At 66.4% G+C, this 46,643-nt stretch carries 27 protein-coding genes and 1 pseudogene; 14 read left to right on the top strand and 14 right to left on the bottom strand.

Annotated features, from left to right (window positions below; all coding sequences use genetic code 11):
- Positions 1–702: transposase family protein (locus tag ACFPIJ_RS48250; RefSeq protein ID WP_380126244.1), on the top strand; the 702-nt coding region annotated here is incomplete at its 5' end.
- A 21-nt stretch (positions 703–723) separates the two neighbouring features.
- Entirely contained in the window at positions 724–1,080 is a 357-nt protein-coding gene (locus tag ACFPIJ_RS48245) for a hypothetical protein (RefSeq protein WP_380126243.1), read from the top strand.
- Between the two features lie 394 nt (positions 1,081–1,474).
- On the opposite strand, the gene ACFPIJ_RS48240 is transcribed toward ACFPIJ_RS48245, so the two are convergent.
- The gene (locus ACFPIJ_RS48240; protein WP_380126242.1) at positions 1,475–3,094 is read right to left on the bottom strand and encodes an LA2681 family HEPN domain-containing protein; all 1,620 of its coding nucleotides are present in this window, start codon (positions 3,092–3,094) and stop codon (positions 1,475–1,477) included.
- 403 nt (positions 3,095–3,497) lie between these two features.
- Here ACFPIJ_RS48240 and ACFPIJ_RS48235 point away from each other — a divergent pair, with 403 nt between their 5' ends.
- The gene (locus tag ACFPIJ_RS48235) at positions 3,498–6,743 is read left to right on the top strand and encodes an NACHT domain-containing protein (RefSeq protein ID WP_380126241.1); all 3,246 of its coding nucleotides are present in this window, start codon (positions 3,498–3,500) and stop codon (positions 6,741–6,743) included.
- Between the two features lie 246 nt (positions 6,744–6,989).
- Here ACFPIJ_RS48235 and ACFPIJ_RS48230 read toward each other — a convergent pair whose 3' ends face one another.
- Positions 6,990–10,115 carry an NACHT domain-containing protein gene (locus ACFPIJ_RS48230; RefSeq protein ID WP_380126240.1) on the bottom strand — a complete coding sequence of 1,042 codons (3,126 nt, stop codon included), beginning with the start codon at positions 10,113–10,115 and terminating at the stop codon, positions 6,990–6,992.
- Positions 10,116–10,614: 499 nt separating this feature from the next.
- Here ACFPIJ_RS48230 and ACFPIJ_RS48225 point away from each other — a divergent pair, with 499 nt between their 5' ends.
- Together ACFPIJ_RS48225 and ACFPIJ_RS48220 are read left to right on the top strand one after the other, a co-directional pair.
- Positions 10,615–11,994 (top strand): serine/threonine-protein kinase, encoded by a 1,380-nt coding sequence (locus tag ACFPIJ_RS48225; protein ID WP_380126239.1) that lies wholly within the window; start codon positions 10,615–10,617, stop codon positions 11,992–11,994.
- Complete coding sequence (locus tag ACFPIJ_RS48220) at positions 11,991–15,173, top strand: NACHT domain-containing protein (protein ID WP_380126238.1); 3,183 nt, start codon at positions 11,991–11,993, stop codon at positions 15,171–15,173. The genes ACFPIJ_RS48225 and ACFPIJ_RS48220 overlap by 4 nt, the downstream gene beginning before the upstream one ends.
- Before the next feature lie 27 nt (positions 15,174–15,200).
- Here the strand turns inward: ACFPIJ_RS48220 and ACFPIJ_RS48215 are convergent, their stop codons facing one another.
- From ACFPIJ_RS48215 to ACFPIJ_RS48200, 4 genes are all read right to left on the bottom strand, one after another.
- Positions 15,201–15,935 (bottom strand): IS3 family transposase, encoded by a 735-nt coding sequence (locus tag ACFPIJ_RS48215; protein WP_380126237.1) that lies wholly within the window; start codon positions 15,933–15,935, stop codon positions 15,201–15,203.
- A 355-nt stretch (positions 15,936–16,290) separates the two neighbouring features.
- The gene (locus tag ACFPIJ_RS48210) at positions 16,291–17,319 is read right to left on the bottom strand and encodes a tyrosine-type recombinase/integrase (protein ID WP_380126236.1); all 1,029 of its coding nucleotides are present in this window, start codon (positions 17,317–17,319) and stop codon (positions 16,291–16,293) included.
- On the bottom strand, positions 17,309–17,782 hold the full coding sequence (locus tag ACFPIJ_RS48205) for a hypothetical protein (RefSeq protein WP_380126235.1): 474 nt from the start codon (positions 17,780–17,782) through the stop codon (positions 17,309–17,311). The genes ACFPIJ_RS48210 and ACFPIJ_RS48205 overlap by 11 nt, the downstream gene beginning before the upstream one ends.
- Positions 17,783–18,153: 371 nt before the next feature.
- Positions 18,154–20,061: a hypothetical protein gene (locus ACFPIJ_RS48200; RefSeq protein ID WP_380126234.1), complete on the bottom strand. Its 1,908-nt coding sequence runs from the start codon at positions 20,059–20,061 to the stop codon at positions 18,154–18,156.
- 429 nt (positions 20,062–20,490) lie between these two features.
- Here ACFPIJ_RS48200 and ACFPIJ_RS48195 point away from each other — a divergent pair, with 429 nt between their 5' ends.
- A complete protein-coding gene (locus ACFPIJ_RS48195; RefSeq protein ID WP_380126233.1) occupies positions 20,491–24,594 on the top strand; it encodes a hypothetical protein in 4,104 nt (1,367 codons plus the stop codon).
- Between the two features lie 262 nt (positions 24,595–24,856).
- Here ACFPIJ_RS48195 and ACFPIJ_RS48190 read toward each other — a convergent pair whose 3' ends face one another.
- Entirely contained in the window at positions 24,857–26,269 is a 1,413-nt protein-coding gene (locus ACFPIJ_RS48190; RefSeq protein ID WP_380126232.1) for a hypothetical protein, read from the bottom strand.
- Between the two features lie 298 nt (positions 26,270–26,567).
- On the opposite strand from ACFPIJ_RS48190, the gene ACFPIJ_RS48185 reads away from it, so the two are divergent.
- The 4 genes from ACFPIJ_RS48185 to ACFPIJ_RS48170 all read left to right on the top strand — a co-directional run bounded on the left by ACFPIJ_RS48185 (position 26,568) and on the right by ACFPIJ_RS48170 (position 36,806).
- On the top strand, positions 26,568–28,772 hold the full coding sequence (locus ACFPIJ_RS48185; RefSeq protein ID WP_380126231.1) for a DEAD/DEAH box helicase: 2,205 nt from the start codon (positions 26,568–26,570) through the stop codon (positions 28,770–28,772).
- 350 nt (positions 28,773–29,122) lie between these two features.
- Entirely contained in the window at positions 29,123–34,315 is a 5,193-nt protein-coding gene (locus ACFPIJ_RS48180) for an NACHT domain-containing protein (protein ID WP_380126230.1), read from the top strand.
- Between the two features lie 1,033 nt (positions 34,316–35,348).
- Complete coding sequence (locus ACFPIJ_RS48175) at positions 35,349–35,900, top strand: HhH-GDP family DNA glycosylase (protein WP_380126229.1); 552 nt, start codon at positions 35,349–35,351, stop codon at positions 35,898–35,900.
- Between the two features lie 93 nt (positions 35,901–35,993).
- Positions 35,994–36,806, top strand: coding sequence for an HNH endonuclease (locus tag ACFPIJ_RS48170; protein ID WP_380126228.1), 813 nt, complete (start codon positions 35,994–35,996; stop codon positions 36,804–36,806).
- A gap of 122 nt (positions 36,807–36,928) precedes the next feature.
- Here ACFPIJ_RS48170 and ACFPIJ_RS48165 read toward each other — a convergent pair whose 3' ends face one another.
- The 3 genes from ACFPIJ_RS48165 to ACFPIJ_RS48155 form a co-directional block, all read right to left on the bottom strand.
- On the bottom strand, positions 36,929–37,732 hold the full coding sequence (locus tag ACFPIJ_RS48165; protein ID WP_360559806.1) for a DUF4145 domain-containing protein: 804 nt from the start codon (positions 37,730–37,732) through the stop codon (positions 36,929–36,931).
- Between the two features lie 345 nt (positions 37,733–38,077).
- Positions 38,078–39,601: a tyrosine-type recombinase/integrase gene (locus ACFPIJ_RS48160; RefSeq protein WP_380126227.1), complete on the bottom strand. Its 1,524-nt coding sequence runs from the start codon at positions 39,599–39,601 to the stop codon at positions 38,078–38,080.
- Complete coding sequence (locus ACFPIJ_RS48155) at positions 39,591–40,055, bottom strand: hypothetical protein (protein WP_380126226.1); 465 nt, start codon at positions 40,053–40,055, stop codon at positions 39,591–39,593. Before ACFPIJ_RS48155 ends, ACFPIJ_RS48160 begins: the two co-directional genes overlap by 11 nt.
- Positions 40,056–40,571: 516 nt before the next feature.
- Here ACFPIJ_RS48155 and ACFPIJ_RS48150 point away from each other — a divergent pair.
- Together ACFPIJ_RS48150 and ACFPIJ_RS48145 are read left to right on the top strand one after the other, a co-directional pair.
- Complete coding sequence (locus tag ACFPIJ_RS48150; protein ID WP_380126225.1) at positions 40,572–40,805, top strand: hypothetical protein; 234 nt, start codon at positions 40,572–40,574, stop codon at positions 40,803–40,805.
- Positions 40,806–40,836: 31 nt separating this feature from the next.
- Positions 40,837–41,463 (top strand): hypothetical protein, encoded by a 627-nt coding sequence (locus tag ACFPIJ_RS48145; RefSeq protein ID WP_380126224.1) that lies wholly within the window; start codon positions 40,837–40,839, stop codon positions 41,461–41,463.
- Between the two features lie 63 nt (positions 41,464–41,526).
- Here the strand turns inward: ACFPIJ_RS48145 and ACFPIJ_RS48140 are convergent.
- Positions 41,527–42,763, bottom strand: a pseudogene (locus ACFPIJ_RS48140) (IS110 family RNA-guided transposase).
- A 331-nt stretch (positions 42,764–43,094) separates the two neighbouring features.
- Between ACFPIJ_RS48140 and ACFPIJ_RS48135 the strand changes: the two are divergent.
- Entirely contained in the window at positions 43,095–43,763 is a 669-nt protein-coding gene (locus ACFPIJ_RS48135; protein WP_380126223.1) for a DUF6308 family protein, read from the top strand.
- 33 nt (positions 43,764–43,796) lie between these two features.
- On the opposite strand, the gene ACFPIJ_RS48130 is transcribed toward ACFPIJ_RS48135, so the two are convergent.
- From ACFPIJ_RS48130 to ACFPIJ_RS48120, 3 genes are all read right to left on the bottom strand, one after another.
- Entirely contained in the window at positions 43,797–44,372 is a 576-nt protein-coding gene (locus tag ACFPIJ_RS48130; RefSeq protein ID WP_380126222.1) for a hypothetical protein, read from the bottom strand.
- A 404-nt stretch (positions 44,373–44,776) separates the two neighbouring features.
- A complete protein-coding gene (locus tag ACFPIJ_RS48125; RefSeq protein WP_380126221.1) occupies positions 44,777–45,271 on the bottom strand; it encodes a sensor domain-containing protein in 495 nt (164 codons plus the stop codon).
- 543 nt (positions 45,272–45,814) lie between these two features.
- Positions 45,815–45,985 (bottom strand): hypothetical protein, encoded by a 171-nt coding sequence (locus tag ACFPIJ_RS48120; RefSeq protein WP_380126220.1) that lies wholly within the window; start codon positions 45,983–45,985, stop codon positions 45,815–45,817.
- A gap of 288 nt (positions 45,986–46,273) precedes the next feature.
- Here ACFPIJ_RS48120 and ACFPIJ_RS48115 point away from each other — a divergent pair, with 288 nt between their 5' ends.
- Positions 46,274–46,552, top strand: coding sequence for a hypothetical protein (locus tag ACFPIJ_RS48115; RefSeq protein ID WP_380126219.1), 279 nt, complete (start codon positions 46,274–46,276; stop codon positions 46,550–46,552).
- The last annotated feature ends 91 nt before the right edge of the window (positions 46,553–46,643 follow it).

The following is a 46,643-nucleotide window of genomic DNA, read 5'->3' as shown; positions in this document are numbered from 1 at the left end:
CAGCATCGATCCCGGTGGCGGCGCCTCGACCCGGGCCGGCAGGCGCTGCTCGCCCTGGCCCATCTCCGCAACGGCGACACCTACACCCGCCTCGCCGCCGGGTTCGCGGTCGGCGTCGCGACAGCCTGGCGATACGTCCAGGAAGCGATCACCCTGCTCGCCGCGGCCGCCGCCGACTTGGCCACCGCGATGGTGCGCATCCGCACCCTCGCGTACGCGATCCTGGACGGCACGCTCATCCCGATCGACCGGGTCGCCGACCAGCGGCCGTACTACTCCGGCAAACATCGACGACACGGCGTCAACGTGCAGGTCATCGCAGATGCCGCTGGCCGCCTCGTATGGACGTCACCGGCATTGCCCGGCGCGACACACGACCTGACCGCCGCCCGCACCCACGACATCATCAACGCGCTGAGCGCCGCCGGCGTGATGACGTTCGCAGACAAGGGCTACCAAGGCGCCGGCGGAACCGTGCGCACCCCGCTCAAGCGCCACCGTCACCGGCCCAGGCTGTCCCGCCGACAGAAGGCGGTGAACAAGACACACGCGAAGATCCGGGCCTGCGGCGAACGCGCGATCACCACCCTCAAGACCTGGAAAATCCTGGCGAAACTCCGCTGCTGCCCACGGCGAGCCACCTCGATCGTGCAAGCCATCCTCGCTCTACACCACGTCGAGACCAGCCGCTGCACACGATGAAATAGCTCACCGATCATCGGTATGATCAAGGGCGTGGCCAGAGTCGTCCGAATGACCGATCGGTTGCGGCGCCACCCGGACGCCGCCGACGTGACGGTTGCCGAGTTCCTGCACCTTCCGGCTGGCGTGTCGATCGCGTCGCTGACGCTCGGGCCCGGAGCGGAGCTCGCCGTCGCGAGGTCCGACGGCGATGGTGAGGGGCTCTTCGTCACTCACGGCAGTGGCTGGATCACGAGCGGGCAGGCCGGTCGCGAGGACATCGTCGCGGGCAACATCGTCTACCACGACCGCGACCCGAATCTGGTCGTCGGCACGGAAGTGGGCATGATCCTGCTCCACATCCGCGGCGGGTTCATGATGCCGGGCCCGCCCGGATGACGGCGGTGCCGTGAGGCCCGGCAGGCCAGGGCGAGAAGACCGAACTCGCTGCCTTCCGAGTCGATCCCGAAAGTGCCGCACCCGCCCCTAGCTGCAACGTCAGCTTGGAAATGGCTCAATGTCGGACGCCCACCGTGGGGCAATGGTACGTGTCGAAGGGGGGATGTGAACCCCCACCCATAGCATCCCTGCAAGAAACAGGGATGCATGCGTACTAACCTATCGACTAATTGCAGTTCCTTCAAGTAGCTGGACGTTGGAGTCGCTCTTCCGCTGTCGTGGCTTGCATCACGGGATGTTCGACGGCGATCAAGTGGGGATTTGAGTTTCTGGCGGTGGCATCGCGAAGGTCGCGTCGCGCCTCGCTGTTCCCCGTGCGCGACCGGGACTGCTACTACGGATCGGCGGTTTGCGCTTCGTCGGGATCCGGGAACTGCATGTATTCGTACGAGGGGAGCGGTACGTACTCGCCGACATGATCGTCCGGGTGGTTCCACGTGGCGACCAGGTCGATGATGTACAGGAACGCGGAGCGGGTCACCTGCAGCGCGAGGATCGTGGAGTCCACGAGGTCGAACAGGTCGATCCTGCTGCGGGAGTCGACGGTGACGCCCGTGGCATCCAGCAGGGCCGCATGCACGATCCTGTGGGTCCCGGCGTTGCGTAGTGCCTGCGAGGGTTCGTAGAGGCCGTCTTTGTCCATGTCGAAGGCCAGTTCCGACAAGGCGAATGCCGGGAGCGCCCTGGCCGGGCTGTGGACGAGGTTCGCGCGGACCGATCCGTCAGTTTCCGACCAGAACTTCCGGAACGACACGCGGTCGGGGCGGTCGCCGATATTGAGGTACTCGTTGATGACCACCGCGGTCTTGTCCAGGACGTCGAGTGCCGACCGCTGCGCTAGCAACAGTCTTGAGTACTGCGTGCCGTACAGAGAATGGTCCAGGGTCTCGACGTAGTACCCCGAGTCGTCGTCCTTCTGCTCGGGACCTTCGGCGATGTGGAGGATCCCGTCGAATGCCAGCCGCCGCGACACCAAGAAGTCGGACTTCAGGACGTTCATCTCGGCCAGGATCGGCGGTGTCACGTCGGCTGCCGTGGTGCCATAGAGCTGTTCGATAACCGCACCGTCCCAGTGCAGGTCCTCCGTGCCGAGCCCTTCGACGGCAGGCGACAGTGCAAGGCGATGCGAGGCAACCCAGATCCGGTACCCGTCGCTATCGTCGCCGAGCCCGTGAGAGAGATGACCCTCGCTCTCGGTGAGTCCGAGTGCGTCCCACCTGTCGGCGGTTGCCTCGCCGGCGAACGACAAGGTGCCTTCACGAAGCGACTGGGCCATCTTGACGTACTTGTCGTACACGGCGCCCAGGTGCCCCAACTGCCCGACACCGTTGCTGATGCGTCCCAGCAGCAGCTGAGCCAGATTGCCGGCTGCGTTGCCGTTGTCCGGATTCTCCTCCAATGCTCGCAGATAGAGGTCGTACGCCTCTGCCCAGCGGCCCGAATGGTCGAGGCTGTTCGCCAGGTTGCAGTACGCCGCCGACCGCGTGCGCGGGTCCGCCCCCTCGGCAGTGCCGATCTCGAAGAACAAGTTCCGTGCCTTGCGCAGTTGCACACGATGTGCCAACCGGTTGGCGACCAGCTGGGGCACCCAGGTGTCGCGGCTGCCCTCGCCCGGCAGCCCATAGTCGCACTCGGTCACAAGGGCGTTTGCCACGTTGTACAGGCACTGGAAGTGCAGCGGCTCGTCCGGGGTGGTCTCGGTCAGCGACTGCTCCGCGAGGTCCCGTCCCTGTCGGAGCAATGCCGTGTCCCGCAGGTCGAACGCGCAGTTCAGGACCACGGACGAGCACATGAATCGAAGAATCTTCGTCTCGGTGGTGGTGAGCCGCGCAGCGGCGGCCTCCGCCGCGATCGACAGCACCTCGGCTGCGACGTTGGCGGCGGCATTCGCATGACGGCCACCCTGATGCAGGACCGCCTCATGCAGACGCTGATACTCCGCCGAGAACTCCACACCTCAAGCTAGGACGGCTTAGCATGCCGACGCGACCGGATTTGCGGAGTGGGATGAGACAGACGGCCACCACGTTCAGGCGCCCGCCGAACACACTGACCTGCGGGATTCGCGGACCTCTCGCGGCCGGCGCGGTCAACGCCTTCTGCGGCGCGCTGGCCTGGATGCTTGCCGGAGGAGGTCACGAGCCGCATGAGCCATCAGAGCATGGTCGGAAGCCACGAACTTGGCCCGCGATGAGCCTGAGCAGCAAGTCGAGGCAGGCTGCGAACGGACGCTATCGGTCCCGGAGTCGGATGGCGGCCCTCGAAGCTGAGCCAGCCGCCTTGGCCGTGAAAGGACACCGGCTCTGACGGCAGGCCCGACGCGTTCGAGAGGGCCGGGGTTGCGCCATCATGGAACGATGCCGCAGAGCCCTTCCTACGCCGACGCTGTCAAGATCCTGGGCGGCTCGGGATCGCTCGCCAATGCGGCCGACGACTTGCTCCGCGGTGTCCTCAACATAGCGACTGAGGGCGGCAGCGAGCTCGAGGCCAGCCTGTTCGACGCCAAGACCGGGGTGGTCCGGTTCGGCGTCATAGTCATGGCCAGCATCAATGACTCCCTACGTGGGCTGGGACGCCACGATCGCAGTGAGCGGCTCCAGGCTGCGCACACCGTCCTGGTGGTCACCGCCTTCTTCGAAGAGCTCGATGGCTGCCTAACCGCCGCAGGTATCTGCACGCCCGGCTTCGCATATGACCACCAACTCAGACTTGCCGCAAGCAACGGCGAGGGCAGGCTGATCAACCACCTCCTGCACACATCCGTACCGCTGCCGGGACCCGACCGCTCGCACTCGAGCCTCTTGACCAACCTGACGAGCTGGTTCGCCGAGGCGGCCAAGAACATGAGCCGCCATCTCACTGTGCCCGCCGTCGGGGATCACGCCGATGAGCGTGCCCGGCACGCCTTAACCGACCTGCTCGACCGGCGTCTTCCCATCGCGGCCGTCGCCCGCTACGACGCGATCCATCGCCGCCTGTCCGAGGAGATTCCCGAGTTCGCGCTGTGGGCCGATCGCCTCGCGGCGCGTGCCACCGCTTGCGGCCTCGAACGTCTCGAGGAACTCCTACTGCAGGTAGCCTCGGGCCGCGATCTCGGCATCCACCGGGCCGCGCTGGTCCGCGCCTACCGCGCCGAGCTCGACCGTCCCGTCCTCGGCGGCAGTGCTAGCGAAGTGCTCCTGCCCACACTTGGGGCCACCTACATCGATCCACACTTTCGGGTCAGGGCGGCCGGTCCAGGCGCCCGTCCTGCGGACGATCGGTGGTGGATTGACGCCGCCGTACGCGCCGACTTTGCCGGGTTCCTTGCGGCCCACCTGACCACGACCCAAGCCACTGAGGCGCCGATGCTGCTGCTCGGCCAACCTGGCGCTGGGAAGTCGTCACTGACCCGCATTCTCGCTGCCCGCCTCCCCGCTGGCGACTTCTTCGTCTGCCGGGTCCCGTTGCGCGAGGTGTCCGCCGAGGCAGAGATCCAGGACCAGGTCGAACGGGCCCTACGCCGCGCGATCGGAGAGACGGTGTCCTGGGCAGATCTCTCCCGGGATGCTCTCGGCGCACTGCCGGTGCTACTGCTCGACGGCTTCGACGAGCTGCTCCAGGCCACCGGCCTGCACCAGTCCGACTACCTGCAGCAGGTCGCCAAGTTCCAGCAGCGTGAGGCAGCACTGGGCCGCCCGGTCGCGGTCATCGTCACCACACGGGTTGCCGTCGCAGACCGCGCCCGCCTGCCCGCCGGTGCCCTAGCCGTACGCCTCGAGCCGTTCGACGACGCCCAGATCGAGCGCTGGCTGACCGTCTGGAACGAGACCACCGCACTCGGCAAACCCCTGGCGGCCGACGTGATCCTGCGCTTCCGCACCCTCGCCGAACAACCGTTGCTGCTGCTCATGCTCGCCCTCTACGACGCCACCGGTAACGCGCTGCAGGAACCCGCCGCGACGCTCGACGGGGGCCAGCTCTACGAGCGGCTACTGGCCTCCTTCGCCGAGCGTGAGGTGCGCCGGGTCCACGCGGGACAGCCCGACTCGGCCGTACCGGCGCTGGTCGAGCAGGAACTTCTGCGCCTGTCGGTGGTCGCCTTCGCGATGTTTCACCGCCAACGGCTGTGGGTCACCGAACGCGAACTGGATGACGACCTCGACGGCCTAGGCATTACCCCGGCTCGTACAGGTCGCAGCGAGGCGTTCCGCAGCCCACTTACCGCCGGTCAGGAGATGGTCGGGCGCTTCTTCTTCATACAGCGCGCCCAGGCCGTACAGGAGAATCAAACTCGGCAGACATATGAGTTTCTGCACGCGACCTTCGGCGAATATCTCGTGGCCCGGCTCGTTGTGCAGGCTGTCCGCGACATAGAGGCGCGTGAGGCGGCGAGCACACTGGCCCTGCGTCTGGGCCCGTCGAACGACAACGACCTGCTGCGGTCCCTGCTCGGGTTCACGCCGCTGACCGCCCGTGCCACGGTCCTGCGATTCATCGCCGGCCTCCTGGAAGCCCCCGACCGCGATCGCATCCGCGCCTGGCTGGTCGGCCGCACCGCCCAGGCAGTGACCCGCCCGCAGTACGCCGAGAGCCGCTACCGCCCGGTTGACAAACGCATCGACCACTGGATGGCAACCTACTCGTTCAATCTGCTCCTGCTGACTCTGGCCTGCGGCGGTGAATTGCGCGCGTCGGACCTGTTCACCCAGACCGGCGACCCGGCTGCCTGGCTGCGCAATTCGGCGCTGCAATGGCAGGCCGCCGTCCCCGACGGCATGTGGATGGACGCCATGGAAGTCGTCAAGGTCACCCGCAGTTGGCGTGACGACAACCGTGACATCGTCCTCGAACACGCGCGTGAGCGGATGCCCGACCTCCCGGACCCGACGGACGTCTACTGGACCAACGAGCTGGAACCCGGCGGAAATCTCGACGAGGCGTTCGGGGCCGCCTTCGAGATACTGCCCGCGCTCAGGTCTATGCACCTAAGCAACCACCTCAGCGGCGATCTGCTGCTGCACGCCCTGGAGCCGTTGATCCATCGGATACCCGCGGCGCTGACCCAGTTCGCTCCACAGGACGGCGGCGGCGGCCACACCTCGGTCGCGCAGAGTCTGATCCGGATGTGGCTGGCCGTCCCGCAGAACCTTTCGTCGGAGGAACTGGTGGCGGTCTACGAGGAAGCGTCCAACGCCCCGCGGGTCCTGGCCTACGGCAAACTGTCCACCGCGAGTGGAGAGGTCACCGAACTGCTGCTCGGCACCATGCGCGCGGACGCGTATCGGCTGCCTGCGCAGGCCGTGTGCGGTATTGTCCACGAACTGATTGACGAGGCGATCGTAACTCCAGCCGCCGCCGCCAGCGCGATCTACTGCCTGGTGACTTCGGACGCCACACGCGGCTGGTACGGTGCCAACCTCACATCCGACCTGATCTCGAACCACGCGGACAGCATCGACAGCCGCGTGCTCATCCCCGCTTTGCGTGCACTCATCGGCGGCGAGGAAACTGAGCATGCGGACCTCCGGCGCACGGCAGAACTCCTGGCCGAGGCCGGCCGCCGACCGGAACTCGAACGTGCGGCCCCAGACCTCGTCGAGTCGTTGTTCGCCCACCTCTGAGATCACGCTCCGGGAACGGGCATGAGCCACGCTCATCGGCGGGCCGTGCCGGATCGGCCTTGGCGAGGCCTGCGATCGCGGCGCTACGCAGGTTGTCCGGCGATGGGATCAACTGTTCCTCGGTCGTGCCGGCCTGGCGTTCCCGCCACGCGCGGCGCGGCCGACACCGTGCTTACGATGGCGAGGACGGCCTCGACCTCGCGGGTGCAGGCAGTACGAGTCCGCTGCGGCCGACGATGCGTCCATCTACTCGGCAATCCGCCTGCGCCGCAAAACCTCGGGCGATTCCTTGCCGCGTTCATACACTTCAAGTGCGGAACGGAGCTCGATGAGTCGACCACGATCCGAGTCAGAGGCATTTCGTTCGCCGAATTGAAGAATCTGGATGACCCAATCCGGAACCCGGCCAGAAATGGCGTAGAACGCGGGGTTGCTTAGTACTGGGGCGGTTTCGAGCAAGTTGGGGTGTTCTGCTACAACGAGGCATAGGGAAGGAAGTCCAACGTCACAAGAGGCGCCGAGCCGCGCAAGGGCTTCGGCGTTACCGCTGCCGATCTCCTTCGCATTGATGGCGAGCGCCCAACTGAGCAGCCTTAGGGTGTTCGGCGAGAGACTGGGGTGCGCCGTGGTTCCACGATGCACGCCGTCCAACACATGCCGCGTCCAGAAGTCTCCTGGACTGTCCAGGATGTCGGCATAAACGATCGCGCCGGCCGCCCACGCTACGAGCTCGGTCTCGGAGAAGTATCCGGGGGTGAAGTGGCTCGTAGTCCTGGTGATCTGGGCGCCAACTCGGACATCTCGTTCTAGGAGCGGGTCGTTGGCCAGCTGTGCGTAGCCAATCTCGGGCTCGGACTCCGGAACGGACCTCCCGACGCGCGGCACCACCTGCCAGTCGTCCGGCAGGACATCGAGAGCGGCGACGACTGCCGCCCAGCCCGCGTCGTCGAGGCCGGCCTGCCAGGCGCGGACGGTCGAACGCCACCAGGGCGTCACGCTCTCCCCGCTGGGCATGAGCCTGGGGATGGCGACTGGACCGAGGTGTGCCCGCAGCGTGATGAGGTTGACGGAGTACGCCGCCAGCTCCCGCCACCGGTCTATTCGCGTGGGCCGGTATCCGGCGAACCGGTCAGTGCCGTGCCGGTTGCGAACGGCCTGGAATAGCCGCTCCAGCACACGCGCGATGGGTGCGTGCCGATCCGTGGGCAACGCTTCCAGAATCTCCTGGACGAACGTAAGGATCGTGCGGCGCGCAGCGAGAGGCTGGTGAGACAGCAGTGCGAAGAGTTCATCGTCGGTATCCCGACCGATCCGTCGCCCGTCGCTAGCGGATAGATCGAGAAGCGCACGAACGACGTGCCGCGCGATGAGGTATTCGCCAAAGGTGGCGTGTAGAAACTCGTAACTGTGCCGCGCTTCATCCTGCTGCCTTGCATCGGCCTCAGCGGTGTGCACGAAAAAGAACTCGCCCGCGATCCGCCAGGCAAGGCGGCGCTCGTCACCGCGGTGCTCATGGCCGTCGCTGGAGTCGTCAAGCGCTGCTAGGTCCGCGCCGAGTGCTGTGTCCGAGACGTACTGGCCACCACGGTTGAAGATCGCAAATGCTGCGATTGTTAGGCGCCAGAGCCGCGCATCGAGGGCTCCGTCCGCGCCCTCGTCGGTAAGCGGTCGGGTCTTGGCGACCTCCCGACGTACGAAGGTGTCGAACAGCCGCTCGTAAAGCGCCGCACGGGTGAGGTCCACGTCGAGCGGTGGCGCCATCGGATCGGCGACGTAAAGTGCGAACATCAGGAGCAGCAGCGGCTGGCGAGTCAGCTCGATGTGGGCCAATGCGGACTCGGTCGATAGCGGACGGACCATATCCGACTGGACCGGGTCGTGGTTTACCTCATTCCACGCTTCCGTCCAACGTGTGATTTCGGGCCTGCCGAACTCCTCAAGGCGCAGGACGACAGTGCCGTGGGGAATCCGGGCTTGTTCCGCCACGATCGTGCGAGAGGTCACGATCACCGCGACAGGTCTGCCAAGGACGGCTTCGCGTCGCTGGAACTCTTCGATCTCCTGTAGGTACTGCGGTCGCCCGGTCGGCGTCGCCTGCAGCAGTTCGTCGAAGCCGTCCAGTAGGACCACACGGATCGTCTCGGCACTTTCGTCGACGAGGGCGCTCCAGTCGACGCGCCCATGCGTATCAACGTGTATCGCCTGTTGGATCTGGGTGTAAATCGGCGCGGATGCGTCGACGTGGCGCAGGGCGACGCGCACCGCGGTGAACGACTCGACCGGCAGCCGCGCGGCGATCACCTTCGTCAGCAAAGACTTGCCCGCACCCGGATGGCCGAGGACGAGCAGCGGGCGCTCCAGGCTCGCTGTGCCCGCCAGATACGCACCGAGAAACAAATCGACGTCGCCAGCGAAGCGCTGCTGCGCCCACCAACTGTCGTCGGCTGGCCTCGAGCCCGCTGCGTACACGATCTGTCGACACTTGGGGCTCTGGTGGATGGCGAACACGCTCGGTATTCGAACCGCGTCGAGGTGTCGGCTTACATCTTGCGGCAAAATCGGCTCGTCGAGGACAGCGCGATTGGTTGCTACCACCGCATCCCGGCGGGGCGACGCAGCACGCTGCGGATCGCCCACCATCGCCTCAAGCAGCCGTTGAAGTCGGCCGAGGGCAAGCGCTTGGGTACCGAGCACGTCGCCTAGCCCGCTATGTAGGTCGCGGATGTTCGCATGAGTGGTGGCGTGCTCGGCTAGCATGGCCCAGATCCCGAACTCCGGCACATCAGCTGCAAGCTGGAGAAACGCCGCCTCATAGCCACGTACGGCCGTGGCGACCATCGTGTTCTCGACGGCTTGCGTCTGCGATGCGTGCGGCGCCAATGCCGTGGCCAGACCTACATAAAAGCTGTTTACCCTGGCGCCGCCTTCGACGACGCCACCGACAAATGGATGGGGGGCCGAGGAGGTATAGAGTTTGACGAGCAACGACTCGTCCGGAGAGGCACGCACAATCGCCTTCTTGCGATCGCGGCGGAGCTTCTGGCCTTCTGGTGCCTCGAATGCCTCGAATGCCTCGAATGCCTCGAATAAGGACAACATGATCAGGATCGTGTGGGCAGCCGTGATCAGTTGCTGCCGCTCGAGGCCATTCGTACTCAGCAGACGGCTCTTGCCCGCGTCGAGTAGTTTGCCGACGAGCCCGAATGCCTCGTCCTTCTGGTCGATCCACCCGAAGAGCGCGGGCGCCCCCACGAGTGGTCCACCGAGTAAGGCCCCTCCAAGTAGGGAGTTCAGAGCGTTGAAGATCGGCCGATTGTGCTGGCCGAGCAACTGCAGCGCACCGCGATACGTCAGCGGCGGGTCGACTCGCACACCCACAGCGTAATGACACCGAGCCACCCAACCCACATCCCCGTCCCGCGGGCCGAAGCGCTACTTAATGGACCGGACGGCTGAACAGCGTCACCGCCGGGCGCGGACGGGCTGCCGGTGATCCGCTGCCGATCGACTCATCGTCGACTTGAATCTTCACCTGACCCAAGCGGCGCGCTAGACTGGACCACCCTCTCGGGGCGGTGTAGTAGATCCCAGTCGTGCTGTCCGGGCAGGCCGTGGCTGAGCGCGCCACGGCCGGCGTGACTGACTGTGGTGAGGCAGCGAGGTTGTCCAGGTCGCACTCCAGCGGCGTCTAGAAGCGCCTGCACGTCCGCCAGCACGACATTGCCGACTATGTTGTCGGGGATCACGCGTATCCAGCTGCGCGATGCTGGCCCTCAGATTTAGGCACTTCGGACGATCGAACGGCACCGACGACCCGTACGGCTGAGTGTTAAAGCGCCTATGACCAACGGCCGTTGGAAGAATGGCGGGTGTGACTGTGCATCGCTTCACCGACACTGACGGTGTCGAATGGACCTACGACGATCAGGACAAGATCGGCGACCCCAGCGGGATGGGCACGGTGTTCACGGGCGCCAGCCCAGACGGCACGCCGGTGGCGGTCAAACGGGTCCGGCTGCCCTACCCCAGCCTGAGCGCCGAGCGCCGACGCGACCGCGAGGTGCAGATCGGCAAGCTACTGGTCCGCACGGAGCGGTCCGGCAACGAGACCTCGCATCTCGTCCTGCCCCTGGGCTACCAGTTCGTCGGCGAAGACCTCTACATCGTGATGCCGCTAGCCGACGAGTCCCTCGGGCACGCGTTGAAACTCGGCCCCTTTGGCCTGCCAACCGGGGTCGACATCATGCGGCAGGTCGCAGTCGGACTCGAGCAGCTCGCGGCCGTGTCGATCGTGCATCGCGACCTCAAGCCGGACAATGTCTTGCGCTACGGGGCCACCTGGAGGATCACCGACTTCGGCCTATCCAAAAACCTTTCCGAGGGCACCGTGACCGTCTCGCTCGCGGGCTGGGGCACCGATCCCTACACCGCGCCTGAGCTGTGGAACAACCAGCCCGCCACCCCACGATCCGACCTGTACGCGCTCGGCGTCCTCGCATTCGAGGTCTTCACCGGGGCACGGCCGTTTCCCGGCCCGCGCGGCGAGTATCGCCGTCAACACCAGCAGGACCCACCGCCCGACCTGCCCGACCTGCCGCCGCGGCTGGCCCGGCTCACCCTCCGGCTGCTGGCCAAGAACCCGGCCGAGCGCCCCCAAGACGCCCGAGCGGTCGTTGAGGCGATTGACGCCTACGCCCTCCGACTACGCCCCAACCAGGAAGCCCTCGTTGACGCCGCCCTTGAGCTGGAGCACGCACGGGCCAACGGCGAGGCTGGCGACGCCGTCGCTATGGCCCGCGCCGAACAGGTGAAGGCACTGCGGCTGCTAGCGGCCACCGACCTGGGCAACGTACTCGCCAACGCCTACGACGACGTCCGCGAGGCACTGCCCGACGCCCGGATCGATCGCGCCGCGCTTGAAATCCTAGTTGGAGGCCTCCGCATCGCCTTCGAAACGTCGGAGCCGCTGCACCTGTCCGCCATCGCCGACCCCGGCAGCGCCGTGCTGACAGGCGTGGTCCGGCTGGTTCCAGCGGATGGGCCGCGCCAGCTGGGCAAGGTGTTCGCCCACCTGACCTACGCCCCCGAGCTCGACGGACGGTTCCGCTGGGACTACACCGGAGCCGAACCGACTGACACGGACCGGCGACCGCTCGACGACGAAGCGATCCTCACCGTCGTGCGCACGGTGCTGGCTGCGGCCGCTCGCGGCGGGAACACCAGACCGGCACCCTGGCGAACTGGTGGGTGAAAGAGGCGATGCGAGACGATCCGCTGACCCTGCGAGGCGCTCTCACCATCCTGGGCGCCTTCGACAAAATACGCTTCGCCAAGCTCGACCGTGATCTCGGCGATGTCCTCACAGGCCAGTCAGCTCGACCCCTGATCGCGTTTCTTTCCTGGTTCTTCCCAGAGAATGACACGTCATCGCTGGTCCTGGGCATGGCGGAATCGGCTGTTGTCTGCCTTCCAACGGTGTCCGGCCGGGATCGGCCGGGCGTCGTGACGGCAATCCACACATCGTTGCTGATGGCTGCGTTCGTCGCGGGCGTGCAACAAACGCTCAAAGCCAAGGACCTTCCCGAGGGTTTGCCGCTCACCGCTAAGGATCGCGAGGTAGCCAGCACCACCAACATGTCGGCGAAATTCGATCTCGGCAAGTTGTACGATCGTCAGGCGCCGGAGCGGCTCGCGGCTGACATCGGCTCCTCTGTGAACTCCAGGGTGGGTACGTTCTTCGACGCAATCGCTGAGGTAATTGAGTCGTACGCCAGCGGCACCTCGTTCCATGACCGCATCAACTGGCGCATTCTCAATGCGGTGACCCTGCGTCAGGAGGCGCTCCGCGCCTACCACAACTACTACAACGCGAGGCGTCACGAGATTCCGGAGTTTCGTCTCTGGAGTGCTGAGCCGACGAAAAACCAGGTTGCCGTGGATGGAATGGCAACGCTCGCGGACGCGCTGAGGCCGATGACCCGTGCGGCGCAAGGCGACGGCCGGAAGTTCGTTCATCTCGCGAATGCCGACGAGCTCGACAGTCCGATTGTCCAACAGGGCTCGATCGACGAGCTGAAACACCTGCAGTTTCCGCTCGTCCGCGAGGTGTACGTGACACCCGGATTTCGTGTCGCAGTGAACGGGCCCGGGGTGCGGGCCGCCGACGAGGACTGGTGGGATACGCTGCCCGCCCGCCAAGACCTTGGACACTTTCTCGCATCCTTATTTTGCGGGACGGCAGTCTTGTCCGTGCCGATCATCGTCTTAGGCCACCCCGGCGCGGGGAAGTCGTTGTTCACCAAGGTCGTCGCGGCCCGCCTACCGCCTGAGACGTATACGGTCGTCCGGGTTCCCCTGCGCTCCGTCGATGCCGATGCCCATGTCCATACGCAGATCCAGCAGGCGCTGGACGTGCAGACCCATAAACGGGTGCAGTGGTCGGATCTCGTCGAGGAGAGTGTAGACACCGTTCGGGTCGTGCTGCTTGATGGCTTGGATGAGCTCCTGCAAGCAAATCCCTCCGGTCGCTCCGCCTACATGCTCGACGTTGCCGAGTTCCAGCGACGTGAGGCCTCGCTCGGTCGTCCGGTCATTGTTATGGTTACGTCGCGGACGGTCGTGGTGGACAGGGCCCGACTGCCTGCCAACGCGCTGCTCGTCCGGCTCAGCGAGTTCACACCCCTGGAAATCGACCGTTGGGTGGAGCGGTGGAACGCGAAGAACGAGGTGGGAATCGAGAAGAACGCCCTGCGGCGGTTGACCGCGGCTGATCTGAGCAGCCATCTTCACCTCGCCTGCCAGCCGCTGCTACTGCTATTGCTCGCGATCTACATCGCGGATCCCAAGAGTCCCGGCATCCACGCGAACATGTCTACAGCGGCGCTCTACAAAAGCCTCTTCACCTCGTTCATCCGTCGAGAACTGCGCAAGGATCCTCGGCTGGATGAGGCCCGGTTGGCCATTGAGACCACCAATCGGATGTGGCGGCTCGCCATCGCGGCGTTCGCGATGTTCAATCGCAGTCGACTCTTCGTGACGGACGACGAGCTAGGCGCCGACCTGATAGCACTGGCCTTCGACGAAAGCGGACCTGCCGTGTCGGCTGTTGCTGCCCGGCGGGGTCAGCACCTACTGGGTCAGTTCTTCTTTATCTACACATCCGAGTCCGACGCCCATCGCGACGGCGAGCAACGGCACTCGTACGAGTTCCTGCACGCCACGTTCGGTGAATATCTGGTTGGCAGTTGGATCGTGGAGCTGCTGGTCGAGCTGGCGCAGGCACACCAACTGGCCTTGCGCAGCCGGCCTGAGATCGACGACTCGGTGCTGTTCGCTCTGACCAGCTGCCAGCCGATTGCGAACCGCCGCACGATCCTTGAATTCGCACAAGAGGCGTTCGCTGAGTATGGCGACGCGGAGACCCAACTCGTAGCGATGCTTGAACTGCTGATCCAACGTTGGAGGTCTAGGCCAATACCGACGAAGCCCGTCGGCTACCGGCCCGCATACATCGACGACCACCTGCGAGAGCTGGCCACGTATACGGCGAACCTCGTTCTCATGCGGGTCTTCATTGAAAAGTCCGAACAGGGCGTGCCAATTCGGTCGCTCGCGGCTGTCGACACCGATCCGCGGGAGAGCTGGCGCTCGCTGACGCGGCTTTGGCATGCTGGCCTGGACACCACCGGGATACTTGCCCTGACCGCGACCCTGGCCATGTCAGCCGATGGCCAGCGCATTGTGCGTAGGCAGGCGCAGCACGATAGCGTCGATCTGGAGATAGAGGTGGCAGACCTGGCCGGCGACCGGGAGACCGTTGCCCGCCTGCTCATTGGCCGCAGGGTCCGCGACTTCCTGCCCGCCGCCGAGGAGTTCTTGTCAGACGGCGGAGCCGAGCTGCTCGCCGAGCTGTCGGCGATCGCAACGCATCCGCTGGCCGATGGCATCGGTGTCGCTTCTGCGCGAACCATTGAGCAGTGGCCCGCACCGGAGTCCGAGTATGCGGTGCATCTGTTGATCCACTATTTGGCCGCTAACTCGTACAAAGCCGACCTCGACACCGTCGCGAATCTGGTCCGTCTGTTGCTCGAGACGATGCGACCACACCGCCGTAGTGCACCACAGCTGGCGCTCGTTCTCGCGGCTCACCCTCAGCTGCTTGAGAAGGTGCCCGAACTAGGCAGCGCCGATCTCTATGCGGGCAAGGAAGAGGCGGCCACGGTTGCCGTGGCGCTGCAGGCCGCCTCCGACCGTGCGCCAGGAAAGCTCCGCAAGCAGCTCTACGAGCTGAAACGTAGGGTTGATCTGGATCGTCGCGACCTGGTGGACGATAAGGCCACGACCGTGAATCTCATGAAAGGTGTCATCGGCATCCTTTCGGGGCAGGGCCTGAGAATCAACAGCCGGGTAGCGGACCGGCAGCCGGACTGAGGTTCCCCCGGCTCTTCGGAGGGTGAATTACCTGTCGCCGGTCGGCTCAGGCTGAACGATAGCTGTGGTGTGCTGGACGTACCAGGCGGCTTCGTACTCGTCCGGCGAGCACCAGCCGAGGTCTTTCTGGATGCGGCGGGTGTTGTACCACCCGTCGATGTAGGCGAAGATCGCGTTTTCGGCCTCGTCCCGGGTCCGCCAGCTGGTGCGGTACACCAGTTCGATCTTCAGGGTGGACCAGAAGTTCTCCATCAGTGCGTTGTCGTACGAGTCGCCGACCGTGCCCATCGAGGGCAGGATCCCGTTGTCTGCCAGGCGTTGCGCGAACCGCAGTGACGTTTGGTTCGAGCCCCTATCGCTGTGATGTATGAGCTGGCCGTCGCGGACGTCGCGGGACCAGATGCCGTACTCGAACGCGGCCAGGATGAGTTCGGCGTTGCAGTGGTCGGAGGCCTTCCAACCCACGATCCGGTTGGAGAACGCGTCCCGGATCGCGGCCAGCCAGAACGCGCCCTCGCCGCACGGGATGCGGGAGGCGTCAGCGACCCACAGCCGGTTCGGCGCGGCCGCTGTGAACTGCCGGTTGACGAGATCCGGCGCGGGAGTCGTCCGTGGGTTCTGGCGGGTCGACGGAATGCGCCATTTGCGGCGCAGAAACGCGCCTTGTCGGCCGTGTGCGCGCCGACGCGACGCCCGCCGACGGCGCCCAAGCCCTGCGGACCGCCGACCCGTCGGAGCACAGCTACGGCCGGCATACGGCACTGTTCGCGACGGTGCCGCCCGATGCCCTGCCGATCGTGCGGGACTGACCACATGCCCACCCGGCGCCGCGCCGCAGGCGAAGCTGCCAGCCAATTGGCTTGGTGCGGCTTTCGCCACGAAATGCGGAGCGGGTCACGTACGTGAAGGACAAAGATCTTTACGATCTGCCGCTGGATGTCCCGGGTTCGTCGAGTTTCTTCGAGCAGTGCAAGGCCTGCATGCGTGAAGGCTTACCATCGACGGCAATTCCGGGACCGCGTTCTACCTCAAGACTCTGGAGCCCACGCGTCGGTAGACCGCACCGAGCCGTCACGGCATGCCGCAGCGCTGCGACTCGAGCGTGTTCAAGGCTTCGCTAGAACACCTGATGACCGTCAATGGGCTGCGCGAGCGGGTGCGGCTGGCCGGTCATGGCGGCGAGGGCGGTGGCGACGGCTTGAAGATCGGCGCGGATGTAGGTGGTGGTGGCTGGTCCGGTGGTGTCGGTGTGGCCGGCGTAGGCGCGGGCGGTGCCGTATCCGAAGTGCCGTTCGACCCAGGTCAGCGTGGTGTGGCGTAGCCAGTGCGCGGTGATGCCCTGGGCGGCGACCCAGGGCAGGTGCCGGCCGATGCGGCGCCACAGCTCGTCGTAGCGGCGGCTGGTCAAGGCGCGACCGTTGCGGTACCGCAGCAGCGGGTCGGTTGGCAGGACGGCGCCGCGGGCGGCGGCGTGCTGGGTGAGGCTGGTGGCGAGGTCGAGGCTGATCGGCTGCCAGCGGACCGTGCCGCCCTTCTCGCGGAGTTGGAGGAGGCCGCGTTCATCGTCGAGGTCCTGCAGCCGTAGGCCGAGGGCGCCGGCGCGCCGGCAGGCTGTTTCGGTGTGCAGGCGCAGCAGGAGTGCGTCGAGGATGGTGTCGTTGCCGGTGGTGCGGGCAACGAGGTTGATGTCGGTCAGTTCGGCTGGGGTGAGTGCCCGTCGGGTGGTGGGCAGTCGCCGGGGCTTGCGGACCCGGTGGGCTGGGCTGTCGGCGGCATCGATGAGGCCGTCGGCGATGGCGACGTTGTAGAAGGCGCGGGCGGCGGCGATGAGCAGTTCGCCGGCGTGGCGACCACCCCGGCTGTTGCGCCGGGCTCTGGCGCTGCCGACGACGCGCCGCTGGAGTGCCTGGATGTCGCTCGCGGAGACGGCGTCGATCGTGAGGTCGCCCCAGGCTGTGGTCATGCGCTGCCAATAGCTGCGGTAGGCGCGCAGCGCGCCGGGACCGGCCGCGGCGAGGACCTGCGGGAGATACTCGTCGAAGGTCGGCAGCGTGGGTCGGGCGTCGTTCTGCAGGTCGGCGAGGGTGACGCCGAGCTCGGCGAGGGCGGTCCAGGCGGCGTCGAGCCGAGCGCGGTCAGCCGCCATCGGCTGCGGCGGACCGGTCGACGAGGAGCCGTGCGACGGTGTGGGCCGGATGAATGAAGAGCAGGTCACGGCCGGGGTGGGCCAGGAGGACGACCAGGTCGCCGACGGCGAGGTGACACAGCTGCCGAGTCGCCGCCGGAACGCCCAGAAGACCCGTGGCGCCAATGGTGTGCCGTCCGGCCGGGTTGGAGGTCGCGGTGATGGCGCCATGCGCGATGTCGAACTGGATGCGGTGCCCGGGTGGCCAGCCCAGGAGGTGCAGAAGCGCGCGGGCCGAGACTCGGCCGGACGGGTCGAGCCGACCGACGTCCAGGTGCGCCTCGGCCTGGTCAGGGCCAGTGCGAGGTGCTGGCAGACGGGGCAGTGGTGGCCGTGGCGGGCGGGCGCGGGGGAGTGGCGCGGGGATGAGTGCCGCGATCATCTGCTCGACCGGGGCTAAATTGCTGCGCGGCACGCGGGTCATCGTCGCCGCCGGGGCGCGGTCCGCACATGCCGAAACCCGACCGGGTGGTCACCCGCTCGGGTCAGCTGCTGGGATGCTATAAGATCCAAGATCTTGGTAAACATTCACCAAGACCAGTGTCGAAGGGGGGATTAACCCCCACCCATAGCATCCCTGCCCGAAGCAGGGATTCATGCGTTTATGCTATCGACACGGTTTCATTCCTTCAAGTCCTCGTCGGATCTCGGCCGTTGCCCGCTGTAGTTAGTCGAAAGCCGGTTGACGGCGGTACAGGCCATCGCCCCGTCGCGCTCGTTGGCGGCCGGCTTGCTCTGCCATGTCGAGGTGTTGGGCTGAGTTACGAGCGGGCGTTTCAGGTGGCATGAGGCAATTCAATGGTCGCGCCTGACGATGTGCAGGGCCGCAACGCAACGGCGCCACCATCCATCCCGCCGCCGGTGGCCGGTGGGTTCTCTCAAGGTCTGTCGTACCCGCGCAGCGTCGCGACCTGCTGCGTTGCCATTGGTGACGAGCACCAGGACCGCAGCGGCGCGCAATGCCAGCGCGGCGTCGACGGGCCCGACATTGTCGGCGTAGCCGTGTGCAATGAGGTTCCGGAGGTTGGTGCCGTAGTTGAGCAGCAAGGTGCGTAGGAAGCGTTCCCAGTCGGGGTCAAAGTCGTTCTCAACCAGCAGCGGCAACAAGCTTCCGAGGCCGGGAAACTGGCCAACCGAGTCGCCGACGGCGGCCCGGTACATAGGTTCGTTGAGTTCGAGTAGCAACGCTCGCGTGGCGGCTTCGACCTTCGGCACGATGAGGTGGCAGCATGCGTCGTATTCTTCGACCCAGTACAGCTGGAATGCCGTGGCCAATGCCTGAGCCAGGTTCGGCGCGGCTCCTGATTGGAGCAGAAAGGCCTTGAGGTCGGCCTGGGATGGTATTCCGAATCGCTGTTGAAGTTGAACCAGTGCGCGGGCCAGGAAACGGCCGCGCATCTCCATTGTCTGTTGTTCGATCTGCACGAGCGCGTGCTCCAAGCGATCTGCGTCGCCGTCCAGCGCCCGGGCTGGAAGGTCGCCGTCGCGGAAGATCACCATGGAGGCGAGGCGGGTCATCACCGACGCCTGAAGGTTTCGGTTGGCTGCGCGTTCGTTGGCGGTAAAGCTGCCGCTGGGTGCCGTTGAGTGCAGCCAGATCGAAAGTGCTTGCCGCCACTCGGATGCCTGCGCGAAGCCGGGCAGGTGGGCATGGAAGAACCGAGATGGCGTAGTGATCTTGTACTCGGAGACGGTCCAGGTGACCCGGGGCGCAGACTGCAAGCCTGCGACCGCCCTCTTCTCCAGGTCGGCCAAACCGTACGTGTGGGCGGCCGCCGCAGCTTCGCTGTACCGGTTCCTGATGATCATCGGATCGGTCGCCGCGTCGGCCTCGGCGATCATCGCGTTCACCTCGTGCCTGCTCGCCTGTTCGGCCCGTTCGCTACCTTCGCCGGCGCGGCGCCGTACGAGGGCGGCGAATCCGCTGATGATGTGGGCCTGCGAGTACGCAAGGACAGCCCGGTCAAGCAAGGTGTCCACGTCGGGGTCGACGCATTCGGACCGTGTCCGCCCTGGGCTGATCAAGGCCGCGAGGACTGTCATGGCGGGGTACGGATCGCCTTGGTCGACGCCCTCCGCCGCCAGCGTCTTCATGGCCTCGTGGATCGCGTTGGACGTCGTGGTGTCGTTGAGGCTGACCCGGCGGGCGAGGACCCACGCTCGGACGAGGCCATCGCCTCGGTGCCGACGTGAAGTAGGTGGCTTGGATGCCTCGAGATACGCGTTTATCGCCTGCTCGGCGGAGGTGCGACGGTTGCGCAACAGGGTGAGGGTGAAGACGATGTCCCAGCATCGTGCACGTGCCATGGGATGTCGAACGTGTTCGGCAAGCCCGAGCCAAAGTGTGCGCATCGCTTCTGTGGCGTCGCGCAACGCCACCGGCAGCAGCGACGGTCCGTCCAGCGGCTCCAACCGTGCGTCGACTCGTGCCTGGTCCGGTGTCGTCACTTCCAGCAGGTACATGAACGTGTGAAACAGCACCATCTTCTCGGAGCGGCTCGTCAGCGGATCGATCTGCGGCGAGAGTTCATCGACTCGCAACGCGACGTCATGCGGATCCGTAGCGCCATCACAGGCGGCGTCGACCAACGTTGCAAGCGCAGGCAGTCGCTCCGGATCGTGGGTGTATGGCGGGATGGGACCGGCTGTCACCGCTTCGTCATCTGACGGAGTGGGGAGGGCGTCAACTTGTGGCTCGCTCACGATGCCTTCCTGCAATACGTGGAGGGAGTCAAGTGAACCAGGTCCTTCAGTTGCCACTCCAGCCGTTTACAGCGGGGGCGGAGCGTCGGCGCCCGCCGCGGGTGGGCCAAAGGGGCTATCTTGCTGATCTTGGCTCGTGCCGTACATGAGCCTAGGGTGGCGTCCGGCGGGCCTCGGCCCTGCGGTGCGGACGCCCGACTCTAGACTCCAACTGCCGTCACTGGCGAGGGCTGCAAACGAGTCCTACCGTCGGGTGCTTGCTGTCGGCCGGGTGAACCAACCCGCGCGGATCTGCGCCGTCACTCGTTCAGTCGCACCCCGACCGCCAAACAGCAGGGCGTCATCGGGGAATGTCGATCGAAGTACTGGAGGATGTATTTGCGAGCGTCTGCGGAGAGCCGGGCGCGGGTCAGGCTAGGTTCGACCGTGATGGCAGATCTCGAACGGTTCATTGGGGCGCAGCAGGCGACGCGGCAGCTCGACGGACCCTTGCTCCGCGAGGTTGATGGAACTGGAAGCGGTGTTGTCGAGCCGCTCGCGGGCCTGACGGCTCGTGCTGTCGTGCTTTTGCTCGGCGAACCCGGGAGCGGTAAGTCGCACGCTCTGCGATGGCTGAGCCAGCACTTCGGCGTGTGCCGCCCGGAGTGGGAAGTGCACCGCGCCGATCTCGTGCAGCACCATGATTGGTCACTGGAGACCAAGATCTTCGATCCCATCGAAGCGGCGATGCAGGCTGATGGACGGCAGCACGTGCTCCTGCTCGACAGTGTCGATGAGTGCAAGGCCAGGATCGGAACGCTCGCCGGCATCCTCGAGCGTCGACTGATCGAGCTGGTCGGCGCCGGGCTGCGGGTGATCGCGTCCTGCCGCAGCGGTGAGCTGGCCGGGCCCGTGCGGAACCTGTTCCAACGGCTCGGCGGTGACAGCGCCCTCGTGGAGCTGCAGCCGCTTCGCGCAAGCGACATCATGCAGTATGCAGAGGCGAAGGCCCTCGACGGTTGGACGTTTCTGCGACAGGTCCGGGCTGCTCGCGCTGAGTCGCTCGCTGCGATCCCGCAGACGCTCGACCTGCTTTGCGGCGCTGCGCTCGTCGACGTGACGCTGTTCGAGCGGCGTGCTGACCTATATGAATTCGGCGTAGGCAAGCTGCTTGCGCTTCCGGTGCGAGGTAATGAGCCGCCCAGCGGCGGGCGTGCGCGAGCACCGCGATCGCTCTGGGTCGCCGCTGAACGAGCCGCGGCTCTGACGCTGCTCACCGGGGCGTCCGGGGTGTGGATGCCACCTACAGCCGCGCCCCGCGGAGTGGTCCCCTCCGAGGCGGTCACGGGAGGCGAGCCGGACGGAGCCGGATCCACGGTCGAGCTTGTGACCGCGGATGCCTCGGCGGCGGTGGCCAGCCCGCTGTTCGCGCCGGCCGGGCTCGACGTTCGTGCAGTCGCGCACCGATCTTTCGGTGCATACCTGACGGCGCGGTTCTTGCAGCGGCGCGCACTCCCGGCCGCGCAGTTGCAGAGTCTATTGTTCGGCAGTGCTGCAGGGTGGGCGATCGTCCCGCAGCTGCGCGAGACTGCGGCGTGGCTGATCGCGCTGGAGCCCAGCCGCTACCGATGGCTTGTCGAGGCCGACCCACTCACGTTGGTGCGGTACAACCTCGTCCCTGACGACGTTGGCACCAGATCCGCAGTCGTGGCGATGCTCCTCGCGCAAGCTCACCAGTACCAGCATCTGCTGCGGCTGGATGATCACTTCTACGGGCTCCAGCATCCCGGTCTGGCGGCGCAGCTGGAGCCGGAACTGCGCAGTGCCGGCCCGGCGTCGAAGCTTGCCCTGGAGGTGCTGGCCGACTCGTACGTGCCGGGTCTGGAGGCATCGCTGCTGGCGATTTGCCTCGACGCGACCAGACCGCTTCGGGATCGCCAACGCGCACTGGCGATCCTGGCTGTGCATCAGGTCGACGAACAACTGCTGGAACTGATCGAGCGCACGGACGCGTTCCTGGTAGGTGATCAGGATGACCGACTGCTGGGGTCGCTGTTGGATCAGCTCTGGCCCCGGCTCCTGGATACGGCTGACATTTTGGCGCGGCTGGTTCCGTCACCGCCATTGCGCGGCGGGGCCTACGACCTGTTTCTCCATGATGCCGCAAGCAGGTTGCCGGACGAAGATCTTCCGGCTGCCTTGAAGTGGGCCGAGCGCCTGTTCAGCAGCGACAGCGAGCTGGACTCTAGCGGGCATGTATCCGCCATGGAGCGATCGCCCCTGACCGACTTTGTTGAGGAGGTCTGCACGCGAGCGGCGGCGTCGGGTAACGACGGGTACCTCCCGGTGCTGGCTCGGCTCTTCGGGGCACGAATCGCTGGTGGTGACGACGAACCGCCGTTTGGGCTCGGGGGCACTGACCGGCGTTGGCGTCGGCAGCTCGTGGTCCAGATGCTGGCAGCCGACGGAGTCGAGGGCACTCTCGGAGCGATGCTTGGCTTCGCTCGGGACTCGGACGGTGTGCCGTTGCTTGACGACGACGACTTCGTCTGGGCCTGCAACGAAGCCTTACGGCATGTCGACGACCCGGCATGGAGGGCCTGGTACGTCCTCGCGACCAGGTTGTACAACCCGGCAGCGTCAACGCATGACGACATCGCATGGCAGTACGAGCACAGCCCGCTGTGGACCGGCCTCGAAGGCTACTTCTACGTCCACCTCGATTCACCGCTGGCCGACATGCTGCGGCAAACACACGCCCGCCGTCGAGGCAAGGAGGAGAAGGTACCGGCGACGGCCCGTGACGAGTACGTCCAGCAGGTGCAGTCCCGGCTTGCGCAGATAGAGATTGAACCTGAGCACTACTGGATCATCGACCGGCTGTTAGACGTCGACGTCGCCCGCGGCGTCTACCGCGACCGCCTCTCCGACGACCTCAGCAAACTCCCCGGCTATGCGCTCTTGAGCGAGCTGGACCAGCGCCGGATCGATGAGGCAGCCTGGCAGTACATCTCGGCGGCCGAATCAATGCAGCTGCCGACGCATGAGAACGCCACGACGGTCTACCACAAGCTTGTTGCGGCATACCGGGCGCTCGCCCGCTGGCACCGCCTCGACCCGCAGCGGCTCGCACAACTACCAGCGAACCAGTGGGCCGCATGCGCAGAGGCGATCTTCACTTACCCCGCCCACGTAGTGAACCGCGACGCGGACACCCAGACCAAAGCCGACCTCCTCGCCGAAGTCGCGTCACGCGCGCCCGACGTGCTCGCCGACACGGTCAATCACCTGCTGGCCATCTTCAACGCCGATGACCAACCACTGGGGTGGCTTCGCGAACTCGCCCCTGTCATGGACACTCAACTGGCGAATGCAATCGCCGCCCATCTCGACGGGCCATCCGCCGCCAACCGCGCCGACATCCTCGATCTGCTGGTGCCCCGCAACGACCGACAGGGCATCGACTGGTGCACCCGCCAACTGCAAGGTGCACTTGATGTCGATGCCGGTGTCACTGCAGCAACAGTGCTGCTGAATCATGCTCCCGAGCAAGGCCTGCCACTGCTCGTAGCGGCCCTACGCCGCGAGCCTGCCACCGGTAGGGAGATCGCGCTTGCGCTCGGTCAACGCATGCGCCACCGACCTGTAGCGGTCATCGGCCACCACGACGCGGTCGCCGAACTCTACGAGTGGCTTGCAGAGCAGTTTCCTCCGCAGCAGGACCCGGACGAACGGCAGGCACACTTCTTTTCACCGCGCGAGCAGCTCGGGATGTGGCGCGACGAACTCCTCCACGGCCTGGTTGAGCGCGGCACCGAGGAAAGCCTCAGGGTGCTTGAGGATGTGCAGCGCCGTCAACCGCAACTGCCGCTCGACCGGGCCGTCCTGCTCGCCCGGGAGGTCACCCGCCAACGGACGTGGTTGCCGCCGACAGTCGCCCATCTGCACCAACTCTTACAGGACCGTCGGCGCCGACTCGTAACCGACGCTGCCGACCTGCAGTCGGCAGTCCTGGAAGCCTTGAGCACTATCGGGGGGTGGCTCACCGGAGAGACTCCGCAAGCATTCGCATTGTGGAATGTAACGCACGTGCCGGGCGAGCCCAAGGACGAGAACAGCATCTCCGACTGGTACTGCCATGGCTTGCGCCTGCTGCTTAAATTCTCCGGCATCGTCGTCAACCGCGAGGTGGAGGTTCGCCGTAAGCCGGGTGCAGGCATTGGGGAGCGCCACGACATCAGAGTCGATGCGGCCGACAACGCAGGCAACACGATCTGCGTCGTCATCGAGGTCAAAGGCTGCTGGAACGACTCGACCACGACCGCCATGACCAAGCAACTCGTCGGGCAGTACCTGGAACCCGCTGGCCACACGCACGGCGTTTACCTCGTGGCGTGTTTCCCGCCCGAGCAGGTTGAGGAAGGAGACAAGCGCTCGAAGGTCGCGCGCCACACCACGGATACATTGATCGAAAGCCTGACCGCGCAAGCGCGGGACCTCCCGGCGCCGTTCAGCGTTGGCGTTGTTGTGCACAAGGTGGCGCTGCCTGGATGAACTGAGTACAACGTCGCTACCGGCGTCGACGATCACGTTCGGGGGTGGCCGGAAGGCTGAGTCGCCCATCGACCGGGCAGCGGCGCGATGCAGCGAGCTGGTCGGGTGCGCTACGGGAAGCCATGGCCATGGATTGCGCTGTTGTCGCCACAGGAACGGCAAGCGCATGCTTCGTCATCATGACACCGGTCGACGGTGCCCTTGGTCGAGCGTTGGTCAGCCGGGTTTGGCTGCGGTCAATCCATCGGCCATGCCGTGCACTTCATCGGTAGCGCCGGCGTGATGGTCGTTCGCGCCGGTCGAGCACTCTGATGATGAGCGCCGTGCCGTCGGCGCCGACGGACACGGTGTCGCGCGATCGGCTGCGGGCTGCGTTCCACCAGCGGCGGAGCCATCCGGCGTTTCGGGCGTACCGGCTGAGGTTTCCTTCTTTGAGATCATGGTGGAGGCGTCGGTCGATGCCGCGGAAGACTTCGAGGGTTCGGCCGTCATTGAGGGGCATCAGGTGGGATGTGCCGGTGAGGACCGGGCCCGACGGCATGCGTACCTGTGCGCTGATGGTGTCCGGCCACGTGTCTTCCAGGGGCAGCATGGCGCTGCTGTAGCCGCGCTGGCGTGGGCTGGTGTAGTCCACGGCGGTGGTGCTGTCGCCGGCGAACAGCAGTACCGATGCGGCGACGGTGCGGTTCATCACCTGAGCCAGCCAGGACCGGTGGCTGGCAGGAATGACGTACGGCGGGGTTGGCGTAGCGGCTGCCGTCGCCGGGGTTGACGGCGCAGTGCTGCCCGCTGAGTCGGCGGCGTCGGGTTGTGTTGCCTGCTGTCGAGCTCGCCACTCGAGCTCGTCCGGTTGCTCTGCCAGCAGCTCGTCGTAGTCGCTCGTGGGCCCGGTCCACAGTTCGTCGTCGCCGGGCGGGTCGAGGACATAGGAACTGACGCCGCTGCGGAGCAGCCGGGAGGCGACCATCAGGCCGTACATCGGGTGATCGCCGATTGCGACGGTGCCAACTTGGAGACAAGCGTCGGCGAGTTGCTTGTACACCTGCCGCATGGTGCCGTGCGTTCCCTTGCACTCGAGGACCGCGATGCGCACCTTGGTTTGCGCGCCGGAGCGACGCCACCCGATGAGAAAGTAGTCGGGTCGCTTGTTTGTGCCGGGCTTGTTGCCCACTCTGCCGGTGACGTCGTTGACGTAGCCGTGCCGCAGGGCAACGTCGGCGTCGACGACGTGGAAGAGCCAGCCAGGGTGGCGTCGTTCGAGGACAGCGCGGGCGACGACGAGCGCGAGACCGATTCCGAGCTGCTCGGACTGGGTCACCTTGTGGTGGTGCACCACATCTTTGGACGCGTACGAGGTGAGGCGCATGAGCTGCTCTCGACCGGCCTCGAGCGTGGCGCAGTAGCGGACGTGCGCCCAATGCTGGGAGACGGAGAGGAACGGCGATCGGGTCAGGAAGGTTGTCGCGACGCCGAGTTCTCGGAGGATGTCGGCCGGCCTGGTTTGCAGGATCGAGGCTACCGCCACCGGGCTGGGTGTCTTCATGTAGGGGGTTCCTGCGGTTTTCGTCTTTGCCTGCTTGGCGAGTATCGAGATCGACTCGGCGAGTTCGATGTCCGACCTGACGGGCAGGCGAGCTGGGCTGGCAAGGTGTCGTAGGACGGGTCCGATGTCCATGACACCTCCACCCTCCACCGCATTGTTCGACGACGCTCGATAGCCTACGCGATTATCTCCCTGAGTACCTGGACGATCGCAATCTGTCGTCGTGAATGAATCGGCCAAGGCTCGCGATATACGCGCCGGGGGAGCGTCCCTTGCATCGACGACGGCCTTCCTCGGCGGTACTGCACTCGGTAATATCCTCACCACGTAGAGCGCTGGGGGTGTGGGTGGAAGCTGAAGCGAACTCGCACCGGCCGACGTGTGCGGCACAATCGGCGTGGCAGACGGCCGATCGCGGCAGCGCCCCTTGATGACGACCGGCACCTCGGCATCCGCCGAGTCGATGCGGCTTGGCGCCACCCGGCGGCTGCTCGACGACGGCCAGGTACTCCTCCAGCAGGCCGACACACTCCGTGACGCAGTCGCTGAGCTACAACGCGACGTCCGCGTCGAACACGAGCGGCTCCGCTCGCGACTGATCGCAGAACAGCTTGCCGGGATGCGCGCCGACACGCTGCGAACACCATCCGGCAAAGCGATCCGCAACATCGCAAAGCTCCCCCAGTACGGCTTCGACAGCGTCCTGGCCGTTCTGGGGACGTCCGCCGCTTCACTGCAGCAGATTCCCGGCATCGGTGCGTCGACAGCCGAAGCGATCCAGGCCGCCGCGCAGGCCGCTGCTGCCGCCGTCGAACACGACACCGTCATTCGTTTCGACGCGGATGAAGCACCGGCGAGCCACGTCGAACTGCTCCGTCTTCTCCACACGCTGGCCACCGTCATCCGGGTACACGCAGCCACCGCCGACCGGGCGGCCCACCTCGCCGTCACCGTGGATCGGCTCCTGGCGGCAGCATCGCCGGCCGGCCGCATAGGCCATCGCATCTTCGCGCTGCCGACGCGCCGACGCCGAGTCCAGCAGGCACTCATCGACCTGCAAGCACAGCTCGGGACCGTGGATGCCGTCATCGTCCAAGCGGCGCTTCACGACATCGGCCAGGCCATCGACAAGGCCGCCGGCACCTCGCCCGCGACGCTGTGGGCCGACTACGTCCGGGCCGCTGCTCTCTATCAGACGCTGCTGGCCGAAGCGCGTGGCGTGCCGGTCACCGACTCGGACGCCACGACCGGATTCGTGCCGCCCCTCATCGAGAAAGCGGCGCGAAAGGTCGCCCTCGACACCAGTCTCCTGCGGGTGCGGCTGCGCACCTATCAGGTGTTCGGTGCCCAGTACGCGATCGACCGCCGCCGCGTCATCCTTGGCGACGAGATGGGCCTGGGCAAGACCATTGAAGCGATCGCAGTCATGGCCCACCTCGCCGCGCGCGGCCAACGGCACTTCCTCGTCGTGTGCCCGGCCAGCGTGCTGTACAACTGGATCCAGGAGATCGAGGAGCACAGCGCGCTGAGCGCGTTCAAGGCGCACGGAGATGACCGTCAAGGCGCGATCGCAGCATGGACGACGTCGGGTGGTGCGGTGATCACAACCCTGGAGACCCTACGTCGGCTGACGCTACCCACCGGGCTCCGGCTCGACCTCCTCGTCGTCGACGAGGCGCACCTGATCAAGAACCGGTCAGCACTGCGCTCCCAGTCGGTAGCGGCGCTCGCCGGTGACGCCGCTCGGGTGCTGCTCATGACCGGAACACCGATGGAGAACCGGGTCGAGGAATTCCACAGCCTCGTCAGATACGTCGACGAAGGCCTCGCCGGGAGGCTGCTGCCGGGAAACCTGGTGCTCAGCGCTCGGTCGTTCCGCGTAAAGGTGGCCGAGGTGTATCTGCGCCGCAACCAGGAGGACGTGCTCAAGGAGCTCCCCGAACGGCTCGACGTCGACGACTGGGTCGAGCTTCGTGCACCGGAGCGGCACCGGTACCTGCAGGAGGTCCGCGAACGGCGGTTCGCTGGCATGCGACGGGCCGCCTACCTCATCGGCAGTGAAGAGGTCACTGCGAAACTCGAGCGACTCAAGGAGATCGTCGATGAGTCGGCGGCCAACGGGTGGAAGGTCGTCGTGTTCTCCTACTTCCGCGACGTCCTCGACCGGGCGGACAGAATTCTCGGTGAGTCGCCCCGGTTCCACCTCACCGGCAGCACCCCGACCAGCCGCCGACAGCAGATTGTCGAGGGGTTCCGGCAGCACGATGGGCACGCGGTGCTGATCGGCCAGATCGAAGCCGCCGGCGTGGGCCTCAACCTCCAGGCCGCCTCAGTCGTCGTGATCACCGAACCTCAACTGAAGCCGAGCACCGAAGATCAAGCCATTACGCGCAGCTACCGCATGGGACAGCCCCGCATGGTCCGGGTCCACCGGCTCCTCGCCAAGGACTCCGTCGACGAACGAATCCTGCAACTGCTCGCAACCAAGCGCAGCTTGTTCCATGCCTATGCCCACGAATCCGAAGCCAAGAACGCCGACTCGGCAGCGGTGGACACCTCGTACGCCTCGATCGACATCTCGGCCGCCGACGAAGCGCAGATCATCGCAGCGGAGCGCGCCAGGCTCGCGTCGTAGAAGACAGCACCTGCGCGGCTGTCGCAGTGTCAGTCGTGGTCCTCGGTACGCCACTCGTCGGTCCAGTCCAGTTAGGCCATGCGCCCGTCCACAGCCTGTCTACCTGTCCGGGAAGCCTTTGCGGCCCGCTGTTGGTCAGGACCGGCCGCTGGCAGGGGAGCCGTTCGATGCGGCGCATGAGTGCGGCCAGCTGGTCGTCGGCCTCGGTGAGGTCACCTGACACGTAGGAGACGAGCAGCTGGCGTGGGCTCGCGTCCGGGATGTTGTTGCCGGTGTCCAGCACCGTGCGCCAACCCAGCGTCGCTGGGTTGCATAAAGTGAGTGCGTCGGGCGGTCGGGGAGGTACGACGGTGGGGATCGCAAGCGAGTCCGAGGTTCATGATCAGGCCGAAGCGGTCCTCTGGGCTGCACCGACCGGACGGCTGCCCGAGCCGCCGGTCGAGACCAACCTCCAGGTGCTGCCTCTCGGTCAGTTGACCTGGCCTGACGCCGAGAAGCTCTTCCTGCGTCTTCTGCAGACTGTCCGGCCGGTCACGTACGCGAAGTTGTTCGGCACGCCCGGCCAGGGGCAGCAGGGCATCGACGCGTATGCACGCTTGCCCCTGGATCTTGTAGCTGTCGACGCCGCCGGCCGGGACTACATCACGCTTCAGTCGCGTCGGGTGCAGGCGTTGACCGCTCTGAAGATCGAGAGGGCGGTGGACGACTTCCTGAAGGGCGACTGGTCGGACAAGACCCGCACCTTTTACTACGCGACGTCATACGACCTGCAAGACACCAAGCTGGACGAGGAGCTCCGGACGCAAGGCGATCGTCTGGCCGCGCTCGGGGTGACTTTTGTCCCTTGGGGCGTGCAAGAGGTGTCAGCGCTGCTGAAGGACCAGCCGTGCATCGTCGATGACTTCTTCGGCAGGAGCTGGGTCGAGGCCTTCTGCGGTCCTGAAGCAGCCCGAGCGTTGGCGAATAACCTGCCCGCGTTGGAGAGCAGGGAGCTGCGCACGCGGTTGCGGCAGCTCTATCAGGCGGTGTTTTCCGCCCAAGGCGGCATGCAGCAGACGGAGGACCCTGCCCCCGAGCAGCAGTTCGTGATTGTGCATGTCGACCCGCGGCCGCAACAGCGCGGCGTCGTGGACGTTGAGCAGCCGAACACCGAAAGCTCGATCAGATCGGGGCATCCGGAGGACGGCTTCACCTACGTCGCCTCGCGCCTGGGTGCTCGCCGCCAGTCGTTCCGGTCCGCCCAGCAGCTCATCACCGCCGCCACGGCGGAAGGACCGAATACGCAGGGTGCCGTGCCGGCCGACGAATGGCTGGCCGAAGGCAAGTATCGCCTCGTCATCGGCGGTCCGGGCGTGGGCAAGTCGAGCCTGCTGCGGTTTGCGGCGGCCGACCTACTCGCCGAACGGCCGCAGTCGATCACGCTGCAGCGCGAGCACGGCGGTGACCTTCCCGTCTGGCTTCCCTTCGGGTTCCTGTGCCGGCACCTCGACGCCTCGACGGAAAATTCGCTGGTCTCCGCCGTCGAAGCGTGGTTGTCATCGCAAAGCGCCGCCGATCTCTGGCCGCTGGCCCAGCGGGCGCTGCACGACGACCGGCTGATGCTGTTTGTCGACGGCATCGACGAATGGAGCGATGTCAGCTCAGCCGAACGTGCCCTCGGCGTCCTCGAGGCGTTCTTGGGCCGCTCGAACGCCGCCGCAGTTCTCTCCACCCGCCCTTACGCCGTCGACCGGCTCAATTGGCAGCGCCCCTGGGCCCATGCCCAGATCACGCCGCTGACCGACGGGCAACGCCGCAGTATCGCTGCGGGGATTCTGCAGCGGAGCACGGCTTCTGAAGTTGACCCAGAGCCACGGCTGCACTGGGGCGCCGGCGTGGAGGCATTCCTAGCCCAACTTGAAATTTCCGCCGACCTCGCTCAGCTGTCACGGTCGCCCCTGTTCCTCACGCTGCTCGCGACGACCTGGCAAGGGGAGCCGTTACCCCGCCAAAGATTCAAGATCTATATTCGTCTCGTCGAACTGCTGATCGAGAAGCATCCTCAGATGCGACAGCGGGCCTCGCACGCTCGCGGCGGCCCGCTCCCGGCCGCCGACGCCAGCACACTGTTCGCCGCAGTCGCCTACCGGCTGCGCCTCAAGGACGCAGCCGGCGTCGCCACCAAACAGGACATGCGGAAGCTCATCGTCGAGTCGATGGTCGATGACGAAGTCCTCGGATATCAGCCTGCCGAAGCCCGACGGCTGGCCGACGCGGTCCTCGCGATGGCCGAAGAAGAATTCGGCCTGATCGTCTCGCACGGCGCTGGCTCCTACGGATTCCTGCACCGCGTCGTACTCGACCACCTGGCCGGCCAGCACCTGGCGATATTGGCGCCCGACGACCAGCTCGACGCTATCCGGCGGTTCGTTCACGATCCTGCCTGGCGCGACGTGTTGCTCGCCCTGCTCAGCGCTCAGGTCAGCCCGCACACCACCGAACCCCTGCTCGCTGCGGCACTGAACGTCGGTGATCACGTCTGGGCGGACCTCGATGGATACGAGCTGCTGGCCGACTCGCTGGCCGCCGGAGTCAGACTCACCCCCCGCGTTCAGGCCGCCCACACCAAGGACCTCGTGGAGCGGGTGGAGAATCATCCCTATACCTGGCACCGAGCCAACCTGATCACCGCGCTGGTCGCAACGCTCGCGAGCCCCGCCGCCAGCAGCCACCTGTTGCCCATCCTGAAACGGTGGCTTACCGCGCCGCGTCCCGAGCCATCCGCGACCATGTGGGCCCTGCGCGATCTGCCCATCGCCGACGAAGAGGCCGCCAAGCATCTTCTCTGGGGCCTGCGGCATCCTAGCGACGAGGTGAAGCTCAACGCGGCTGGAGCTCTCGCCCGACGGCTCGGTGGACAGCCACACGTGGTCCCGCCGCTGGTCGCACTCACCGAGACCGGGCCCAGTTCGTCCACCCAGGCGACCGCTATTCATGCTCTTGGCGAAGGATGGCCGGATGCTCCGGAAACCGGGCGCCTGATCGAGTGGGGCCGCCACCAATCGTCTACTGCGCTGCGGCTCGTGGCGCTGAACCTGGTTTTCAAGGCCGCTGAGCCACGAGACAGCTCCGCGTTCCGGGCAGAGGAGCGTACCTGGCTGCTCTCCATGCTCTATCACGAGGACTACAGTTGGGGGCCCTGGCCAGCTGCGGATCTGGTCGCGGCCTGCGCCGTTGGGAATACCGAGGCCGCCGACTTCGCGCTGGAAACCCTCAAGACTAATGGGCGGACCGGGGGTGATCGTGGTCTGGCGTGGCATCTGGCCTGCACGGTCTTCGCTGATGATGCCCGCTTCAAAGGCTGGGTCGCCGAGCAACTGGCCAGCAAGGACGAGCACAGCCTGATCCTCTACAACCTCGGCGCGGTTCCCAAGCAGTGGTGTGACGACCCGGTCTTCGCCCAAGCCCTACGTCCGCGCCTACAAAACGACCTGGCGAAACTTGCTTCTTTCGGCAGCGCTGGTCTGGCTACCGCGCTTCCGCCCGATCAGGCCACCACGGTACTGCTGCGAGGCTTGGATGGTATGCGCCCGTACGGGGTGGCCCGCGTCCTGGCCGACAAGTACGGCGGCAACGAGACCGTCCGCGAGGTGCTGACCGGTAGGCTGCGCGGCCCCTACAAGCAGGCGGCGCCCCTGGCCGGCGTAGCCGTTGATGTGCTCGGTCCCGAAGAAGGTTTTGCCGTCCTCGTCTCGCTGCTGCGCCAGCCCGCTGGGGCCGGACGGAACCAAGAACGCGTGGTCGTTGCCGAGGCTGTCGCCGAGGCGTGGACCCGTCTGACGACAACCGCCGACGAGTTCGGCGCCGGAGCAGCCGCCTCCGTCCTCGCCAGCTATGACCCGGCAGAACTGGCTGCCTTGTGCACGGCTGTCGAACCCCACCCATTGACCTGGCATGTGGACGCCGTCATCAACGCTTGGCCGTCCCAGCCTGCCGTACAGGACTTCGCCGAACAACTCATCGCCGACATCCGGACGCTCACCTCCGGCATCCCGGACACCATTCCGGTCGCCATTCTCCGCAGCTACTGCACCCAAGACGACGCAACGTCACGGGACCTCTGCGCCAAGGTGTGGGCTCAGCTTGGGCACGTGGAGCCGGAACTACGCGAAGTGCTGACGTTCGAGCTGACCCGCAGCGCGCTCACCCTAGACGAGCTCGTCGAGGTGCTATCCGAGTGGGAGAAGGAGCCTGACTCCGAAGTCCGCCGCATTGCCTTCATCGGACTGGTGCAAGCGATCAAGCGCCACCAGAAGACACACGACCAGACGGCTGGCACGGACGTGATCACCGACCAGATGCAGTGGCTGGTGCAGAAGATCAAAGCTAACCTCTGCGCCTACGGCCCCGACCTCGACGACCTGCGGCAGCTGGCATGGACCGGCATGCTGATGCTCGGTGACATCACCCTCATCGACGGCATCACCGAGCGGATCGGCGAATCCCGCCCCGTCGCCGTCACCCTCACCAAACTCCCCGAAGGCGCCATCGACCAGATCTTGGTCGACCTCATCGCCGAGCATTGGGACCGCCTACGCCAGTACTTCGGCGACGACCTGTACCAACGCCTCGACCGAAGCTCCGGCGACCGCACCAGGAGCGATGCGGACAGCCGGCACGACGTCATGGCGGCCTTGGCGACGACAGCTGCCCGGTTCCCGTCCATCGCGGAGATCCTGCGCCATGAAGCCGACACCGATCCGAAACTCCGTGAAGACCCGAACTTCCTACTCTGGGCAAAGCAGGAGAATCGCGGCGACGAAACCGTTCTCCGCGCCCTCGCCGGCAAGCTTGGCGCCACCAGGCACAGCTGGGCGAACCAGGTCCTTGAAGCGGTGCTCGACAGAGACAGCTGGGCCGTGCCCGACGACACCTTCAAAGCAGTGCTCACCGACGACGCGCGTACCGACCCATCCGGCGCGCGGAGGTACAACAGGGCCAAGCTCGCCGCCTACGTGGAACTCTTCCCCAACGATGCCGTATCCAGCACCGCGTTCCGAAACCTCGAAGCATGGTTCCAGGACGACGAGACCCACCGCGCGCCACGAGAATGGGACGACACCTTGGCGTTAGCGCTCGCGCTCGCTCCTCCGCAGGACCTTCCTGTGATCTTCCTCCGCGTTCATGAACGCTTCCGCCACGCCAGGATGACGCATCTCCTACCCACCCTGCTTAACCCCCTGATGCGGCGCCTGCGACGCGACGCGATCGCAGTCGACGCCTTCAAGACCGCCGTTCGCGAACCGATGGGTATCGCGCAGCAAACTCCTCTGTTCGAGATCGAGGCGGATCCCATCGCTCAGCAATGGCCAGACATGGTGCCGGCGCAACGGGCCTATCTCTTCGCCCTCGCCCTACGGCAAGCAGGAGCGCTACCACACCATGAAGTCGCCGCCGTGATGCAGACACTAACGTCCATCTCACCAGACATCGTCGTGGACAATCCATTCACCGAATGGCAAGGGCCGCTGCGTCTGGCGGTCCTTGATCTTCTGCACGGCTAGGCCAGATTCCCAGCTTGCCGCCGCAACAGCACCTGCGATGGTCAACTCACTGCCGTCGCCTCGGCGGATGTGCAGAACGCGCCGTCGTCGGCGAGGGCGATGGTGCCGCCGGCAAGCGAAGGAGGTCGCCGAGAAATGAGGTCGCCGCGGACGGCTTCACCGCGGCAGAGCACCGTGCAGCAGCCGTGATCGCGGTGATGTATCATACTCCGGCCCTCGATAAGGTCAAACGGCAGGGGTCTTCGATAAGGCGTGGCTCCTGGTCAGCGGTCTGGCACACGACGATCTGGACCTGCGCATCTACCGCGGTTCGCTTAAACGTGCGGTGTTCATGGCGGCAGGACAGTTGGCGGTCACGCAGGACCAATTCCGCCGGGTCCACACCCTGGCGCTCAAGCGTCTGGCCACACGGGACGGCGTCCAGGGCCTGCGCCACTTTATCGACACCGACCCTGGCAGTATTGACGCGATCCGTGTCCTCGCCCTCCATGAGAGCTCGGCAGCACGGCAGATGGCTGCCGTTCTGTGGTGGCGGCGGCGCGTTAGAGAGCGACCCCATTCGCGGACGTCGTTTATCGCGGCTGGCGGCGCCCGGTCGGCGACCTACGCCGTCCGGGTTGGGTCGGGATGCTTTCGGCCCCACACCGCAGCGCTGCGACTCTGCCGTGTTCAAGGCCTCGCCTCGCTAGACCACCTGGTGGCCGTCGATGGGCTGCGCGAGCGGGTGCGGCCGCCTGGTTCCTCTGGGGCCGCGTCCAGCACTCGGTCGAGCTCGAGTACGCCGATCGCGACTTGCAGTTGGAAGCCGCTGGCAAGCACGGCGAGCCATTACTGAACCTTGGTCTCGACGTTCCAGGCGCCTTGGCGAGGTCGCTGATGTCGGCCTTGTGTTTGAGCTTCTCGGCGAACGCATCGAGCTTGTCGATGACCTCGTTGCATCGCGGTTACCTCGATGCGCGAAGATCGTAGGATGCAGGACCCAGCCACCGGGCTCGTGCCTCACACTGTTGCACTAGCTTCGCACGTCCAGCGTGTGGACCTATCGATCGACGTGCACCGGCAGAATGGCTACGGTCACGTGGGCGCCATCCTCGTTGACGCTATCCTGCAAGCTGGTATGCGATACGAGACGGTGAACGCCCGAGCGCACCGGTTCCGCTCCGAACAGCCAGATGCGGACACAACAAGTGGTCTGTTGGCACTCGGCGGCCCAGATCGCCTACGCGAGATGCTCAAGTGGCCCGGCAAAAAGCCGGACCGCATCCATCGACTTGCCCTTCACCTGGCTACCCACGGCGTCGATACGGTCGAGCAACTTGCGGCTTTCGTCAGCAACCGAGAGAACGTCACCGCACTCTGTGCGATAAACGGTGTGGGTCCAAAGACCGCGGATTACCTGTGCATTCTGGCTGGCGTGTCCACTGCAGCAGTCGATGTTCATCTTCGTTCGTTTGCCGCCGACGCCGGCTTGCCGGATCTCTCATACGGCGACCTGCACAGCTGCTACTTAGGGGCCGCTGAGCGCCTTGAAGTGGATCCCCGGGACCTGGATCGTGCGGTCTGGAGGTATGTCTCGGGTCGTTAGAGCAACGACCGTGGTGAAGCCCGATCGGGCAACCCCAACGGGCCGACAGCAGGGGCAGACGGTGAGCGCCGAACAGGGGCAGGCAGTGATGCGATGAGCGAGTACGTCTATCCAGTCAACGAGAACGACCCGGAAGCGTGGGGATACGACGAGCGTGTACTCGACATGTTCCGAGCCGTCCGACCAGGCGGCATTGCCGATTGGCACCTCGGCAGCAGCTTCCGCCTGCTGAAGGCCGGCGACACGATCTGGGTGTATGCAGGCGTTCCGTACTCTCGGATCGTCGCGCGCGGCGTTGCCGTTGATGGTCCTCGCTGGTCGGAAGCCCATGCCTGTTGGCGGATCTACATCCAGTGGGATACGCAGACGACTAGGCAGCTCCTCTCCGCCTCGACGCCGCCCGAGGTCCTGTCCTCGTCACCGCGGACCGTACGCACGCTCGACTCGGCCGAAACTGACCGGATACAGGACTGGCTCGATGCCGTACGTGCACCGCGGCCGCAGATACTGCCGAAGTCCCGCATGCGGAGACTCCAGCAGGTGCTGGACCGGCAAGGCCAACCGGCATTCCGGGCCGAACTTATGAAGGCCTACCACGGGCGGTGTGCGATCAGCGGGTGCGATGTCAGCGACGTGCTTCAGGCCGCTCACATCGACCCAGTCGCCAGCGGCGGGCGTGACCACGTCAGCAACGGCCTATTGCTACGTGCGGACCTGCACAACCTCTTCGACAAGACGCTCATCTGGGTCGACGGCCGCAACCGTGTCCGCGTAGATCCAAGACTCAAGAACTCCGAGTACGCCGAGTTCGATGGAGTATTGCTACGTCAGCCGAGCGGATCCGCGAGTCGACCAGACAAGGAAGCGCTCCGTCGTCACCGAGAGCGAAGCCTCAGCAGCTCGTAGTTGGCGCTCGCAGGCACAACCTCCGACACGCGTCACAGCGAGTCCGCCCGGCTAGCGTCGAGTCCCGACGTCCGCACGAGCAGGACAGCCAGCGAGAACTGCCACGGACCGGTCCGGGTGATTCACTCCTTGGCGGAGGTCGCTATGTCACGAGGGGCTGGCCCTCGGTGCTCGTTCACCAGGGCTGCACGGCGTTTCAGGTCCGCCTCGCTTGGGTCGTAGAGCAGCCGCAGCGCGTGGCTAAGCATCTGAGCGCCTTCCAGGACGTCCTGAGGGCTTAGCCCCGACTCGTGGCTGCCGGAGTTGCCAATCCACTTCACCGCCAGGAGCATTTCGGCGGCATCGGGCTTGGTCTGGGCGAATTCCGTGATGCGCTCGTGAGCCGTTCGAGGCTTAGGCGGCTGCCCGCCACCCTGCGTGTTGACCGGTCTGTACTTGTCGATCGCCTGCACGGTCATCAACTCCTCGACCGCCACCCGCAACCGGCCCGCGGCTCCGGCCGAGTCGGTCCACATCACCACCGCGGCCGCGCAAGCTGCGTCTTGAACCGTCTTCGGCGTGAGCGGTGGGCAGGCCACGATCGACGGCGCCGGGTACGCGAACCGCAACCGATACCGCTCGGCGTACCGCTCCTGATAGTTCCATTCGTTGAGGGGAGTGGGTTTATCGACGACCTCAAAGCCACCGGCCACCGCCACACCTTCCAGGCAGCCGGAAAGCGAGCAGGTCAGAACGCCGGTAAAAACGCCCGTTATCCACTCCGGTTCGAAGCCCTCAGGGCATTCGGCCTCGGACTGACGCGACACTGCGGAGCGCTGCGTGACGAACTCACCAGTCTTCTCCAGATGGCCACGCGAGCAGGAGGGGCAGACGATGTACGGCAGGTCGAAGAACCAGTCGGTCAGCGGAAGAAGCGGGTGGTCCACCCCGGACACCGTACGCGGCCACGAATCTGTGCGCCATCCACATTCCTGCGGTACAGCTTGACCCACGTCGTGCCACTTCTGTCCGGAGCGCACCATTCGACCTCTCCGGTGGGCAGCGCCGGAACGGGCGGAGCGGTCGCCGGGCTTGCCGCGGTCGACCGGGCTCGGGGCCGCCGGTCAGATCGCCCATTTTCCGCCCGGACCTGGATCAGCCACCCATCGGCCATTCGTCACCCGTTCGGGGATTTTCCTTTGAACGCCGTGCCCAGACGGCCGACGATGGGCAGGCGGCAACGGCGTCAGCGTGGCCGTCCTGCTGCTCGGCACGACAGTCACCGCGTTCCATCAGCGGGCCGGCGTGGGCAGCACCCGCTTCGGCGACAACGCGTGGAAGAACGCCCCGGCCGTCGTGGCCCGCAAGGGGTTCGCGGCGATGATGGCCGGCCGGGACCACGTCATCGGTGGTGGCCAGGCCAAGGTCGTCGCCAGCGCGGCCGCGCACGTCGACGAGGTCCGCCGCGTCGATTTCGACCCGCTGACCGCGGCGCAGCAACGGCAGCTCGGCGCCATTGCCGAGCGAATGCTCCGCGCGGCCCGCCGAGCAGGATGCGGGCCTGCTTCGCGCCGGCGTCGTACGCGGCCAGTGCCTGGGTGGACCGGTTCTGGTTGGCGAGGGAGACGGCGACGGTGTTGCCGGACATCAGCCCGTACCAGTGGTAGAGCCACCAGGCGCCGGTGGCACGGTTGTTCTGGGTGACGAGCTGGTCGAGGTCGCCGGGTGGGGCCCAGTAGGGGTAGAGCGTTCGCCAGGACTACGCAAACAGGCTTGGCAGCGGTGTTCAAGGTCGAGCTAGACCACCGTTGTACCTGTCGATGGCCTGGGCGAGCGGGTGTGGTTGCCCGGTCATCGCGGCGAGGGCGCCAGCGACGGCTTGCAGGTCGGCGCGGATGTAGGTCGTGGTGGCAGGTCCGGTGGTGTCGGTGTGCGCGGGCGGTGCCGTAGCCGAAGTGCCGTTCGACCCAGGTGAGGGTGGTGTGGCGCAGCCAGTGGGCGGTGATGCCCTGGGCGGCGACCCAGGGCAGGTGGGTGCCGATGCGGTGCCAGAGCTGGTCGTAGCGGCGGCTGGTCAAGGCGCGACCATTGCGGTACCGAAGCAGCGGGTCGGTTGGTACGACGGCGCCGCGGACGGCGGCGTGCTGGACAAGGCTGGCGGCGAGATCGAGGCTGATCGGCTGCCAGCGCATCGTGCCGCCCTTCTCGCGCAGCAGGAGCAGACCGCGTTCGGCGTCCAGGTCCTGCAGCCGCAACCCGAGCGCACCGGCGCGCCGGCAGGCGGTTTCGGTGTGCAGGCGCAGCAGCAGCGCGTCCAGGATCGTGTCGTTGCCGGTCGTGCGAGCGACCAGGTTGATGTCGGTCAGCTCGGCCGATGTCAGCGCCCGCCGTGTGGTGGGGAGCCGGCGGGGCTTGCGGACTCGGTGGGACGGGCTGTTCGCGGCATCGATGAGGCCGTCGGCGATGGCCACGTTGTAGAAGGCGCGGGCGGCGGCGATGAGCAGCTCGCCGGCGTGGCGGCCGCCGCGGCTGTTGCGCCGGGCTCGGGCGTTGCCAACGACGCGTCGCTGGAGCGCCTGGATGTCGCTCGCGGTGATGGTGTCGATGGTGAGGTCGCCCCAGGCCGTGGTCATGCGCTGCCAGTAGCTGCGGTACGCGCGTAGCGCGCCGGGGCCGGCCGCGGCGAGGACCTGCGGGAGGTACTCGTCGAACGTCGGCAGCGTGGGTCGGGCGTCGCGCTGCAGGTCGGCGAGGGTGACACCGAGCTCGGCCAGGGCTGTCCAGGCGGCGTCCAGCCGTGCGCGGTCAGCTGCCATCGCCTGCGGCGAGCTGGTCGGCCAGGACTAGCGCGATGGTTCGGGCCGGGTACACCAGCAGCACGTCATGGGCGGGATCGGCGAGCAGGACGACCACGGCGCCGGCAGCGAGGTGGCACAGTTGCCGGACCGACGCCGGGATGGCGAGCAGGCCAGTGGCGCCGATGGCGTGCCGGCCCACCGGGTTGGACCTGGCCGTGACGGCGCCGTGTGCGATGTCGAACTGCACACGGTGCCCGGGTGGCCAGCCCAGCCGGTGCAGCAGCGGGCGTGCCGAGATCCGGCCGGACGGATCGAGCCGGCCGACGTCAAGGTGTGGCTCGACCTGGTCGGGCCCGGTGGATCGTGCGGGCAGGTGGGGCAGCGGCGGCCGTGGTGGGCGGACGCGGGGGAGTGGTACGGGGATGAGCGCCGCGATCATCTGCTCGGCCGGGGCCGGAACGCTGCGCCGCACGCGGATCATCGTGGCCGCCTGAGCGCGGTCCGCGCATGGCGAAACCCGACCGGGTGGTCACCCGCTCGGGTCTGCTGCTGGGATGCTACGAGTATGTCGATCTTGGTAAACATTCACCAAGACCAGTGTCGAAGGTCCGAGCGTGACCAAACCCCCATGCTTGTCGGACCATCGACAACAATCAAACTAGCGTAGGTTGCTGGACGGCGCGTTCGCGACGCCTGTCAGAGGGCTACCGTAGCCGGGTCGTCGCACGAGTTGCCGGACGGGCGGTGCGATTGCGGCGACCTCAATCCTCGGACCGGCGTCAAGGGCGTCGCTGATTGCCGCCCGACGCGGCCCCCAATATCTAGTTGAAGAGGTTGGCGGCGCCGTTTTCCGGTCGATGCTGCCCGATCTTGTTGGCGGCCGAGCGCCGCTGAGCGCTCGTGTCTGGCAACCACTGGTGCGTCTGGACGAGCGGATCGCGGCTATGAGCGTGTACCGATCGTCGGCGGTGAGCCGTACCCTTTCGCTGTGCTGGTTGTCGGAATCCGCCCTTACTCGGGCAGCTTCGTCTTCGGCGAGGTCACTGTGGGCGCCGAAGCGCTGGCTGCTCTGCGCGTAGAAGTGCCGCCCTACGCCGCGACGTTGTCCTGGCCGGACGATCCGGACGTGCGCGTCGGCGTGACGCTGCACGGCGCGGCGGAGTGCTCGATCGCGATACGACGAGACCTGCGGCAGAAGCGGACGCCGTCTACAGTCCTGTGATCTGGTCGTCGCCACCGACGGAGGGCGGGGCATGGGCTATTGGGGCACGCTCATCGCGGTTCACGGCAGTCGGACGCCGACGGCTCTGCAGGATCTCGACGCGACTGTCCGCTCGCATGAAGGCGCTGCTCGCGGTGACGGTTGGCGGGTCTACGACGTGCCTGACAACGTGCTCGGACGAGGGCCTGATGTTCTGCTGGGCCTGGCAGCCGCCTCGTCGAGCCCGGTGATCGCCGCGTACATCGCCGACAGCGACTACGGTCAAGTGGTCGCGGCAAGTCCGTCCGGTGACCGGTGGGGCGTCTGGCTTGATCGAGGCACCGCCTATGCGTTTGAACGCGATCACCACGTGATGAACGGGATGCCTCACGCGGCTGCGCGGCGCTGGGCCGACGAAACGATCGCCGCGTTCGGCTGTCCGCCCGCCGAGGCCGTACGGCATGCGATCGGCTGGGCGGCTGAAGCGGGGTACACGGTCCAGGCCGGGGCAATCGGACAGATCCTGCGCACGGCACGCCGGCCGGGGCTCGCCGCGCGGCTGAGGCTTCCAGGGACGCGGTATGTCTTCGCCGAGGACGCGTACTTCGGCCTTCTCGATAGCTTGGGTCTGCCTCGTGCGAGCGTCAGCAACGCTGCGCGGCATTTGGATGAGGCGTGAGCCGACCGTCCACCAGCCTGCACAATCGCGCACCTCGCGGCAGACATCCCATGTTCTTTCGTGTCAAGAGGCTGGCTGGATATGGGCCCAGGCGGTGTCTTCGTTGTAGGTGGTGTTGGTCTTGAGGCAGCCGTGGAGGATGCCGACGAGGCGGTTGCCGAGCTGGCGGAGTGCGGCCTGGTGCCCGATGCCGCGTTTCCGCATGGCGTCGTAGTAGGTGCGGGCGCCGGGTGAGCCTCTCATGGCGCAGAAGGCCCACTGGTGTATGGCGTCGCCGAGGCGGCGGTTGCGGGCGTAGCGGGCCAGCACGACGCGGCGGGTGCCGGAGGCGCGGGTGATGGGCGAGGTGCCGGCGTGGTTCTTGCGCGCTTTGGCGTCGGCGAACCGCTTCGGGGCGTCACCGAACTCGCCGAGGACCCGGGCGCCGAGGACCACGCCGAGGCCGGGCTGGCTCAGGTAGCGGTCAGCGTCCGGGTGTCGGCCAAAATGGTCGGCCACCACCTCGCCGAGTTGAGCGATCTCGGTGTTGAGCGCGGCGATCAGGCGCACCTGGGCGGTCACGATCGCCGCGTAGGCGGTCTGCACCGGGCCGGGTTGCCGTAGCTGTGCGGTGCGGAGAAGTTGTTGCAGGCGAACGGTTTTGGCGTTGATGCCGTGACGGTTCGCGCGGCGCAGCGCTGCGCTGATCTGCGCGCGGCTCAGCGCCGCAGCCCGGTCGGGGTCCGGGGCGTGGCCCAGCAGTTCCAGCGCGTCGGGTGTGGTTAGGTCGTCGAAGGCGTGCAGGGCGGCGGGGAAGAACTCCCGTAGTGCGCTGCGCAGGCGGAGCACCTGTCTGGACCGGTCCCAGATGAGCGTCTGGTGCGTGCGGGCGACCAGCTTGATCACCTCGGCCTGGTCGCTGTCACCGACGATGAGACGGTGATGGGCGTGGTCCAGCCGTACGATCTCGGCCAGCACGTGCGCGTCGCCCGGCGTCGGACTTGGCGCCGGAGGTGGAGTGCCGTTCCCGGTAACGCGCCACCGACATCGGGTTGATCGCGTAGACCTGGTAGCGGGCCGTGACCAGTGCCTGTACCCATGGGCCGCGGTCGGTCTCGATGCCGACTTTCACCAGGCCGGCCGCTTCGTTCGGGTCGAGGTCGGCGTAGTCGGCTGGCAGGTGCTGGGCGATCAGCGCATGAAGGCGGGTCATGCCCTCCAAGCCCTCGGGTAGTCGGGCCCGGGCCAGTTTGCGTCCCTGCTCGTCGACGAGTTCGACGTCGTGGTGGTCCTCGGCCCAGTCGTCTCCGACGTACAGCATCGCGCCCCTCCCTTGTGGACGGTGTAGTCCTGGCAGCGAGGAAGAGACCCCAGCGATCTAATGGCCGAGTGCTCACCACACACCGGCGGGGCACCTCATCCCATCAGCTGTCCAGCCTCCTCACGACCAGCGGGCGCACGGTCTGCCGCAAGACCTCAAAGGCCAGATGAGAAGAGTGCTGACCGCCAGCCGCTACCGGAGCCATCCTGCACCAGCAGGCTGACAAAACCCATTAGATGAGTACGCCAAGATCGGCTGATCGCATCACACGCCGATCGGCCACCGCGTCTTCGACCTGTGATTCCGGGCCGTCGAGGACGACAAAGCAGCGATGTCTGAACATGTCGCACCACCCTCGCCCTCAGCGCTGGCCGAAGGGTCCATCGAGCAGGTCGAGAGGGTCGCAGCAGCCATTGACGATCTGCTCGCCGATCCGCGGACCGCAGCGGCGGTGCAGCGGTTCTACGACCCCGCCACCCAGTTCGCTGGCGACACGTTCCTCAGCCTCGCCCCCAACGACCCCCAAACCATCGGCCCTGCCGACCTTCTCGCCGTCAGCCTCCTCACCGTCACCCCGGGCGCGGTCGCGGTCCGCACGCTCCTACCCGGCGGCTTACTCGCCGATCAGGTCTCGGAACTGCTGGCCACGATCCCCACCTGCACCCCGCTGTGGGACGCCACCGACCTCGACCTGACGAGGGCCAGCGCGTTGTGGACCCTGCTGAAGACGACCGTCGGGGTCAGGTCCACGATCGCCGGGAAAATCATGGCCCGGAAACGCCCGGAACTCATCCCGATCATCGACAGCGTCGTCGCCAACCGACTGGCCTGCACACCCGGCACCTACTGGACCACCTTCCGTCGCGTCCTGCAGAGCCCCGCCCTACGGACGCGCGTTGCCGCTCTCAAACCAGACCAACCGGTCCTGAGGATCCTGGACACGGTGATGTGGATGCACTGGCGGCGCCACGGTCTGACCTCAGCTCCAACGCCCACCTGAAGCACCCAGTGTTACGCCGCCGGCGCGACACTGTCATCCTGCTGGCAGCCCCGTCGGCGGATGGTGGCCACCATGGTCGGTTGCCCCAGGCACGCGTTCAGTCGGCCAGGTGTTACACCACAGACACGACCAGCACAGGTTCGCCACACCGTTCGAACCGCCGTTGAACCGCGCCAGCCGATGCCCGAGCGATCCGACCCGCCGACCCACCGCAGCCCACGCCACCGGCCGACCACCCGCACCCGACGGCCGACCCTCCACCGCCAGGCTCCCGCAGTGTTCGCAGCGACCTTGGGCGGCCTGCAGGATCTCCCACACCGTCGCAGCGGTGACCCTGCAGTCCGGCGGACCGGACATCAGGCGGGAACGATTCGCCGTCTTCGCCTTCAGCCGACACCACTGCAACCGCTGCTGCACGGACGTCGACGCCAGGAACTCTGCCCATGACATATACAGCAGGGGCGGCCGGGCCGCATCGTCGATGTCCGGCTCCGGCGCGAAGGGCATGGGATACGCCCGGGCCAGCAAGTCCCGGGCCTGTTCGGGCGGCAATCCCTCTGCAAACTCGAGCAGCTCGGCCAGCGTCGGCGCCTCACGCATCGGCTCCACACCCACTATGGTCCACCACCACCGCCACAATGGGATCGATCAGTGCCGGTAGCTGCGACGGAGCCGAGCGCATCGCGACAGATGTGCGCGCGAGCAAGTGGCTCCGGCGGCCCGCGTTACGGTCTGAGCACAGTCGCGGTCGGTGTCGTGCCGCACGCATCGTGGCGGAGGTTATCCCAGGTGCTGACCGGCGCAGTCGAGGTGTACGCGAACGATGGTGTGCTCGTCGTGGGGTCGACCGGCTGGCCGGACCTGGCCTGGGGCGACGGCCCAGCGCATGCGGACAGTCGACACGTGGTGATCAAGACTCGCGGGCAGGTCGATCACATGCCGGCACAGATGTGGCCCTGCAAGGCAGACACCCCGCTCTGCGGCAGGAGCGTTTGAGCTGTCCGGCCGGACGCTCACCCCTTCGCGGCGTCGGTGTACCGGCCGACCTGTTTGGTGAGCAGGTCTGCGGCGACATCGCCGGACACGTTCATCAGCCCGCCGACGCCCGCGCTGACGAGCATCGGCCCGGACAGGGCGAAGCCTTGCAGCACCGTGGCACCGTCAACGTCGATGCGGATGCCGATGGTCTTGTCCCCAACCTTCGGCATCGACATAACGGCGTAGGTGTTCTGCTTGCCATCCATTTTCTCGCCCTTGCAGGTCTGCATCGCCGTGACGAGCGCGTCGAACACGGCAGCGGCCTGCGCCGCGTCCGCGTACTGCCGCAGACCGACCGAGGCGACCTCGGCGCTCAGCCCACCACCCTTGATGAACAGCCTGCGCGTCTGGACTGTGGGCGTGTGCGGCTGCTGGTAGTTGCAGAACGTCTTGTCCTTTGGCGGTGTCTGGTCGGGATCCTCGCTGTACCCGGTGGGCATGTCGGTCACCTGCAGCAGCGCCGCGGTCAACGCCGGCTCGTCCAGCGTCCTGACCACCCGAGCGGTCGGCGACGGGCTCGACACCGACGCCGGCACCGACGCTGCGCGGCTGTCCGGGGTCGACGGCTGTCCGGCGCCCCCGCCGCAACCTCCCACAGCAAGCAGGACGACCCCTGCGACAGCAGCAGCAACAGCGCGACGACGGCGCTCCATCCGGTCCCCTCAAGGCACGTATTTGCCGGCTGGTGCGGGCGGCCCGCACCAGATCGCCTGCGACCGTAGCGCACCACGAACATTCGCCACGGCACAAGTTACTCAACCGTTGCGCTCCCTGGCGCACCACCGGCACAAGCGGACAGTTTCTCCGGGTCGCTGGACGTCGGGTCCGGGCAGGTCCAGTTCTCCTGGACCGCTGACAGTGTCAGTACCGCCGTCGTCAACGACCAGCCGTTCGGCAACTCGGCACTCTGGTCGTTCACCGGTCAGGCCCGGCTGGCACGCTGATCGGACCTGTCGTTCACTGTCCAGCCCAGCTGCGTGGCGGGCGGACCACCACGCTGGGAACGACCTCGCCTACCCGGCGGCCGGGTAGGCGAGCATCAGGGCCATTGTCACCGAGCCCTCTGGTACCGGCGTGTACTCGACCGTGTACGGTTCGGCGCTCAGGCCGGGCTCGGTCCGGTCCCGACCGGTACGGGCGACGAGAACGATGGGACCGTACGCGGAGAGCACGTAGTGTGCCACGCCACGGAAACCGTCACCGCCGAGCAACGCGGCGTCGGCGTCTCAGGACTGGACACGGCGATCCGAAGGCAGGTCGGGCTCTCTTGTCATGAGAGGTTGGCGTTGACGCGCTGGCGGCTTCCCAGAATGACAGTTCCGGCCTGGTCGATTCCTCGTGTATGTCCGTTGAAGGTTCCCCTCACGGAGGTCCAAGATTCCAACGACGCAGGGATTTCCGACGTCGGACGCGCGCGACTTGCGGCAGATGTGCGCGGTTGACGTGGAGTACCGGCGTCCTAGGCTGGGGGCATGGCGGGCTGGAGCGAGGAAGAGTACATCCAGTACCTGCGGGACGAGCGACGCCGCTACGGGTGGGTGATGCAGCGTCACGGAGGTCTCGACGCCATCCAAGCCGAGAGGGCCGCGGCGAAGCGGTATCCGTTCGAGGCGAGCGACGCGCCCTACCGAGGACTCGTGTTTCATAACGAGGCGTGGCATTGGGCGATGCGGGACATTCACGGAGACGAGTATTGGATCTCGCACCCACGCCTTGTTGAGCCGCCAGCCGAGTACGAAGCGCTCGATTGAACTCCTGCCGGAACGCGACGCTGAACGTCCGCTCATCGGCATTATGCAGGTAATCCTTGTCAAGGGGTCCGGGGAAGTTGATCGTGGATTG

It is taken from the genome of Dactylosporangium cerinum (assembly GCF_042653625.1).
GTDB lineage: Bacteria > Actinomycetota > Actinomycetes > Mycobacteriales > Micromonosporaceae > Dactylosporangium > Dactylosporangium cerinum.
This window is presented reverse-complemented; position numbering and strand designations above follow the sequence as displayed.

Bases quoted from the DNA above. Each gene is read 5' to 3' on its own strand.
- ACFPIJ_RS48245 (WP_380126243.1), top strand. From the start codon at position 724: ATGATCAAGGGCGTGGCCAGAGTCGTCCGAATGACCGATCGGTTGCGG.
- ACFPIJ_RS48235 (WP_380126241.1), top strand. From the start codon at position 3,498: ATGCCGCAGAGCCCTTCCTACGCCGACGCTGTCAAGATCCTGGGCGGC.
- ACFPIJ_RS48210 (WP_380126236.1), bottom strand. From the start codon at position 17,319: ATGGCGGCTGACCGCGCTCGGCTCGACGCCGCCTGGACCGCCCTCGCC.
- ACFPIJ_RS48205 (WP_380126235.1), bottom strand. From the start codon at position 17,782: ATGACCCGCGTGCCGCGCAGCAATTTAGCCCCGGTCGAGCAGATGATC.
- ACFPIJ_RS48195 (WP_380126233.1), top strand. From the start codon at position 20,491: ATGGCAGATCTCGAACGGTTCATTGGGGCGCAGCAGGCGACGCGGCAG.
- ACFPIJ_RS48190 (WP_380126232.1), bottom strand. From the start codon at position 26,269: ATGGACATCGGACCCGTCCTACGACACCTTGCCAGCCCAGCTCGCCTG.
- ACFPIJ_RS48185 (WP_380126231.1), top strand. From the start codon at position 26,568: ATGACGACCGGCACCTCGGCATCCGCCGAGTCGATGCGGCTTGGCGCC.
- ACFPIJ_RS48170 (WP_380126228.1), top strand. From the start codon at position 35,994: ATGAGCGAGTACGTCTATCCAGTCAACGAGAACGACCCGGAAGCGTGG.
- ACFPIJ_RS48160 (WP_380126227.1), bottom strand. From the start codon at position 39,601: ATGGCAGCTGACCGCGCACGGCTGGACGCCGCCTGGACAGCCCTGGCC.
- ACFPIJ_RS48145 (WP_380126224.1), top strand. From the start codon at position 40,837: ATGGGCTATTGGGGCACGCTCATCGCGGTTCACGGCAGTCGGACGCCG.
- ACFPIJ_RS48135 (WP_380126223.1), top strand. From the start codon at position 43,095: ATGTCTGAACATGTCGCACCACCCTCGCCCTCAGCGCTGGCCGAAGGG.
- ACFPIJ_RS48115 (WP_380126219.1), top strand. From the start codon at position 46,274: ATGGCGGGCTGGAGCGAGGAAGAGTACATCCAGTACCTGCGGGACGAG.